General features: G+C 37.3%; 61 protein-coding genes, 2 tRNA genes, 3 pseudogenes and 2 other annotated features. Of the genes and pseudogenes, 28 read left to right on the forward strand and 38 right to left on the reverse strand.

The window, feature by feature from the left end; translation table 11 throughout:
* The 4 genes and pseudogenes from AAHB15_RS25810 to AAHB15_RS25820 form a co-directional block, all read left to right on the forward strand.
* Window positions 1-289, forward strand: a 289-nt coding sequence (locus AAHB15_RS25810; protein WP_342043622.1) for a hypothetical protein, incomplete at its 5' end; no start/stop codon positions are given.
* 45 nt (window positions 290-334) lie between these two features.
* Window positions 335-574, forward strand: coding sequence for a hypothetical protein (locus AAHB15_RS25815; protein ID WP_335571779.1), 240 nt, complete (start codon window positions 335-337; stop codon window positions 572-574).
* Between the two features lie 153 nt (window positions 575-727).
* Window positions 728-784, forward strand: a pseudogene (locus AAHB15_RS30330) (5-deoxy-glucuronate isomerase); the annotation flags it as partial.
* Complete coding sequence (locus tag AAHB15_RS25820) at window positions 777-875, forward strand: IS3 family transposase (protein WP_420491091.1); 99 nt, start codon at window positions 777-779, stop codon at window positions 873-875. The pseudogene AAHB15_RS30330 and the gene AAHB15_RS25820, both read left to right, overlap by 8 nt.
* Before the next feature lie 130 nt (window positions 876-1005).
* Here the strand turns inward: AAHB15_RS25820 and AAHB15_RS25825 are convergent, their stop codons facing one another.
* From AAHB15_RS25825 to AAHB15_RS25835, 3 genes and pseudogenes are all read right to left on the reverse strand, one after another.
* On the reverse strand, window positions 1006-1635 hold the full coding sequence (locus AAHB15_RS25825) for a hypothetical protein (RefSeq protein WP_342043623.1): 630 nt from the start codon (window positions 1633-1635) through the stop codon (window positions 1006-1008).
* Between the two features lie 1202 nt (window positions 1636-2837).
* On the reverse strand, window positions 2838-3206 hold the full coding sequence (locus tag AAHB15_RS25830; RefSeq protein WP_342043624.1) for a hypothetical protein: 369 nt from the start codon (window positions 3204-3206) through the stop codon (window positions 2838-2840).
* Window positions 3207-3284: 78 nt separating this feature from the next.
* Window positions 3285-3536: pseudogene (locus AAHB15_RS25835) on the reverse strand (NAD(P)-binding domain-containing protein); the annotation flags it as partial.
* 493 nt (window positions 3537-4029) lie between these two features.
* Here AAHB15_RS25835 and AAHB15_RS25840 point away from each other — a divergent pair.
* Complete coding sequence (locus tag AAHB15_RS25840) at window positions 4030-4395, forward strand: hypothetical protein (RefSeq protein WP_342043625.1); 366 nt, start codon at window positions 4030-4032, stop codon at window positions 4393-4395.
* Between the two features lie 87 nt (window positions 4396-4482).
* On the opposite strand, the gene AAHB15_RS25845 is transcribed toward AAHB15_RS25840, so the two are convergent.
* From AAHB15_RS25845 to AAHB15_RS25865, 5 genes are all read right to left on the reverse strand, one after another.
* Window positions 4483-4944 (reverse strand): helix-turn-helix domain-containing protein, encoded by a 462-nt coding sequence (locus tag AAHB15_RS25845; protein ID WP_335575567.1) that lies wholly within the window; start codon window positions 4942-4944, stop codon window positions 4483-4485.
* A gap of 838 nt (window positions 4945-5782) precedes the next feature.
* Window positions 5783-6121: an OmpL47-type beta-barrel domain-containing protein gene (locus AAHB15_RS25850; RefSeq protein WP_342043626.1), complete on the reverse strand. Its 339-nt coding sequence runs from the start codon at window positions 6119-6121 to the stop codon at window positions 5783-5785.
* A gap of 77 nt (window positions 6122-6198) precedes the next feature.
* Window positions 6199-8118, reverse strand: a complete 1920-nt coding sequence (locus AAHB15_RS25855; protein ID WP_342043627.1) for an endonuclease MutS2 — start codon at window positions 8116-8118, stop codon at window positions 6199-6201.
* A 370-nt stretch (window positions 8119-8488) separates the two neighbouring features.
* Window positions 8489-9166, reverse strand: coding sequence for an LrgB family protein (locus tag AAHB15_RS25860; protein WP_335575572.1), 678 nt, complete (start codon window positions 9164-9166; stop codon window positions 8489-8491).
* The gene (locus AAHB15_RS25865; protein ID WP_335575573.1) at window positions 9150-9542 is read right to left on the reverse strand and encodes a CidA/LrgA family protein; all 393 of its coding nucleotides are present in this window, start codon (window positions 9540-9542) and stop codon (window positions 9150-9152) included. Before AAHB15_RS25865 ends, AAHB15_RS25860 begins: the two co-directional genes overlap by 17 nt.
* Window positions 9543-9701: 159 nt before the next feature.
* On the opposite strand from AAHB15_RS25865, the gene AAHB15_RS25870 reads away from it, so the two are divergent.
* On the forward strand, window positions 9702-10304 hold the full coding sequence (locus AAHB15_RS25870) for an SCO family protein (RefSeq protein ID WP_335575574.1): 603 nt from the start codon (window positions 9702-9704) through the stop codon (window positions 10302-10304).
* 366 nt (window positions 10305-10670) lie between these two features.
* The gene (locus tag AAHB15_RS25875; protein WP_335575575.1) at window positions 10671-12290 is read left to right on the forward strand and encodes an ABC-F family ATP-binding cassette domain-containing protein; all 1620 of its coding nucleotides are present in this window, start codon (window positions 10671-10673) and stop codon (window positions 12288-12290) included.
* Window positions 12291-12435: 145 nt separating this feature from the next.
* On the opposite strand, the gene AAHB15_RS25880 is transcribed toward AAHB15_RS25875, so the two are convergent.
* The gene (locus tag AAHB15_RS25880) at window positions 12436-12576 is read right to left on the reverse strand and encodes a YuzL family protein (RefSeq protein WP_335575576.1); all 141 of its coding nucleotides are present in this window, start codon (window positions 12574-12576) and stop codon (window positions 12436-12438) included.
* A gap of 101 nt (window positions 12577-12677) precedes the next feature.
* Between AAHB15_RS25880 and AAHB15_RS25885 the strand changes: the two genes are divergently transcribed.
* On the forward strand, window positions 12678-12920 hold the full coding sequence (locus AAHB15_RS25885) for a YkuS family protein (protein WP_098529318.1): 243 nt from the start codon (window positions 12678-12680) through the stop codon (window positions 12918-12920).
* Window positions 12921-13126: 206 nt separating this feature from the next.
* Here AAHB15_RS25885 and AAHB15_RS25890 read toward each other — a convergent pair whose 3' ends face one another.
* Both AAHB15_RS25890 and AAHB15_RS25895 read right to left on the reverse strand, forming a co-directional pair.
* Window positions 13127-13537, reverse strand: coding sequence for a hypothetical protein (locus AAHB15_RS25890; RefSeq protein ID WP_342043628.1), 411 nt, complete (start codon window positions 13535-13537; stop codon window positions 13127-13129).
* Window positions 13538-13656: 119 nt separating this feature from the next.
* Window positions 13657-14136 (reverse strand): Hsp20/alpha crystallin family protein, encoded by a 480-nt coding sequence (locus AAHB15_RS25895; RefSeq protein WP_335575528.1) that lies wholly within the window; start codon window positions 14134-14136, stop codon window positions 13657-13659.
* Window positions 14137-14303: 167 nt separating this feature from the next.
* Here AAHB15_RS25895 and AAHB15_RS25900 point away from each other — a divergent pair, with 167 nt between their 5' ends.
* A complete protein-coding gene (locus tag AAHB15_RS25900) occupies window positions 14304-14561 on the forward strand; it encodes a hypothetical protein (RefSeq protein WP_144562857.1) in 258 nt (85 codons plus the stop codon).
* Window positions 14562-14597: 36 nt separating this feature from the next.
* Here the strand turns inward: AAHB15_RS25900 and AAHB15_RS25905 are convergent, their stop codons facing one another.
* Complete coding sequence (locus AAHB15_RS25905) at window positions 14598-15773, reverse strand: D-alanyl-D-alanine carboxypeptidase family protein (RefSeq protein ID WP_342043629.1); 1176 nt, start codon at window positions 15771-15773, stop codon at window positions 14598-14600.
* A gap of 145 nt (window positions 15774-15918) precedes the next feature.
* Complete coding sequence (gene mprF, locus AAHB15_RS25910) at window positions 15919-18447, reverse strand: bifunctional lysylphosphatidylglycerol flippase/synthetase MprF (protein ID WP_335573993.1); 2529 nt, start codon at window positions 18445-18447, stop codon at window positions 15919-15921.
* A 248-nt stretch (window positions 18448-18695) separates the two neighbouring features.
* Between mprF and AAHB15_RS25915 the strand changes: the two genes are divergently transcribed.
* From AAHB15_RS25915 to AAHB15_RS25940, 6 genes are all read left to right on the forward strand, one after another.
* Window positions 18696-19148 carry a cupredoxin domain-containing protein gene (locus AAHB15_RS25915; RefSeq protein WP_335573992.1) on the forward strand — a complete coding sequence of 151 codons (453 nt, stop codon included), beginning with the start codon at window positions 18696-18698 and terminating at the stop codon, window positions 19146-19148.
* Between the two features lie 313 nt (window positions 19149-19461).
* On the forward strand, window positions 19462-21687 hold the full coding sequence (gene pflB, locus AAHB15_RS25920; protein WP_335573991.1) for a formate C-acetyltransferase: 2226 nt from the start codon (window positions 19462-19464) through the stop codon (window positions 21685-21687).
* 62 nt (window positions 21688-21749) lie between these two features.
* Complete coding sequence (gene pflA / locus AAHB15_RS25925; RefSeq protein WP_335573990.1) at window positions 21750-22499, forward strand: pyruvate formate-lyase-activating protein; 750 nt, start codon at window positions 21750-21752, stop codon at window positions 22497-22499.
* Between the two features lie 168 nt (window positions 22500-22667).
* On the forward strand, window positions 22668-22958 hold the full coding sequence (locus tag AAHB15_RS25930; protein WP_342043630.1) for a hypothetical protein: 291 nt from the start codon (window positions 22668-22670) through the stop codon (window positions 22956-22958).
* A 34-nt stretch (window positions 22959-22992) separates the two neighbouring features.
* Complete coding sequence (gene yidC / locus AAHB15_RS25935; protein ID WP_335573988.1) at window positions 22993-23790, forward strand: membrane protein insertase YidC; 798 nt, start codon at window positions 22993-22995, stop codon at window positions 23788-23790.
* A gap of 155 nt (window positions 23791-23945) precedes the next feature.
* Entirely contained in the window at window positions 23946-24533 is a 588-nt protein-coding gene (locus AAHB15_RS25940; RefSeq protein ID WP_335573987.1) for a YhcN/YlaJ family sporulation lipoprotein, read from the forward strand.
* 94 nt (window positions 24534-24627) lie between these two features.
* Here AAHB15_RS25940 and AAHB15_RS25945 read toward each other — a convergent pair whose 3' ends face one another.
* Window positions 24628-24831, reverse strand: coding sequence for a DUF6501 family protein (locus AAHB15_RS25945; protein ID WP_342043638.1), 204 nt, complete (start codon window positions 24829-24831; stop codon window positions 24628-24630).
* A gap of 288 nt (window positions 24832-25119) precedes the next feature.
* On the opposite strand from AAHB15_RS25945, the gene sda reads away from it, so the two are divergent.
* Window positions 25120-25239, forward strand: a complete 120-nt coding sequence (gene sda / locus AAHB15_RS25950; protein WP_396897334.1) for a sporulation histidine kinase inhibitor Sda — start codon at window positions 25120-25122, stop codon at window positions 25237-25239.
* Window positions 25240-25293: 54 nt separating this feature from the next.
* Here the strand turns inward: sda and AAHB15_RS25955 are convergent, their stop codons facing one another.
* The 11 genes from AAHB15_RS25955 to trpE form a co-directional block, all read right to left on the reverse strand.
* On the reverse strand, window positions 25294-26694 hold the full coding sequence (locus tag AAHB15_RS25955) for a HAMP domain-containing sensor histidine kinase (protein WP_335573986.1): 1401 nt from the start codon (window positions 26692-26694) through the stop codon (window positions 25294-25296).
* Window positions 26691-27371 (reverse strand): response regulator transcription factor, encoded by a 681-nt coding sequence (locus AAHB15_RS25960; protein ID WP_335573985.1) that lies wholly within the window; start codon window positions 27369-27371, stop codon window positions 26691-26693. The genes AAHB15_RS25955 and AAHB15_RS25960 overlap by 4 nt, the downstream gene beginning before the upstream one ends.
* 27 nt (window positions 27372-27398) lie before the next feature.
* A complete protein-coding gene (locus AAHB15_RS25965; RefSeq protein WP_255286612.1) occupies window positions 27399-27527 on the reverse strand; it encodes a hypothetical protein in 129 nt (42 codons plus the stop codon).
* A gap of 189 nt (window positions 27528-27716) precedes the next feature.
* Complete coding sequence (gene mnmH, locus AAHB15_RS25970; RefSeq protein WP_335573984.1) at window positions 27717-28793, reverse strand: tRNA 2-selenouridine(34) synthase MnmH; 1077 nt, start codon at window positions 28791-28793, stop codon at window positions 27717-27719.
* 226 nt (window positions 28794-29019) lie between these two features.
* Window positions 29020-29802 (reverse strand): tryptophan synthase subunit alpha, encoded by a 783-nt coding sequence (gene trpA / locus AAHB15_RS25975; protein ID WP_335573983.1) that lies wholly within the window; start codon window positions 29800-29802, stop codon window positions 29020-29022.
* 1 nt (window position 29803) lies between these two features.
* Complete coding sequence (trpB, locus tag AAHB15_RS25980; RefSeq protein WP_335573982.1) at window positions 29804-31003, reverse strand: tryptophan synthase subunit beta; 1200 nt, start codon at window positions 31001-31003, stop codon at window positions 29804-29806.
* On the reverse strand, window positions 30978-31625 hold the full coding sequence (locus tag AAHB15_RS25985; protein ID WP_342043639.1) for a phosphoribosylanthranilate isomerase: 648 nt from the start codon (window positions 31623-31625) through the stop codon (window positions 30978-30980). The genes trpB and AAHB15_RS25985 overlap by 26 nt, the downstream gene beginning before the upstream one ends.
* Window positions 31626-31627: 2 nt before the next feature.
* Window positions 31628-32419 carry an indole-3-glycerol phosphate synthase TrpC gene (trpC, locus tag AAHB15_RS25990; RefSeq protein ID WP_335573981.1) on the reverse strand — a complete coding sequence of 264 codons (792 nt, stop codon included), beginning with the start codon at window positions 32417-32419 and terminating at the stop codon, window positions 31628-31630.
* Window positions 32420-33445, reverse strand: a complete 1026-nt coding sequence (gene trpD / locus AAHB15_RS25995; RefSeq protein ID WP_144562871.1) for an anthranilate phosphoribosyltransferase — start codon at window positions 33443-33445, stop codon at window positions 32420-32422.
* Window positions 33417-34028 carry an anthranilate synthase component II gene (locus AAHB15_RS26000; protein ID WP_342043631.1) on the reverse strand — a complete coding sequence of 204 codons (612 nt, stop codon included), beginning with the start codon at window positions 34026-34028 and terminating at the stop codon, window positions 33417-33419. Before AAHB15_RS26000 ends, trpD begins: the two co-directional genes overlap by 29 nt.
* Window positions 34025-35413, reverse strand: a complete 1389-nt coding sequence (gene trpE, locus AAHB15_RS26005) for an anthranilate synthase component I (RefSeq protein WP_342043632.1) — start codon at window positions 35411-35413, stop codon at window positions 34025-34027. The genes AAHB15_RS26000 and trpE overlap by 4 nt, the downstream gene beginning before the upstream one ends.
* 61 nt (window positions 35414-35474) lie before the next feature.
* Window positions 35475-35724 (reverse strand) — a binding site (T-box leader).
* A 35-nt stretch (window positions 35725-35759) separates the two neighbouring features.
* Window positions 35760-36006 (reverse strand) — a binding site (T-box leader).
* Window positions 36007-36262: 256 nt separating this feature from the next.
* Here trpE and AAHB15_RS26010 point away from each other — a divergent pair.
* From AAHB15_RS26010 to AAHB15_RS26020, 3 genes are all read left to right on the forward strand, one after another.
* Window positions 36263-37540, forward strand: coding sequence for an MFS transporter (locus AAHB15_RS26010; RefSeq protein WP_335573978.1), 1278 nt, complete (start codon window positions 36263-36265; stop codon window positions 37538-37540).
* Between the two features lie 103 nt (window positions 37541-37643).
* Window positions 37644-37717: transfer RNA gene (locus AAHB15_RS26015), tRNA-Gly, on the forward strand.
* 3 nt (window positions 37718-37720) lie between these two features.
* A tRNA-Ser gene (locus tag AAHB15_RS26020) sits at window positions 37721-37812 on the forward strand.
* A gap of 131 nt (window positions 37813-37943) precedes the next feature.
* Here the strand turns inward: AAHB15_RS26020 and AAHB15_RS26025 are convergent.
* From AAHB15_RS26025 to AAHB15_RS26040, 4 genes and pseudogenes are all read right to left on the reverse strand, one after another.
* Window positions 37944-38834 carry a 4Fe-4S dicluster domain-containing protein gene (locus AAHB15_RS26025; RefSeq protein WP_342043633.1) on the reverse strand — a complete coding sequence of 297 codons (891 nt, stop codon included), beginning with the start codon at window positions 38832-38834 and terminating at the stop codon, window positions 37944-37946.
* Between the two features lie 113 nt (window positions 38835-38947).
* Entirely contained in the window at window positions 38948-39196 is a 249-nt protein-coding gene (locus AAHB15_RS26030; RefSeq protein ID WP_335573976.1) for a 4Fe-4S dicluster domain-containing protein, read from the reverse strand.
* Window positions 39183-39551 (reverse strand): annotated as a pseudogene (locus tag AAHB15_RS26035) (TorD/DmsD family molecular chaperone); the annotation flags it as partial. The gene AAHB15_RS26030 and the pseudogene AAHB15_RS26035, both read right to left, overlap by 14 nt.
* Window positions 39552-39563: 12 nt before the next feature.
* Window positions 39564-39860: a molecular chaperone TorD family protein gene (locus tag AAHB15_RS26040; RefSeq protein ID WP_342043634.1), complete on the reverse strand. Its 297-nt coding sequence runs from the start codon at window positions 39858-39860 to the stop codon at window positions 39564-39566.
* 211 nt (window positions 39861-40071) lie between these two features.
* Between AAHB15_RS26040 and AAHB15_RS26045 the strand changes: the two genes are divergently transcribed.
* Window positions 40072-40368 carry a DUF6509 family protein gene (locus tag AAHB15_RS26045; RefSeq protein ID WP_335573974.1) on the forward strand — a complete coding sequence of 99 codons (297 nt, stop codon included), beginning with the start codon at window positions 40072-40074 and terminating at the stop codon, window positions 40366-40368.
* 41 nt (window positions 40369-40409) lie between these two features.
* Here AAHB15_RS26045 and AAHB15_RS26050 read toward each other — a convergent pair whose 3' ends face one another.
* Window positions 40410-40613: a cold-shock protein gene (locus AAHB15_RS26050; protein ID WP_176541149.1), complete on the reverse strand. Its 204-nt coding sequence runs from the start codon at window positions 40611-40613 to the stop codon at window positions 40410-40412.
* Window positions 40614-40950: 337 nt separating this feature from the next.
* Window positions 40951-41838 carry a non-homologous end joining protein Ku gene (gene ku, locus AAHB15_RS26055; RefSeq protein WP_335573973.1) on the reverse strand — a complete coding sequence of 296 codons (888 nt, stop codon included), beginning with the start codon at window positions 41836-41838 and terminating at the stop codon, window positions 40951-40953.
* A 126-nt stretch (window positions 41839-41964) separates the two neighbouring features.
* Here ku and AAHB15_RS26060 point away from each other — a divergent pair, with 126 nt between their 5' ends.
* Window positions 41965-43806 carry a DNA ligase D gene (locus tag AAHB15_RS26060; protein WP_342043635.1) on the forward strand — a complete coding sequence of 614 codons (1842 nt, stop codon included), beginning with the start codon at window positions 41965-41967 and terminating at the stop codon, window positions 43804-43806.
* 18 nt (window positions 43807-43824) lie between these two features.
* Here AAHB15_RS26060 and dapF read toward each other — a convergent pair whose 3' ends face one another.
* The 4 genes from dapF to AAHB15_RS26080 all read right to left on the reverse strand — a co-directional run bounded on the left by dapF (window position 43825) and on the right by AAHB15_RS26080 (window position 47224).
* Window positions 43825-44802 carry a diaminopimelate epimerase gene (gene dapF, locus AAHB15_RS26065; protein WP_342043636.1) on the reverse strand — a complete coding sequence of 326 codons (978 nt, stop codon included), beginning with the start codon at window positions 44800-44802 and terminating at the stop codon, window positions 43825-43827.
* A 71-nt stretch (window positions 44803-44873) separates the two neighbouring features.
* On the reverse strand, window positions 44874-45659 hold the full coding sequence (locus AAHB15_RS26070; protein ID WP_342043637.1) for a hypothetical protein: 786 nt from the start codon (window positions 45657-45659) through the stop codon (window positions 44874-44876).
* Between the two features lie 197 nt (window positions 45660-45856).
* A complete protein-coding gene (locus AAHB15_RS26075; protein ID WP_144562883.1) occupies window positions 45857-46711 on the reverse strand; it encodes a patatin-like phospholipase family protein in 855 nt (284 codons plus the stop codon).
* 189 nt (window positions 46712-46900) lie between these two features.
* Window positions 46901-47224 (reverse strand): DUF4870 domain-containing protein, encoded by a 324-nt coding sequence (locus AAHB15_RS26080; RefSeq protein WP_335574775.1) that lies wholly within the window; start codon window positions 47222-47224, stop codon window positions 46901-46903.
* A gap of 181 nt (window positions 47225-47405) precedes the next feature.
* Between AAHB15_RS26080 and AAHB15_RS26085 the strand changes: the two genes are divergently transcribed.
* Complete coding sequence (locus AAHB15_RS26085; protein ID WP_144562885.1) at window positions 47406-48533, forward strand: amidohydrolase; 1128 nt, start codon at window positions 47406-47408, stop codon at window positions 48531-48533.
* 303 nt (window positions 48534-48836) lie between these two features.
* On the forward strand, window positions 48837-49394 hold the full coding sequence (locus tag AAHB15_RS26090) for a GNAT family N-acetyltransferase (protein ID WP_335574773.1): 558 nt from the start codon (window positions 48837-48839) through the stop codon (window positions 49392-49394).
* A gap of 49 nt (window positions 49395-49443) precedes the next feature.
* On the opposite strand, the gene AAHB15_RS26095 is transcribed toward AAHB15_RS26090, so the two are convergent.
* The gene (locus AAHB15_RS26095) at window positions 49444-49596 is read right to left on the reverse strand and encodes a hypothetical protein (RefSeq protein ID WP_176541151.1); all 153 of its coding nucleotides are present in this window, start codon (window positions 49594-49596) and stop codon (window positions 49444-49446) included.
* A gap of 107 nt (window positions 49597-49703) precedes the next feature.
* Window positions 49704-50477: an SDR family oxidoreductase gene (locus AAHB15_RS26100; protein ID WP_335574772.1), complete on the reverse strand. Its 774-nt coding sequence runs from the start codon at window positions 50475-50477 to the stop codon at window positions 49704-49706.
* A gap of 168 nt (window positions 50478-50645) precedes the next feature.
* Here AAHB15_RS26100 and AAHB15_RS26105 point away from each other — a divergent pair, with 168 nt between their 5' ends.
* The 4 genes from AAHB15_RS26105 (at window position 50646) to AAHB15_RS26120 (ending at window position 52121) form a co-directional block, all read left to right on the forward strand.
* On the forward strand, window positions 50646-50888 hold the full coding sequence (locus AAHB15_RS26105; protein WP_144562888.1) for a spore germination protein: 243 nt from the start codon (window positions 50646-50648) through the stop codon (window positions 50886-50888).
* Between the two features lie 13 nt (window positions 50889-50901).
* The gene (locus AAHB15_RS26110) at window positions 50902-51144 is read left to right on the forward strand and encodes a spore germination protein (protein WP_335468845.1); all 243 of its coding nucleotides are present in this window, start codon (window positions 50902-50904) and stop codon (window positions 51142-51144) included.
* Between the two features lie 21 nt (window positions 51145-51165).
* Entirely contained in the window at window positions 51166-51636 is a 471-nt protein-coding gene (locus tag AAHB15_RS26115; protein WP_144562890.1) for an Hsp20/alpha crystallin family protein, read from the forward strand.
* A gap of 104 nt (window positions 51637-51740) precedes the next feature.
* The gene (locus AAHB15_RS26120) at window positions 51741-52121 is read left to right on the forward strand and encodes a hypothetical protein (protein WP_144562891.1); all 381 of its coding nucleotides are present in this window, start codon (window positions 51741-51743) and stop codon (window positions 52119-52121) included.
* A gap of 64 nt (window positions 52122-52185) precedes the next feature.
* On the opposite strand, the gene AAHB15_RS26125 is transcribed toward AAHB15_RS26120, so the two are convergent.
* Entirely contained in the window at window positions 52186-52647 is a 462-nt protein-coding gene (locus AAHB15_RS26125) for a FixH family protein (RefSeq protein ID WP_335574771.1), read from the reverse strand.
* Window positions 52648-52775: 128 nt separating this feature from the next.
* Here AAHB15_RS26125 and AAHB15_RS26130 point away from each other — a divergent pair, with 128 nt between their 5' ends.
* A complete protein-coding gene (locus AAHB15_RS26130) occupies window positions 52776-53018 on the forward strand; it encodes a DNA alkylation repair protein (protein ID WP_098529393.1) in 243 nt (80 codons plus the stop codon).
* Window positions 53019-53062: the final 44 nt, after the last annotated feature.

Here is a 53062-nt window from a genome sequence, read left to right on the forward strand (position 1 = left end):
ATGGGAGTTCTTCGGCCCGATTGCCATCGCTTCTAAGCGAAACGATTCAAACTTCTGGAGAAATCCTACAGGGTTTTTAAAGCAGGCAGGCTCTCAGCATGGTCAGCTATACCAGCAAAAGTGCCAGCTTAGCACCCTATTAATTAACTTACGAACGGTCTATGATGTCTCAACTAGTGAAATGCGTACCAAACTTGATCAAGTGGAAGCTTATTGCTTATCAATTGTCGCAACCGAACAATTAGGCTATTTTATCTTAGCTGCTATGGAAAGCCCGCGTTTGGGTTAACCACTTAGAAATGGAATTTTCTCGTTTTCCGAGGAGGAATTTATTATGAACAAGAAAGTTATAGCCATCCTGGTAGTAATTATCGTTATAGGAATTGCCCTAAAGTGGTACATAAGCTTATCGTCGGATTCCCCTAGGTCTGATAGAAATACGGCAACGGATACAGCCGCTTCAACAACAGATGATACGCGTAACATCGCTCCCGAAGCGCCTGAGACGCCTGCAGAAACAACAACATCAGCGCCTAGGGCCGAAACTCCACTCAATGACGTGAAGTTTGATTAAGATCTTACCCCGCCTCAACCGAAGATGACGTCGTTAAAGTAATAGGGGACAAGGAAGCGACGGGTTTGGAAATGAATTCCTTTATTGTTCTAACCAGGACAACCGTTTGACAGGAGATTATATGCCAAATTGGACCGGGTACTTTAAATAGAAGTGTTTACACAAGCTGGAAACTGGTCAAGCTACCCACCACATAAACACGATGAGGAATATCTACTATTACAATTACAAAAGAATGAAGGCAAAATTAAAAGACCTGAGTCCGGTTGAAAACCGTACTCAAGTCTTAAAAGTTGCATAAAAATATTTGTCTAACTTTATTGGGTCAGATCATACCAGTAAGGTAAAGCTGCTTTTTTTGTGCAATATAGAATATTTTTCAACTAAAGTGCTCTTGTGCTTAAGAATTTGTTTTTCTTAAAATTTGTAGATTATTTACTTGGAGCAACAAGTATGCGCATGCTATCTTCTAATTGTTGAGCAATATTTTGATGAATTTTTCTAGTTTGTTTTAAATAGTTGTCTGTGATAGCTTCCCAAGCGTTCCATGCTTCATTAGTATATTCAATGAATGACTCACTATTTTGTTCAACAAGCTTCTCTGATCTTTCCATTAAGTCAAAGGCAGTGTTAATTGGAGTTAAATAAAGCTCCTCAAATTTATTGGCTACTTCACTTAATTGACCATTTAAAGATTCAGTCACTTCTTGAATAGATTCATTTGTTTTAATAATAGAGATTTGGAATAAGCGTTGCCGCAAATTGCTATTAATTTTTGTTGTATCCTCAAAAAGACCCTTTAAAGTTTTTCTGTTTACTCCATTGAACTTTGTTGTTTCCTTTATAGCTTTTAAGAGAAGTTCTTGGCCTTGTGCTCTAATTTCCCTATTACGAGATATTGCACCCTCGAATTGATCCCAAAATGTTTCAATAAACGACTCTGAAACATAGCTTGATTCTTCTTGCTGCTCTACTTCTTGAATCTCAACTTTTGGATTCTCTACTTTTTTAACTACCTTTTTTTGAACTTCTTCTTTTGGATCCATTACCTTTTGTGCCATCTTCATTCCTCCTCATTTTCTTTGTTAATTTCTCTATTTTTCCTCCTATAAAACGGAGTATGTAGAGTTCAAGAATACTAGGATATGTCTATAATTCACAAAAATACATATATGTATTTTACACATATGGGTCATGTTTCGTCAATTAGACATAAACAATGAAATGGGTAAATTTTATTAATTTATAAAAAAATGGTGGATTTTGAATGATTTCCTAAAACCACCATGCTTTTATTGACAATGCTTTCATTTCAAGACATGTCCCATCTATGAACCTATTACTTTTGAGACACCCACTTTTCAAAAAAAATTAACTCTTCTCTCAATGCAGGACTTAATGTACGTTCAAGGTAAGCTTTGTTGCTCCTCCAATTGCCACCATCATCCTTATCCAAAACCGGGTGAAAACCAATTGCATTTTAGGACCATGAACCATAATAAGTAGAATACAGAAAGCCAGTCTTTACATAAAGTAATGTATAATATGTTTTATCATATATGTTTACATATTGTTTAATGTTATTTTTAACATATAGTTCAAATAGTAATTAATCTAACCCCTTGACTCAATTCATTTTGAGTAAAACCTGTAATAGCAGGAATTCAGACACTGAAATAAAAAGCCTCTAAAATTGTTATTCGATTCATTCATTTACCTACTTTTACGTGTACTCACAAATTTCAAGGGTCTCAAGCAGTTTTGAAGTTAGAGGGAAAGTATCTCTTTTTGATTCCATTCAGTTTTATGAATGCTGTAAAGTCTTGATTTAATGCACTTTTTATCAAGTCATATATCATTTAATTTTATCCAATTTAATATAAAAACATCTAATCTGTGACCAAGTTGTAACCAAAGGTGTGACCAGGTTTTTGTTTTATTAATGCGATTAAATAAGTAATTGAGGAGGTTTATAGTAACCTCTTCCTCTTCCATTCGTTACAAACGGATAATGCTCCTATTGGAGACCAAGAATTATTACATCATGCCGCCCATTCATTTTCATATGTAATAGAAAGAAATAGCGTATAAAAAAAGGCTCTAACTCAACATTTATAAAAAATTCGACTTAAAGATTATAAATGCTATATAAAACATCGGAGTACAAAAGAGGACAAATTCATAAGTAAAATGTATAAACAACCAACTGTTTTCCAAACAATATCCCTTGGCCTTATCCCAAGGGATATATCAATTATTCAGACTAAATATCGATGTGTTTTATTAAATGCTTAACAATATATTTTGCATCTGCTCCGACACCCCGTATGGTTGCTGAAGAAAGTGATCGTTGTCCTGAAAGACCCACGTAGTATAGTCCATCATTCTTAGTGCTAATCCCACTTAGTTGCATTGGGTTACCTGAATGATGTATCGCATCTTTTAGTGATGTTAAATGATTAATATTTGGCTTATAACCAGTAGCATAAATAACTGAATCTACTTTTTCCTCTCCCCCATCACTCCACATAACACCTTCTTCTGTATAGTTAGTGAACATAGGCTTAATATCGGGCCTTTTATTTAATATAACTTCTTTATAGACCCCTGTATCCATAACTGACGTATTCATGGAGAACTTTCTACCATAAGGTAGCGTATCCACACCAGTTACTTTCAACCAGAAATGAATGTCTTTTCCTAAAATTCGCTATGGTGTATAAGAAATCGGGTTTCTGGTTGCAAGGGACACGTTTGAAACCTTGGCTAATTCATAGGCAATTTGAATCGCAGAGTTCCCTCCTCCAACCACTACTACTCTTTGATTTTTATATTCTTCTACGTTTTTGTATTGACTGGAGTGAATCATTTTGCCTTTAAATCGCTCACTACCTTCTATAACAGGGATATTAGGATATGCAAAAGCACCAGTAGCGGATATGACAGCTTTCGCATAAAATACGTTCCCTTTGCCGTAGTAATCACAAACTCATTCCATTCTTACTTACTTCCATCACCTTTTCTCCTGTACGAACGTTGAGTTTATGATATTTGGTATATTCGTTAAAATAAAAAATAACCTCGTCTTTTGTGGGATAGCGGTTTGGGTCACCAGGGAAACGCAAACCTGGGAGAGATGAATATCTTGCTGGAGAGAATAAAGTTAAACTATCATAATATTTTGGCCAAGATCCAGCTACGTGCTCACTTGCTTCAAGTTCCGGATCGTAAGTAGCAGAATAATCTTTTGCCGGACAAATTTATGTAACGACATGTGCATATGGCACATCCGTAGAAGCTGCCCCAGTAGACTCAATGACAATGTAATCGATATTGCCCTCATCTACCGATGCTATCGTTAAGGTTTGTTGGGTAAGGAAGTTTTTTCTCCTTATCCGCATTTCTTTGGTATAGTGTAAAAAAGGTTAGGGGTTCTCTTGGGGCTGTTCCAGCAGTTGCCCGTAAAAATTTTAACGGTAGCACTACTGATTATTATCACGGTTTATTTTATCCGCAAATCCATCAAGCTTTTCTTTGACAAAACGAGCTTCTTGGATGAAAAGTGGGAAGAGACATTGATGCATTTCGCCAACCAGGTGACAAAGGTAGTGGGACTGGCTTTCTTCTTTGTTTATGTGCTTAGCCATTTCTTCGACCTGGCAAAGCTTGTCACTGGTTCTGTCGTGGTGGCAGGTGCCTTGGCATTGATCCTCCAGCATATCATCTGCGATTACATTATGGGGTTGACCTACTTGTTTGAGCTCCAGATCCATCACGGGGATTATGTCATCATCAATGGAAATGCTTCGAGCAATTGCTGACGGGGAAGATGATCCTATAAAACTCGCAAGTCTCGCTCGCAGAACATTGAAAAAGAAAAAAGAAGAACTAGAATGAGCCTTACGTGGTTATATCTCATTTTCAATCCTTAACATTCGAATTTCACGTTGTAGTTTTTCGAGTTCAACGGATTCTTCCTTCCCCTGGTTGTGTTTATGATTAGTTGTCATATCTTTAGGTCTTCCTCTCCGATTGAACAGAGCTTCGACCCCTTTCTCTTTGTATTTCTTCTCCCACGACCAAATTGTACTAGGTGTAGATATATCAAAATGAAGAGCAGTTTCGGGTAATGATGCTCTGTTACTCCACATCCATTCTTGTACTTCCATCTTAAAGTTACCATCATAATCACCTTTAGAACTTCGTATATTGAATGCTTTATCCCCATATTTTTTGTAGCGATTTACCCGATCAAGTATAGTTTGAGGACTACCAATGCTATATTTCTTTGCCAGTTCTCTTGATCCTCCCCCTCCTTCTAAATACTCAGATACGATCTTTTTTCTAAAGTCACTTAAAAACTTTACCATATTAAAAACCCCCCTAAGTTGGATTAGTAGTCCAACTTAGGGGGGTCACTTCATTAGAGGATTAACACATGACTTTTTGGTAAAGTAACAGCATTGTTTGTTAAAGTGGAAAAGAAAAGCCTCGTCTTAGAGGATAAAACAAAGAGAACTCCCTTCATTATTTGGAGGGAGTTTTTGTTTTGGATATAAATTGTGAAAAGTTGTACTTAAACTCCCTCAATTTAATACGATTTTTTCCCGAATACTCGCTTATTCGCAGGATTTCATACAACTTGAAAACCAGGAATGATAAAATGAAGGGGAGGACAGATCCGTAATAGGCACGTGAAGGCATAGTGAAATAAAAGAGTACTTGAAAAACTCCACAATTTACCATATAAGACCGTCAAAAAGACGATTTTTTCTTGATTAAACATAATCGGCAAAATGTTTACTCCTAATACAAATTTGTGAAGGCATGAACTCTCTTGACTTGATCGCCCGGTACTTGAAAAAACAGGACAGCAAGGGACACCCCCGCCATCCTATTTCTTTGTTCATTCTAATCCTGCTGCACCTAGAGCCGGATTCAGCTTTCTATTTTTTCCTTTATCTCTTAATGTTTTGACTGGTCATGAGCCACTGCCACGGCTGTTGACACATTTCTGGCGTTGCCGGCTCCGCCCGTAAATCGAACTCGAAGTCCGCCTTACCATATGCGGCATTTTGGATATCCTGTGCCGTATGACCGTCTCCAGACCCGTCAGGAAGCTCATTGCTTGTGATCGACTTCAGTACGATTGACTGAATGTCGGATAGTGCGTCTTTCCATTCCGCCGTCACTTTAATCGTCACCATTTTATGGTTCGGCGGCCAAAGCGACCCTTGATTCAGCCGTCAGCTCCGGCGCCGTTTTATCGATTTTGATTTGAAGTGTCTTCGCATCCTCTGTGTTGCCTGCGTTGTCTGTGCTGCGGTACTCGATGGTGTGGACGCCTTCCGTCGACAGCTGGAGCGGTGTCCCATACGGAAGCCACTGGCTGCCGTCTATCCGGTACTCCGTTTTGTTCAAGCCTAACTGCTCATCCGCTGCCGAAAGCTCCACTGTGACATCCTTCGTATACCAGCCGTTCGCCCCGTCCGGCCGGACCGGCGTCACGCTTGCGGCTGTCACTGGCTTTGTTTTATCCAGCCTCACTGTCACAAACTCGCTTTCTTCCGCGTTTCCGGCTCTGTCGATGCTCTAACCTTTTCATTGAGACATCTTGTTTCCCATTATTCAGAATAATCGATTGTTATATTCTCTTGATACCCTTTGGAAAGAAGCTTACTTTTTTTGCGATTTTCCTTTGATTGAAAAATATTATCAAAATCATAATTCTCCGGATATAGCTCATCTGCTCTGATATATATGGTCAATCGTTTGTGGTTTATAGATACTTTTTCACCTTTTACTTGAACAAGGTAATTTCCATGCTGGTCCGGACCCTTGTACACAATCCCAAACTCATTTGCTGGTGAAATTTTAACATTATCACCTTGATGATAAATTGGTATTTCTGTTTTTACTGCAGCTTGTTGCTGCTGGTACTTATTTATCATCACCTGTTTTTCTAATTCTTTTAATTTCCATTGTTCTGTTTCTTGACTTAGATATTGTTTTTCTTCCTTATAAGTGATGTAATGAGCTCTTTCAACAATTGCCGGGTGCATCCCGAGCCTCAAGGCAATTGCAAACGCCTGGCTATCTCCTCCCCGGCCGATCACTAACCGGTATGTTGGCGAAAGCGTTGTTAAATCAAACTCCATTGAGCCATTTATAAAGCCTAAATGTTCTTCTGCAAACTCTTTTATTTCACTATAATGAGTCGTTGCTAGGATGGTTGCTCCTTTTTGATAAAGAGTTTCTAAGATAGCAGTAGCAAGCCCCATTCCTTCTCCCGGATCTGTACCAGAGCCAAGTTCATCTAATAAGGCTAATGTTCGATCATTCGTATCCTCTAAGATATCAATAATATTGACAATTCTAGAACTAAAGGTACTTAAATTTTCGGTAATACTTTGCCCGTCACCAATATCTACTAATATTCGATCAAAAATTCTAATGTTACTTTCTTCAGCGGCAGGAATATGCAGACCACTTTGCACCATTAATGTTAACAAGCCCACTGTCTTAATGGTTACAGTTTTCCCCCCAGTATTTGGTCCGGTGATAACAAGTGCCTTTTCTTCTCTACTCATCGTAAAAGATAATGGAACAGCTTTATCACCTAAAAGAGGATGCCGCGCCTGTATTAATGTTAATTCCTCAAATTGATTTATACCCACCTTAGAGCCTTTAATCATTCGGCAATATTTTGCTTTAGCAAAAAGAAAATCGTATTGAATCATTGTTTCAACGGCAAGACAGATTTGCTGCTCCTTTTGTTCCACTAAACCTGTTAAATAGGTTAACACCTTTTGAACCTCTACTTCTTCATCTGAAAGAAGCCACGTTAATTGATCTTGAAAGACAGCAATTTCTTCTGGTTCTATAAAAAGTGTGGACCCAGATGCAGATGTATCGAGGACCGTCCCCTTTATCTTGTTGCGATATTCTTTTTTTATCGGAATCACATATCTCCCATTTCGTTGACTTACCACATTTTCTTGTAAATACAATTTATATTTATTAGAACGGATCAGTTGCATCGTTTTTTCCTTCAAACGTTCCTCTTGTATCGCAAGTTGTTTTCTTATTTTTAATAATTCCTTGCTTGCGTAATCATCTACCCTACTATTACGGACACAGCGAATAATTTCAGCGGCCAGTTCAGGTAATTCATCAATAACCTCGACATAGGCAGATACCCTTGGTGCATAAAAAGCTTTATCCTTCATGTATCTCCTCATTTTTCCACAGCTATCCAAAAAATCATATAGCTTTGTTAGTTGCTCTACTCTAAGTGCTGCTCCTTTATTCATGTTCTGAAGGATGGCAGTCATTCCATCCAGACCATGCACAGGAACACTTGCACTAATTTTCAAAATCTCGACTGCCTCCGTAACTTCTTCAAGCCATGCCTCTATTTGCTTAACTTTTGTTGATGGGACAAAATTCTTTATTTTCTCTTTACCTTCTTTGGTTAATGCAAAGTTAGCAATTTTGTCCTTAATTTGCTGGAATTCCAACATGTTAAATGTGTGTTGATTCACTTTATAAACCTCCTAATAATAAAAAATAGCCGCAATGAACAATGTCATTGCGGCTCTAAGAAACGAATGGTAAACCATTCATTTTTCCATACTTAAATTAGTCCAAAATAAAAACTGTCTACACGAGTGTACACAGCTACATTGGAATAAGATGTATGCTTATGCTTGCTCATTGTTCTTAACCTCATTCCACAACTAAAGAATCCCTCATTTTTCGAAAAAAATGAACGAGAATAATGGAATGAACATATCCAATTGATTGGATTAGTTAAGAACGACACCTAACATAAAACATACTCCCTTATTTGAGTAATTAAATTCTTCTAAAATATAAAATAATTAACAACATTTGTCAATAAGCATTAACCCATTATATGATGAAATTTATTATATACGGAACAATAAACGAAGTGAAGACGGCGGCAATTCCCATTGCTGCACCTGAAACAGCACCTTGTATTTCCCCTTCCTTAACCGCCTCAGCTGTACCAATACCATGTGAAATCGTACCAATGGCCAGACCACGGGCAAAAGGATGGTCTATCTTAAACCAGTTTAAAAGTTTTGTCCCAAACATGGCCCCAATCATCCCTGTAATGATGACGTATGCTGCAATAAGAGAAACATTCCCATGGATAATTCCCCCTATTTCTGTAGCAACCGGAACAGTAACGGACTTTACCGTCAAACCAAGGAGATAAAAGTTTGAAAGATGCAGTCCTTTAGCAAGTAAAAGAGCTGCTGCAATCGTGGAAATACTGCCAATGAATAAACCTGCTACAGCTGCCCCTATGTATTTTATAAATAATTCACGATTTTTATAAATCGGGACTGCCAGGGAAACAGTTGCCGGTCCGAGCAGGTAGGTCATTATCGCTTTAGCCGGTTTATATTCCTGATATGATATATTGGAAACAAGCAAAATGATGATAATGATAACAGTACTTAAGAAAACAGGGCTCGTTAAGGGCGAAGGATATTTTTGTGTTAAAAAACGAGCAAATAAATAGACACCAATAGTTAGTAGGATGCTATAAAGCGTGATCATGATAATTTACATTTTCCTTTTGATTTTTCGTAATGACAGCTTGAGTTGTCTTTCCCGCTGCAATGATCCCCATGATGGCACTGATAAAAAGAATAACAAGTAAAATCCAACCTTTTGTCTTGAAAATATCTCCTAATGTCATTAGGCCGACTGATATTGGAATAAAAAAGAAGCCAAGATGTTTAAGGAGCCAACCTGACGCCCATTCAATTTGTTCCACCTTAATCAAACCTGACCAGAGCAATACCAATAAAACAACAATCCCAAGCACATTCCCGGGAATTTGTAGGTGCAAGTACTTAACTGTTAAATTCCCAACTTGGTAGATGACAATAAGAATAATCAGCTGAATCAAGAATTTGCATGCCTTTTTCATCTAATCACCAACTCTCTAATTTTGAAGAAATCAGATGTGAACGCTCGTTTTATAATAAGTATAAAGGAATAGAGTTTAGGGTGCATCCACTTTTTTTCACAAAATATCCATATCTTTTTCTGGAAAACTTATTTATCTTTATGGTAGGAGGGGATCTTTTTGAAAAGGATTTATATTATTTGCAGCCTGGCTGTATTTCTGGGGATTGCTGGAGGAATCTCGTTTTTTCTTATCCGTGATGCAAATGCGGCCATTCCAGCTAGCACTACTTTCATTACACAAAGTGGAGATACATTTAATTTCGGGAAAGATAAAACAAAGTTAAAACTAATTGAATTTATTTATACTCATTGCCCAGATGTATGTCCCACAACTACACAAAAAATGGTTGATTTAAAGGAAGATTTATTGAAAAAGGGGATCTATGGAAAGGGCATAGAATTTGTCACTATAACCATTGACCCTTACCGCGATACAACCGAGATTTTGCAAGAATATAAAAAGGGGTTTGGAATAGAAAATGACAACAACTGGTTGTTTTTAACGGGTGAAAAACAACAAATAAAAGATGACCAAAAACAACTTCGTAAGATTACGAACGCCTTGCAATTCCAATACAAAGATCCTGGAAACGGCCAATTTATTCATTCTACCTTTACGTACCTTGTTGATGAAGATAATAAATTTATTGCCAAGTTCCCAATGGGAAAAGAGTTTAATAAGCAGGATGTTTACGACAAAATACTTGATAAAATAGAGTAATAAAAAAAGCGGTTAGTCCACTAGGATTAATCGCCTTTTGCTGTAGTAATATCATTCAAAGGATCGGATTTTATTTAATTTGCTGCAATGTTAATAGATAAGTTGACTTTGGTTTGGTCAGACTCGCTTTAATACCAGCTTTTTTTAATTTGTTAACGAGTTCAGTAAGCTGTTTTTTTGCCATACTTCTCACCCTCTTTAAAACTTCTTAACCCAATTCTACAACAAAATTATGAATAAAGTGTGAAAATGGAAAAATTTTTTTAGAAAATTTTTCTTATAATATTAATAAGCTGTAAAGAATTCGCTCTTCCTCTAGATTAATGGTATAATTAGTAGATATTTTTGTTCTGGAGGATTATTACTATGATTACTGTAAGTAACGTAAGTTTAAGATATGGTGACCGTAAATTATTTGAAGATGTAAATATTAAATTTACACCAGGAAATTGCTACGGACTAATTGGCGCGAATGGAGCCGGAAAATCAACATTCCTAAAAATATTGTCTGGTGAAATTGAAGCACAAACAGGTACAGTACAATTAGGGCCAAATGAGCGTATGGCTGTATTAAAGCAGAATCATTTTGAATATGAGGATTTTGAGGTTCTCAAAACCGTTATCATGGGTCACGCGAGACTCTATGAGGTAATGCAGGAAAAAGACGCTATTTATATGAAAGAAAACTTCACCGATGAGGATGGAATGAAAGCAGCTGAACTTGAAGGTGAATTTGCCGAACTTAACGGCTGGGAAGCGGAGCCTGAAGCAGCAATTTTGTTAAAAGGCCTTGGAATTGGTGAGGATCTTCATTATAAGAAAATGGCTGAATTAACTGGTTCTGAAAAAGTAAAGGTATTGCTCGCACAAGCATTGTTCGGCAGACCAGATGTTTTACTTTTGGACGAACCGACTAACCATTTGGATATCAAAGCTATTCAATGGCTTGAGGACTTCCTAATTAACTTTGAAAATACGGTCATTGTTGTATCCCACGACCGTCATTTCTTAAATAAGGTTTGTACTCACATTGCGGACCTGGATTTCAGTAAAATTCAAATTTATGTTGGAAACTATGATTTCTGGTATGAATCTAGTCAATTAGCATCCAGAATGGCTTCAGATGCGAATAAGAAGAAAGAAGAAAAAATTAAAGAACTTCAAAGCTTTATCGCCAGGTTCAGTGCCAATGCCTCTAAATCAAAACAGGCTACATCCCGTAAGAAGTTATTAGATAAGATTACACTTGATGACATCAAGCCATCTTCTCGCCGTTATCCGTTTGTAGGATTTACACCAGATCGTGAAATCGGCAATGATTTATTACGTGTTGAAGGATTAACAAAGACAATTGATGGAATAAAGGTCCTAGATAACATAAGCTTTTTTATGAATAAAGGCGATAAAATTGCCCTTGTCGGTACGAATGAATTGGCAAAAACGACTCTCTTTAAAATCTTAATGGGGGAAATGGAAGCTGACAGCGGCACATTTAAGTGGGGGATTACCACTTCCCAAGCTTATTTTCCAAAGGATAACTCCGAGTACTTTGAAAATAGCGATTTGAATCTTGTGGATTGGCTTCGTCAGTTCTCACCAAAAGACGATAGTGAAAGCTTCTTAAGAGGATTTTTAGGAAGAATGCTATTTTCTGGCGAAGAAGTGTTGAAAAAAGCCAGTGTCCTGTCCGGTGGTGAAAAGGTTCGCTGCATGCTCTCTAAAATGATGCTGAATGGAGCAAACGTTCTCTTATTAGATGAACCTACAAACCATTTAGACTTGGAGTCGATCACGGCTTTAAATAATGGATTAATTAATTTCAAAGGTTCAATGCTGTTTTCATCACACGACCATCAGTTTATTCAAACAATTGCCAATCGAATTTTTGAATTCACACCAAAAGGTCTTGTGGATAAGCAAATGAGCTATGATGAATATTTAGAAAATGAAGAGGTTCAAAAGCAAGTGGCAGAAATGTATCAATAAAGATGAAGAGGATGTCTAAAACAGACATCCTCTTTTTGATGAGATAACAAAGTATAAAAGTTTTTGACCTCGAGAATTGTCCAGCTCCAGGCGCCATCGGCTTGTGCTTGTCGCCGATAGGCGGGCGCCTTGCGCTTTTCTTACTCTAATATCTTTTTTGTTTCTTTCTAGACGAAGGTACTTCAGTTGAACCAGTCTCTGTGTTGGTAGTACCTTGACCTTCTACTTGTGAAGAATTAAGGCCGATGGTGGATGGATCGGCTTTACCTTTTCTGCCTCTCGACATTTCATACACCTCCCCTATTATCCTTTGGACAAATATCGCAGCTTATACGGAATATTTCCCAAATCTTAAGGCAAAATAACCTACAGGAGGAGGTGTTTTGTATGGCAAAAGTTGGAGTAGAACAATCTCTTACAAATATTCAACAAGTATTAAGGGAAAAAGGGTATGATGTGGTAGAATTAAAGCAGGAGTCAGATGCACAAAACTGTGATTGTTGTGTAGTTACAGGTCTAGATTCAAATGTGATGGGTATGTCTGATACCAGCACAAAAGGCTCTGTAATTGATGCAAATGGAATGTCTGCTGATGAGGTATGCCGTCAAGTAGAAAGCAGACTTCAATAAGAAAAGCGGATACGCCCCGTTTAGCGCACGACAGGACTGGAGCTCATCGACTGAGATAAAGGAAACACGAAGAGCGTTAGCTTTTTCGTGTTGACTTATCGTAGGGAGATGGGCGAAGTCGTCTCTCCGCTGGGCGCTAGAGCTGGACAATTTTCAAAGCAAATTAACCTTATTTTCACTTCAAAAAGACTAAAGTACCTTTCACTTTAGTCTTTTTTTGTTTTAATATTAACCTTCATATTTTTCTCCGGTTCATTTTGTTGTCTCCCAGCCTCATTTTTCATAGGCTTTTTCGCCCCTTCATCAAAGGTCGGTGTAAATTCACTTCCATATGTTGCTCCAATATTTAATTTCCCTTTCAACTCTTTAATCCCGAGCTGTCCAAAGTTATTATTTAACTCATATTTATCTAAAATAATTTTTTCAATATTAATTTTCTCTATAATAATCGGCGGGTCCTTGGTTTTAGCCTCCCCTTCTGGTAAACATTTCTCTAGGGAGGTTTGTAGTGATTTTTTCAGCTCCTCAATATTCATTTCTAATGAAATCAATTTATTCTTTAATTCCTTTTCATAATCATTTTTCTTGAATATAAGGAATAAATCTTTTAATGACATTATCACAAACTCCCTTTTGTTTACCCTTTCTTTATCTATATGGAAAAAACCATTGAACATGTCCAAGAAAATCTGGGGAACCATAAAAATCCGGCCTCCCATTAATTTAAGCAAGCTTTCTACTCAATTGGAATAATTTCACCTTTTTCTATCGTACGCTGATAACTGACAATCAATAAACCATTCCAAAATTTCGCACTCAATTGTTGAGGGCTCACTGTGTCTGGCAGAGTGATCTGTCTCTGAAATTCACCATAAAACCTTTCGGAATAAGTCAACGTTAAGTGCGGGTGGAGGGGGTTCACTTTTCCTTTAATGGTTAGGTTATTACCATTGAGACCTAATTCCAAATTCTCCTTCGCTACTCCTGGAAGCTCAATCACCACAACCACTTCATGCTCACCTGCAAGGATATCAATTATCGGGAAAGTCTTTGAATTTTCTGCCCTCCCCGATTCACTATCCGCTGTGGTTGACTTTGCAGGCTGTTCATTCATAAATTGTTTAGCAAATTCCTGATCAAAAATATTGTTCCAAAAGTCACCGCCGTGCATATTTTTTGCAATATCCATCCACTGTTTTAATTTATCTATATCCATCACTCGACACCCCCCTTTGTCCGAATTGTATAGCCGCCTATTCTCTTATTAATTAATCCTACTTTCATCATACGAAACTTATTCACTAATTAATCCAACTATTACGCTTGTTTCATAAACCATATAAAGGTGCATATAATGATAATTAGTTGGAAGGAGGAGATTGAATGACAGTACCTGTTCCGTTTATTAATATAAATATATTCATGATTAAAATTAATTCCTTTGAAAATGCCTCAGCAGTAAATATTGGCCAAAACCTTCTAGCTGAATGGCATAATTCAGATAAGAAAAATCAAGGCTATGGGCAAAATTTTGGTGATCAGAGCGATTTTGTTGCTACAAGGAGTTTTGTAGATGATAAAGATCAAATAGACTCTCCTGCCTCTTTCAACTCTTGTCCGTTATCAGTTGACGATGTATAACAAAAAAATAAACCATGGGTGCTTACATCCCATGGTTTAACTAGTATGTTTATATTCTGTTGAACGTTTCTTCCGAACAGCTATTATTAAAACAATCAGTACAACCATCATGCCTAAAACGACATTTACTTGTAGCAGCAATTGAGGACGATTATCGTGGTGCTTTTCAACTTTTTTCTTAGTTGCTGCTTTTGGTTTAAGAGGCTCCTTGTAGGTTAATTGTACAGTCTGAACTAATTGGCCCTTATTGTCCTGGATTGAAAGAAGCCCATTGCTTGCAACATTTTTTTTACAACCCTCAATACTTTCTGTAATCAATGTCTCTTTCTCGGGGGAAAAATCCTTATGGCCTGCTGTAAAAATTTCTCCCTGCTTAATCGTAGTATGTTGGAAGTTTTTAAAACCATAATCAAGTAATAACGCAGTATCATTATACTTATCATTCTTTAAATTTGATTTTAATACCACTGCCGTTAGTCTGATCTTTCCGTTTTCAGCCGTCGTTGCCAGGGTTTGTTTTGTTTCACTGGTATAGCCTGTCTTTCCGCCAGTAATTCCCGGAAAGGCAATCTCTCCTTTAAGCATTTTATGGTGGGTTACAAGAGTCGTCTGCCAAGACTGTCCTTTCCATGGAAGTAGCTTCGTGCCAAAAATTTCTGCAAACACAGGATTCTTTATTGCGTAATTAGTTATTAAGGCCATGTCCATTGCCGTCGTATAATGGTTGGCATCAAATAAACCATTCGGATTCGTAAAGTGTGTGTTGGTTACACCGATTCTTGTTTTTAAATAAGTATTTAGGTTTTCTGCAAACTGCTGAACCGTGCCATCCGTATACTCCGCAATTGCAACGGCCGCATCATTTCCTGAATTAATAAGCATACCTTGTATCAGCTGTTTTAAAGGTAATTGCTCCCCTTCATTTAAATAAACTCGGGTACCATCTTGCCTCACGGCATTACTGCTAACGGTTACAATACTATCTAAATTGCCCTTTTCGATTGCATAAATAGCTGTAGCTATTTTTGTTAAACTTGCTGGATACATTTTTTGATTAGGATTTTTAACGTAAAGAACAGCTCCAGTATCAGAATCGATTAAAGCGGCAGCTTCACTCTTCAGTGGCAGCTGAACTAACTCTGCCGCCGAAACATGTAATTGAGCTGTAACAAGAAAAAGAAAAAGAATAATGGCCGGTAAAAACTTCTTCAATAAGAAACACCCTTACTTTTATCATAGATCCCTCCTTGATTTTACCAGATTATTTGAAGAAATAAAGTACTATTTTACGGATTTATCCTCCTAATATAGTAATTTTTAACCATAAATAAACGGTTGGCAGTTGCCAACCGTTTATTTATGATCTTTTTTTGGAAATTAACAAGGCAATTTGGGCCATAATAAACGGCAATGACGATTTTCTTCTAAATGCCAAATATTTAGGTTCCCAAATATCAGTATATTTTTCTTTGAACTTCCTAAGACCTTGAAATTGATAGATAAAATGACCATGAAGAAAAATTTGGGCTGCTATTTTTTCGCTCAAAAAGGAAAATTTCGACAGACCTACATTTGCTAATGGTGCCATTCCCATATTAAACCGCTGATAACCTTTTTGGATGGCCCAATCAATTACCGATAAGAAAAAAAAGTCAATTATACCTTCCGGTGCTGACGGTTGAACTCTGATTAAGTCAACCGAGACAGTCTTATAATCATCGTATACATACATAATGCTCATAAAACCTAATATGTGATCTTCTTTATCTTTTACAATGGCAATCGGGGCTCTATTTAAATAATCTTCATTAAAGTATCCTAATGAAAACCCTTTTTCCTTTCGGCCAAGAAGCCATTCATCGGAGATTTTTCTCAATTCCTCCATAATGACTTTTGAATAAGGGGGTTTAAGCATTTCAAAATAATACTGTTCACCATTAAATTTATTTTTCAGTGCCCTTAAACCTTGCATTTTGTTTCCTTTAAGCGTAAAGGTCTTCAAGTCAACAAAAGCCTCTTCCCCTAATTTAAAAAACGCAAAGCCGTGACCATGTAAGTATGGGAGCATATCGTCGCTAACTTGGTAGAAAACAGGTGTATAACCGTATAAATCAGCAGCTTCTTGGAATTCCTCAATCGCATTCGAAAAATCCTGTTTCTCACCAACTGGGTCTCCAAGGATAATTAATTTGTCCGCATATTTTTGGAAAGAGATTAGAACATCCCTCTTGCTATTCCAAAAAATATATTTATCATGCAGGAAAATTAAATGGGACAATACCTTGCCTGAATATATGGATAAATGATTCATGATTTCCTGTTCATGGTCAATTGACCTTTCAAGTTTCCACTTTTTAGGCAGGCTAATTAAATAACCTATAAAAAGAATACTTAAAGCAATAATTAAGCCAATAATCGCACTTGAAAACAAATCCCGGTAGTCCACAATAACATACGGGATAAACTTTTTAGGAATGGTGATTTTCGCATTTGGCAGGTTAAAGTACCCAATTAAAATATACATTGAAGTAACAATTACAACGATTGCCACATCAAAGATTGTTTTTCCCCATGTTAACACATAACTTTCACGATAAAATTGCCCTTTTGACATTCTAAGCAACAGGGCAACAATAATTAAAAAGGAAGCCTCCTCGTAATCAATCCCCTTAAAAATAGAAAATATAGCAGCAAGAATCAGGGCGAGCATGGTTAAATCATAAGTTCTTTTTACACTGTATTCAATTCCACGCGATAGACCCAGTAACAAAAAGCCGGCTGCAACGGATAGCTGGTGTGAGACATTGATAATTGGAAATGACAGCAGTTCCTGAGCAATTCTAAGTCTTGACATGATCCCTGGTACACTGGCAGATAACAGCAGGATTACTCCTGATAAAAAAACAAGCATGGTCAAAATAACATGACTTAGTCCTTGAACGATCGCTTTCGGTAGATAATTCCATAGTTGATTCCATCTTTGCCAATAAAGCCGCACAAAAAAGACTAAGCTGATTAAAAATGGGATGAAATAGTAGCCGATTCGGTAAAACAAAAGAAGGACAAGCACTTTTTCCTCTGGGATATGTAAATCCTGCATCCCCCAAAGAAATACTAGATCAAATGAACCTAAGCCTCCGGGAATCATACTAATAATTCCTGCACAGGCAGCAATAATGTAAACAGGGAACAAATCAAGGAACGAGATGTGAATTCCTATTATTTTAGTTAAAATGAAAATAGCCACAAACACAGCAAACCATTCAATTACTGAAACGATAACCAACTCAATACTAGTCTTAAGAGTCAGTACACGTTGATTGTTTTTATTTGTCTTAAATATATGTATACCTAAAAATATCGGTAGGTACAGACCTACACCTAAGACCGCGAAATAAAGCCATCTTGTATCCACTAACACAGGGAAATTCCGATAGTCGATTGTTACTATCCAGGAAAGGAAAGAGATTCCTGTTAAATAAAAAAGTGAAACCGAGGCAATAACTCCAAGTAGTTTCCGTTTATCCTGCTCAAGCTTATGAAAGAAATAGGTTCTCAGCATGGCTCCGATAAGTCCGCCAAAGCCTATTAGATTTGAAAATGAATTGGCAATAAATGATTGCTCTACCAATTCCCTTTTCGAGACTTTTATCTTCAAAATCTTCACTAATATTACATCGTATAAAACCATCGGCAAAACCGCCGCAAAGGCTACGCTTAAGATTACTAATAACAGCCAAATATTGAGATCATTAATCTCACTTTTAAGTAACTCTCCATTAATATTTCCAGTAAATTTCTTCATCTCAATGATTGCGAAAATTAACAAGAGCACCGGAAAAATAAATTTCACAACTTTTAGCACTTTTTCTTTTTTAATCCCCAACCAGATTACCACCCATTTTTTCATTCCTGTTTTTACTATAAACGCTCTACAACGAAAAACAAAGTAATATCTTTAATTCCAAGGACACTTAAACTTATTTTAGACAGACAAATGATGGTTCAACCGCTCATGTTAAGAAGCAATAATTTAAATTTATGAATATGTACATAAAATTTCTAAAATGAGACAAGTTTTCCAACCCCCTCAGCATAAACATTTAATAGGACAAAATATGAGGAGGTCTGCTGGTGAAATTTTTAGTCTTTAAAAAAGAAACCCTGTTATTTTTTCTAGCTGTTGTCATCGTATTGGCAAGTATTTCTGCTTGGTTCATGTTAAAAGCCGGCGATACAACGGTATTTAATCAACATCAAGAAGGAAAAATTCGTCAGATCCACATGGTAACAGGGGAATTCAAAACCACTATGAAAGACGGTAAAGAGATAGAAGCTTATCGCTGGGACCCTGGCACCATCGTCTTAAAAAAGGGAGAAAAAGTAAACCTGATTATTAGTGGTATTAACGGGACTGAACATCCTTTTTACATCGAGGGTACCACCCTTAAAGGAACTGTAAAAAAGGGCCAGGATACCCTTGTTCCCCTTCAATTTCAAAAAGAAGGCACCTTTCGATTAATTTGTGAAGTTCATCCTGACCGAGCTCACAACGGTCCAATGATCGCCTATATCGTGGTCAATTAGTAGCAGGAAATGACTTTCCTGCTTTTTCATTTGACAAAGGAGCTGTTTCGTGAGTTTTCACTATTAACATGTTGATATTGTTGGTTCCTTTCTATATAACAGTTTTAACTTTTTATTATTTTTATATAATACAGTTTTTCTAACATCGTTCATAAAATATTCATAAACACCCTTTAAAAACCCTTAAATTTAAAGGGTTCACAATTCCTTAACAATTAGTGCTTTTTTACATCTTTTCACCTGTTATACTAGGGGCATGAAATAAATAACTTTCTGTTATATATTCTTCTACTAATTTAAGAGGTGAAAAATAATGGAGCAATGGCAAGGTTTTAATAAAGGAACATGGTCAAAAGAAGTAAACGTACGTGATTTTATATTAAGAAACTACAAACCATATGAGGGCGATGATTCCTTTTTAGCTGGTGCAACTGATGCAACAAACAAGCTTTGGGAACAAGTAATGCTTTTAACAAAACAAGAGCGTGAAAATGGCGGCGTCCTTGATATGGATACAGAAACAGTATCTACGATTACTTCACATGGTCCTGGATACTTAGATGAAGATCTAGAAAAAGTTGTTGGCGTTCAAACAGATAAGCCCTTTAATCGTTCACTACAGCCATTTGGCGGCATTCGTATGGCAAAGCAAGCATGTGCTTCATACGGTTATGAATTAAATCCGGAAATTGAAAAAATCTTTTCTGATTTCCGAAAAACACATAACCAGGGTGTTTTTGATGCTTACACAGATGAAATGGTGCTTGCTCGTAAAGCTGCTATTATTACTGGTCTTCCAGATGCTTACGGACGCGGTCGTATTATTGGCGATTATCGCCGTGTAGCATTATACGGTGTTGATTTCCTTATTCAACAAAAACAATTAGACAAAAAAAATACAAGCAGCGTCATGTCAGAAGAAAATATGCGTCTTCGTGAAGAGATCGCAGAGCAAATTCGTGCCTTAAATGAATTAAAAGAACTTGGCTCGAGTTATGGATTTGACTTATCACGTCCTGCACAGAATGCACAAGAAGCATTCCAATGGTTATACCTTGGCTATTTGGCTGCTATTAAAGAACAAAACGGCGCTGCCATGAGCCTTGGCCGTACATCAACATTCTTAGATATTTATATTGAAAGAGATTTAGAAAATGGCACATTAACTGAATCAGATGCACAAGAAATCGTGGATCACTTCATTATGAAGCTACGTTTAGTAAAATTTGCCCGTACACCTGATTATAACGAATTATTTAGTGGTGATCCAACATGGGTAACAGAATCTATCGGCGGAATAGCTCAAGATGGACGCTCACTAGTAACGAAAAACTCTTTCCGTTTCCTACATTCACTAGATAATTTAGGACCTGCCCCTGAACCAAACTTAACGGTTTTATGGTCAGCTCAGCTGCCTGAAAACTTCAAGAGATATTGTGCTAATATGTCTATTAAAACTAGCTCAATCCAATATGAAAATGATGACATTATGCGCCCTGAATACGGCGATGACTACGGAATTGCCTGCTGTGTATCAGCCATGGAAATTGGTAAGCAAATGCAGTTCTTTGGGGCTCGTGCTAACCTTGCAAAAGCTCTTCTCTACTCAATTAACGGCGGTGTTGATGAAAAGTTAAAAATTCAAGTAGGACCACAATATCGTCCAATTACATCAGATGTTCTAGATTACAAAGAAGTGATGCAGCGCTTCGACCAAATGATGGAATGGCTTGCTGGTCTTTACATTAATACATTAAATGTTATTCACTATATGCATGATAAATATAGCTACGAAAGAATTGAAATGGCCTTACATGATACAAAAATCCTAAGAACTATGGCAACTGGTATTGCTGGACTAAGTGTTGTTGCTGACTCGTTAAGTGCCATTAAATACGGTGAAGTAAAGGTTATTCGTGATGAGAACGGCATAGCTGTTGACTTTGAAACAACTGGTGACTTCCCTAAATATGGTAACAATGACGATCGTGTTGACAGCATAGCTGTTGAGGTTGTTGAAACCTTTATGAAAAAATTACGTAAGCATGTAACCTACCGTGATTCACTTCATACACTATCAGTTTTAACCATCACTTCAAACGTAGTATACGGAAAGAAAACTGGTAACACGCCTGATGGCCGTCGTGCTGGTGAACCATTTGCACCTGGTGCAAACCCAATGCACGGACGAGATACAAAAGGAACATTAGCATCATTATCATCAGTTGCTAAGATTCCATATGCATATGCAATGGATGGAATTTCCAACACCTTCTCCATCGTACCAAAAGCATTAGGTAAAGAAGAAGAGAGCCGGATTACCAACCTTGTATCTATCTTAGATGGCTATTCCATTAAACAGGGCCATCACCTAAACGTTAACGTCTTTAATAGAGAAACATTGATTGATGCAATGGAGCATCCTGAGTTATATCCACAATTAACAATTCGTGTATCTGGATATGCTGTAAACTTTATTAAATTAACCAAAGAACAACAGCTCGATGTTATTAACCGTACATTCCACGAATCATTGTAGTTAGAATAAATTGGAGTTCCCTAATCTTAGGGGGCTCCTGTTAAAAAATAAGGGGGATCATCATGATTGGAAATATACATTCAATAGAAACTTTAGGGACAGTAGACGGACCAGGAATTCGTTATGTTATTTTTACACAAGGATGCTTATTGCGCTGCCAGTTTTGCCATAATGCAGATACTTGGGAAATCGGTTCTGGAAAACAAATGTCTGTTTCCGAAATCATGGATGATCTGACTAGTTATCTCCCTTTCATTCAAGCATCAGGCGGCGGAATCACAGTTAGCGGCGGGGAACCCTTATTACAAATACCCTTTCTAACCGAATTATTTAAAGAGTGTAAAAAGAAAGGAATTCATACTACCATTGATTCTTCAGGAGGCTGTTTTTCTCACGCGAAGCTTTTTATAGAACAATTAGAAGAACTGTTACAATATACAGATCTAGTTTTACTTGATTTAAAACATATCAATCGAAAAAAACATATTCAACTGACAGGTATGGCTAATGATCACATCCTTGAGTTTGCTAGTTTTTTATCCGAACGGAAGGTGCCAATTTGGGTGCGCCATGTTCTTGTCCCAACCGTCACAGATGATCCGGAGGACTTGGAGAAACTTGGAGAGTTTATAGGAACACTTGAAAATGTTCATAAGATTGAAATTCTTCCCTACCACAAACTCGGAGTTTACAAATGGGAAGCCCTTGGACACGAATATCCTTTAAAACATGTAGAGCCACCAACTGAAGAGATAGTTGAATTTGCCTATCAGACGTTGACAGCACACTGGAAAACATTATTACAACACTGATTCATAAGGATCAGTGTTTTTTCTTAGCTATACTGGGATTTTAGAAAACCTTACTTTTAAACTATTAGCAATGTCTTCATATTATGGGATTTAGTCTGTGATAAAATTGATTCTTTTCGATTTCTCCTATATACTCATATCATTGGTATTTAAGTGAGGTGATAATTTTTGTTTCAATTGCTGATTGACCTTTCAGATATAAATGCTCTAAACGCCCTTTATGTGAGTATTTTTCTTGGAATCACAATAAAGTTTTTGTGGGCTTGGAGTGTAGAATATACCTTTTTAGGTTCTCTTTCAGAATCTGCAAACACAAAAATTAATTACCCGCATGTTTTCTACAGGAATCAAAATACTATAAATGGAAGTTTTATTCTGAAAAGAATTGTTAAATATATTCGTAGAAAAGAATGTTCACAGGATGATTCTGAAGAACCAATTTCCTCCCTCATTATTTAAACACATAATATTCTAAGACATTTTAGGAGGAAATATGAAAAAGAATCGATCTTCACTTATACTGGCGGCTATTTTTATTTTGTCAACTTTACTTTTATCTGCTTGCTCATCACAAGCACATACAACAACTACTAATAAAACAGGGTTTTTTCAAACCTATTTTGTCCATCCTTTCTCGACTATTATCCATTCAACTGCTGAATTTTTTGGTGGTAACTATGGTTTAGCGATTATCGTTGTCACACTGATTATCAGACTTGTATTAATGCCATTAATGCTTAAGCAATACAAAAATCAGATGGCCATGAAAGAAAAAATGGATGCTTTAAAACCGGAGATGGATTCCATTCAAAAGAAAATGAAAACCGAAAAAGATCCAAAAAAGAAACAGGAACTTCAAGCTGAAATGATGGCACTGTATTCAAAGCATGGTGTTAATCCATTGAATATGGGCTGTTTGCCAATCCTTATTCAGATGCCGATCTTAACAGCTTTCTATTATGCTATTCGCGGTTCACAGGAAATTGCCACCCATCAATTTTTATGGTTTAATCTAGGGCATTCAGATATTATCATTACGATTATCGCTGGCCTTGTTTATTATTTCCAATTCAAGGTCTCCCAATCTAATATGCCTACTGCCCAGCAGCAACAAATGAAAATGATGGGCTTGATGTCACCGTTAATGATTGTGATGTTTTCTTTTAACGCACCAGCAGCTCTCCCTCTTTATTGGGTTGTCGGCGGGTTATTCTTAACACTACAAACCTTGGTAAGCCGAAAGCTTTACCAAGCCAAAAAGCCAATTGAAACTCCTGCCCACCAAAAATAAATGAACAAAAAAGAAGCATTGAACCAATGCTTCTTTTTTTGTTCATAAAAGGGATCTCTTTCTGGAAGGCTTTTAAAGTTAACCGAATAGGATAATTTGTTCTAAAATAGGAAAACTATCTGTAGGGTAACTCGTAGAAGGAGTGCATACATATAATGAAAAAACCATTGTTTGTTCTTGTATCTCTCATCATTTGTTTGTATATTTCTGGCTGCTCAAAGAATAATGTAGACGATGATGTTTCAAATCAGAAGCTAAATAAAACAGAACCAACAAGAGAAAATTATAATACACCAAATCATGGTGGTCCAGCCATCACGAGCGTTGATACCAGTGACCCGGAAATAGACCGGCAACAAAATCAAAACAACAGACGCTCGACGAACACTCAATTTCATTACAGCACATCAAAAATCATTGTTGCGAATCGAGCAGCAGATCAGGTTGCCGATTTATCTGAGATTGACCATGCAAATGTCATTGTTACTGATAATAATGCTTATGTAGCTGTTCAATTAAGTACTTCTAACGGCAATCAGTTGACCTCATCCCTAAGAGGTAAAATTACAAAGGCAATAAAATCGGTTGATGGCAATATCGACAATGTTCATATATCGAAAAATCCGCAATTCTATAAACGAATGGCGAGATATACAAGAAATATTAGAAATGGGCAAACCTCTTCCGATTTCATCGATGAGTTTGCCGATACCATTCGCAGAGTTTTCCCTGATGCACGTTAATGATTATAAGATGCAGCTGCCTGGTTCCGGTTCAGGCAGCTATTTTGTTTTGAATTAAAAAAAGACCGGAGGCTTTTACCTCACAGTCTTCATGTTATGCATCTTGAAAATATTCCTTGTAAAACCCGCCTACTTTTCCAGTATTATCAATAATGTAATAAAACTCTTCTGTTTCGTTTTTTACATCATAAATTTTCCCTGTTGTTAATGCATTATGAACGAGATATTTCTTAGCATCTGTATGCACGCATTTTACTTTTTTATTGGTTTCGCGATTTTTCCATGCTAAATGAATCAATGCTGCCACCGTCCTTTCAGTCTTTGTCCAAGTTCTAGTATAATCAATTGCAGTGGTGCTGTGCAACCATATCATTATTTGCAGAAAATAACACAATTTTAATGAGTAACGACTTCCTTCACCTTTTTCCAGCTGCTTCTTCAATATTTAAAAACCATAGCCATAATTTGTGAACCTTTTTTTACAATCAGTAAATAAGTGTTCTCAAACTATGGCTAAACTATTACAATAGTAAAAACTGAATATACAATCCATTTTCAGGAGGAGGGCATTCTAAAATTGAAAATTATGAGTAACGAGCAGTTGATTGTTTCGTATCGGGATGCATTAAAGTCTGGTGAAAAGGAATGGATTAAACTTTTAAAAGATGAAATAAAGCGCAGGGGACTAAAAGCCCTAAAAAACTAAGCTGTTGAAACTGATTATAATAAAACCGCTGAACTTTTTCAGCGGTTTTTAATTTTATATTGAGCATGGCAAAGCCATTTTTACTGTTGTTCCGACTCCTTCCTGACTCTCAATTGAGATAGTTCCATTATACTTTTTGATTAAACGCTGGGCAATTGACAGTCCAAGTCCCGTTCCTCCATTTTCTCGGCTTCGAGCTTGATCCACCCGATAAAAGCGATTAAATACTTTCGCTAAATCTTCGCTCCTTATGCCAATTCCACTGTCAACTACAGAAATGATCATTTCCTCACCTTCTAGCTTTGCCGTAATCCAAATTTCCTTATTATTGCTTGAGTATTGAATGGCATTATCTAATAAGATGATCATGATCTGCTCCATATGTTGTCTTGAAATCGGGATTTTTGGTAATCTCTGACCCACTTCTAAAAAAAGATTGTAATCCGGATGGACGATTTCCAAATTTTTCACCAATTGATGAAGCGTTTCTGAAATATCGGTTTTTTCCTCATTTATTAATCTAGGATGCTCTGCTCTTGTAATATGTAACAAGTCATTGATTAATTTTTTTAATCTTGTTACTTCTTGGAGTGAAGCTTCAAGAGATTCATCTAGAATAGCAGAATCCTTTTTACCCCATCTGTTCAATAAGGAAAGATGTCCCTCCAATATCGAAACAGGCGTTCTGAGTTCATGAGAGGCATCTTCGACAAATTGCTTTTGAAGCAGGAATGATTTCTCGATTTCATCCATCATTTCATTAAAAACATTGGTCAGGGCTGTTAATTCGTCTTTTTGTTTATAGCCATTCATCCTTTCTTGAAAGCCGGTTTCCTTAATCTGCTTCATTGCTTTAGCCAAGTCCCTTACAGGTTTTAAAAGCTGCTTTGCAAGTAAATAACCGCTGATCGCACTAAAGATAATTGCAGCAACCCCAAATATGGTCATAACCCAAAAGAGGTACCCCATCATTCTTCTGTAGTTATTTAATTGACGGACAATTTCTACGGTCCCTGTAAAGTCATCCCCCTTTAACGGGGCTCTTGAAACAAATGCTTCATCTCCTTCGATTGAAACCCTTTGGGTGACCTTTTTTCTTGTAGGAGCAGCCTCTAAAACTGGGAAGTCACCATTTTTATCCGAAACAAGAACATGGCCATCTTTGTCATACACTCTAATTAATTGGTCTTTATCATTCATTTTCCTTAAAAATGTTTGGCTGTTTTTAATCTCTCCTCGATTAGGCTTGTTTGATTTTGCATTGTAAAATGTTGTGATATCACTCATTGTTCGATTGATGGCAATTTCTTCACGATTCAACATCCATTTTGAAACGATATGATATTCTAAGAAACTAAATAAAAAGAAAGTCAAAAAAATAGCTGTTGAGCAGCTTAACACCAGTTTAGTCTGCCAGCGGAGACGATTAAAATGACTGCTGATTTTCTTTATCATCGCATAACATATCCTATACCACGAACCGTGTGAATATAACGGCCTTCATCATTTGAGTCATCTATTTTGTTTCTTAAATAACGAACATATACATCCACCACATTTGTTTCAACGCCTGTACTATAGCCCCAAACCTTATTAAGGAGTACTTCTCTTGTTAATACGATATTTAAATTGCTCATGAAGGTAATTAATAAATCGTACTCCCTTTTTGTAAGACTAATCACCGTTTCTCCCTTTTTGACCACGCAGGATTCTAGCTCAACAATCAGATCCTTAAATACAAGGGTCGTGACCTCATTAGATTGCAGGGCTTCAACCCTTCTAAATAATGACCTTAATCTTGCTAATAACTCTTCAATCGCAAATGGTTTTACAATATAGTCATCTGCCCCGCTATCAAGTCCAGAAACCCGATCAAGTACACTATCCCTGGCTGTTATCATAATAATGGGAATCGTTTTATTAGTTTGCCTAATTCTTCGGCATACCTCCATCCCATTTAATTCAGGGAGCAGTAAATCAAGTAAAATGGCATCCCAACTTTCTGTAATAGCTAATTGTAAGCCAATGCGCCCGTCAGTGGCAACAGTTGTTTCATAGCCCTCATGCTGCATTTCTAGCTCAATAAATCTGGCTAAGCTCTTTTCATCTTCAATAATTAGTAATTTGGACATACTCCCACACTCACATTACGTTTTCTTTTATTTTAACTGATGTTTATCTCGAATAAAATCGAAGACTGCATGAATAATTTCAATTGATTGGTACGACACAAGAGAAAGTGCAGTAAACGAAAAGAAGCCAACAATAATTAATCGAAACCAGAACATATTGTATTCCTCCTTTTTGAACTGTTTTTCAGTACCTTAAGATTTGATTATGATTGAGGATAAGTTATTTAGAGGATTGTTATCATCTTACCTGTTATTCCGAAAACTGCAATGAGAAGAAGATTAGAATTCCCTTAGAAAAATAGAAGCACACGTCTGTATTGGCGTGTGCTTCATTATTTTTGTTACTTATACGCGGCTATTTGTTTCTAGAAAGGGAGGTATAGATAACTCTTTAAGTTTTATAGCAATCTGCTCGGCTGCATCAATAGGATTTTCAGCAAATATATCTATAAACTCCCCCAAATAATCTTGTCTTGCATGATCGTAACGCGGATCATAATAGTGTTCAAGTAAAATTAAAATCATGTCTCGATAATTTTTTTCTTGGAGTGTTTCAATTAATCTTTTCCTGATCTCGGTATCCTTCACCCGTTTTAAAACCTTATCGATTCCTAACGATATTTTTTCGTCATACCAAGGTTCCTGTTCATAAGGCAGTACATATTCAGAAACAAGAAGCTTTACCCTTTGTTCAAGCGGTGAATGAATATAAAAATTTAAGCCTTTAAATTTAACATCCATTAATTTTTCAGGTTGAACAGCTTTACCGATTCGCTTACTTTCTGCCTCAACAAGAAAATAATTGCTCCCGTAGATTTCGTTAAGTCCCTTGAATAACAGTGAATCAAATGTCTTTTGATTATGACCTTCTCCAAGACCAATTGTGCCAAATATGGAGCCGCGATGACCAGCCATTTCTTCCAAATCAAGTACAGGATAACCCTTTTTCTTTAGAATTTTTAGAACCTCTGTTTTTCCTACTCCTGTCATCCCATGGAGCACAACGGTTTTTTCCGGTATCATTGTCGGTATTTGTTCAAGGATATGATGACGATAAGCTTTATACCCTCCTACCAAGCGCCATGCATAAATGCCAGCAAACTCTAAGAAGGTTACAACAGCTTTACTACGCATACCTCCACGCCAGCAATGGATTACTAACTCCCCATCCGTTTGGTATGATTTAATTGTATTTAAAAGGACAGGAATCTTTGGAGAAACAAATTCCATCGCCTGCCACTTGGCCGCCGCTTGCCCTTCATGCTTATAAATCGTACCAATAACTTGACGTTCTTCATCCGTGAATAATGGTATGTTGATGGCGCCAGGAATTGCCCCATCTGCAAACTCAATCGGTGAACGTATATCAATGATGACTGAATCCTTTAGGGTTAATAATTCTTCAACAGTTATTTCCTTCATCTATATTACGCCCCTTTAAAAAACGAACAAAAACTTCCACTACTGGAAGTTTCAAAATAACAAATGCATCATAAAAAAGTTTTTTCTTATTATGATTATATATCTATTATAAAGAAGTTTACCCCTGCTATCAAGAAATTGAAAAATCATGTCAAGATTTAACACTTCACAATCAGTTGAATGATAAAAGGGTCCATTCTGAAAACAGAGTAGACCCTTTCGTTTATCATACGTTTGATTTCAGTTTACTAACAGACATTAAATCTTCCATTTCACTAAGAAGATTTTGTTCAAATAGGTCTACTATTTTACTGCCTACTATAACGCCATCACTATATTGGGATATTTCTTGAATTTGCTCTTTACTTGAAATACCGAACCCTGCCATAACAGGGATCTTACTCACTTCTTTAACAGACTTTAAAAAGTTGGTTAGTTCGGCATCATACTCATTTCTTACCCCGGTGATTCCTTTAACAGTTACCGTATATAGAAAACCTTTTCCCTTACTTGAAATTGTTTTAATTCTTTCGAGTGGTGTTGTCAGGGTCACTAACCGGATTAATTCCACTTCGGCTGCTTCAAGTTCCGGCACAATAATCTTTTCCTCTTCAATTGGCAGGTCAGGAATGATGCAGCCATCCACCCCGGCATTCCGAATGTCACGGACAAACTCAGCTATCCCGTAAGAATAAATTGGATTTAAATAAGTCATAAGTATAATTGGGATTGATACTACCTTTCTAGCCTTTTCAATTTCTTGAATAATCCCTCTTAAGGTGGTGCCATTAGCAAGAGCCCTTAGGCCAGCCCGTTGGATCGTTGGCCCATCTGCTACAGGATCAGAAAAAGGAACCCCAACTTCGACCGCAGTAGCCCCGAACTTTTCAAGTAAAGCAAGTCTGTCAACCAGCGTTTCTAAACCTCCATCACCTGCCATTATGTAGGGAACAAAGGCTTTCTTTTGATTTTCTCTTAATGCCGCAAATGTTTTTTCAATTCGATTCATGTTAGTTCCTCCCCTCAAGTCTTGCTTTTACTGCATCTACATCCTTATCTCCACGACCGGATAAACAAACGACGATATTTTCATTGTCTTTCATTTCAGCTGCAAGCTTGATAGCATAGGCAACCGCATGAGAACTCTCTAGCGCAGGAATAATTCCTTCAAGTTTTGATAAAAGTTGGAAAGCATCAAGTGCCTCTTGATCGGTAATGGAAACATAATTAGCCCGGCCGCTATCTTTTAAGTAGCTGTGTTCAGGACCTACTCCAGGATAATCAAGTCCTGCCGAAATGGAATGGGCCTCTTGAATTTGACCATCTTCATTTTGCAATAGATACATTAATGAACCATGGAGAACCCCTGGTTTCCCTTTTGTTAAGGACGCAGCATGGAACTCAGTTTCCACACCCTGCCCTGCAGCTTCGACCCCATATAAACGAACTTCCTTATCCTCAATAAATGGATAAAACATTCCGATTGCATTACTACCGCCTCCGATACAAGCAACAACAGCTTCAGGCAGGCGGCCTTCGCGTGTAAGAAATTGTTCTCTCGTCTCCTTGCCGATGACACTTTGAAAATCTCTCACCATCATTGGAAATGGATGCGGCCCCATAGCTGAACCCAGTAAATAGTGTGTATCATCCACATTAGTCACCCAATACCTTAATGCTTCATTGACAGCATCCTTAAGAGTGGCACTGCCTGATGAGACGCCCACAACCTTGGCACCGAGTAATTCCATCCGGAAGACATTTAACGCCTGTCGTTTTATATCTTCCTCACCCATAAAAATGATACAATCGAGATTTAATAATGCACATACCGTTGCTGTCGCGACACCATGCTGACCTGCTCCTGTTTCAGCAACGATTCTTCTTTTCCCCATACGGACAGCAAGCAATGCTTGACCAATAGCGTTATTTATTTTATGGGCACCCGTATGGTTCAAATCTTCTCTTTTCAGGTAAATATTTGCACCGCCCGCATGTTTGGACAAGTTTTCCGCAAAATATAATGGTGTCTCTCTACCAACATACTCACTAGCTAATCTAGCAATCTCAGCATGAAAAGCAGGATCCTTTTTTGCCTCTTCATATGCTTCATTTAATTCAATTACCGCCTTCATCAGTGTCTCCGGTACAAATCTTCCTCCAAATATTCCGAAATGGCCTTTTTCATTCGGCAATGTATAGGTGCTCATTTTGTTTTCCTCCAATTGGTATAGTTTTCACCTTTTCAATAAATGCTTTTATTTTCACAAGATCTTTTACTCCATTTGTTTCAACCCCAGAGCTCACATCGACCATATAAGGGTTAATGATCTGTACGGCCTCAGTGACATTTTCAAGATGTAATCCCCCGGCAAGAATGACTTTTTTTTCTTTCAAACATAAAGTGTTAACTTGCCTCCAATCAAACGATGTTCCATTTCCGCCCCGATACTTTCCTTTTGGTCCATCGAGCAAAATATAATCGGCTGGGAATTGAACAATCCCCTCTAAGGCTTCGTTATCCTCAAAGCTGATCGCTTTTACAACGGCTAGTGGAAGCGATTGAGAAAAGACAGCAGACTCCTCACCATGAAGTTGAATATGGGATAAACCAACTAGAGACGCAATCCTTTCAATCTCTTCCTTCGTTTCATTAACAAAAACACCAATTTTCATAACATTTGCTGGTAAGCAAGAAACGATTTCTTGTGCTTTAGCTGGTGTTACCTTCCTCTTACTTTCTGCAAATACTAGACCGATGGCATCTGCGCCATAATCAACAGCTTTAAGTGCGGTCTGGCTATCCATGAGTCCACAGATTTTTACCTTAATGTTCATTTATTAACACCCTCTTGAAGTGGAAGACGGAGATTAGAGAAGGATTTCTCAATATCCTGGCTGACCATTAAGGCCTCGCCTACTAAAATTCCATTTGCACCCGCGTTTCGAACTCTATCAGCATCCTGCTCAGTATGGATTCCACTTTCACTTATTAAATAAGCTCCTGATCTTTTTACAATCGAGGCTAATTGTTCGGTTACTTCTAATGAAACTTTAAATGTCTTTAAATCACGGTTATTGACACCAATTAACTTTGCTCCTGTTTTAAGTGCTTTTTCTAATTCATTTTTGTTATGGACCTCTACCAGCACTTCCAAGCCTTTTGATTTAGCGTAATGAAAGAGCTCAGCCAAACTGCTTTCTTCTAACGCTGCAACAATTAGCAATATGATGTTAGCCCCATTGGCAGCTGCAACATCAATCTGTAATGGGCTAATAATAAAATCCTTACATAATATAGGCAGGTTAACTGCTTCACGAACTGCCTTTAAGTCGGCAAATGAACCTTTAAAAAAGGTGGAATCCGTTAATACAGAAATGGCAGACGCTCCTGATTTCTCATAAATTGCGGCCTGTACTTCCGGTTCCACTCCATTATTGATTAATCCCTTTGATGGGGATGCTCGTTTATATTCGGCAATGATTGAAAGTTCCTCTGCTGTTTGCAGTTTTTCTAAAAAGGATCTTTTTGGATAAGCTGTTTCCTGAATGATTTCTGTCCTTTCTTGAAGCATCTGGACCTCCTTTTTCTTCTGTTCAATGATCCGGTCAAGAATGGTTTCCACTTAAATCGCCTCTTTCTGGCCTAATTTAGATTTTTCAATAAGAGTTGTCAGTTTTGCATATGCCGCACCTGAATCGATTATTTCCTTGGCTACATCAATACCTTCAATAATGGAACTAGCTTTTCCAGCTGTATAAATACCGATTCCGGCATTTAATAATACTGTATCACGAGGGGCACCTTTCTCCCCTTTTAGTACTTTTAATAAGATTTCCCCATTTTCTTTTGAATCCCCGCCCTTTATCTGGCTGTTATCGTATTGCGGGAGATTAACGTCTTCAGGTGTAAATATATGACTAGTAATTTTTCCATCCTCCAAAAGGGTATAATGATTTTCTCCCTGAAGAGAAGCTTCATCCATAAAACCAGCACCATTTATGACAACCGCCCTTTTACGTCCCAGCTTTTTGAGTACTTCTGCAAAGACATTTAATAAATCCCTGCGATTAACGCCTAACAATTGATAATCGAGTTCAATCGGATTTGTTAATGGGCCAATATAATTAAAGACCGTGGGAATTTTCAATTCTTTGCGTACTGTCATTACTTTCTTTAATTTTGGATGAACATGTGGAGCGAATAAAAAGGCGATCCCGATTTCATGAAGTATTTCTTCCGTCCTTTCAGAGGGTAAATTTAGATTAACTCCCAGATACTCAAGGACATCTGCACTTCCTGTTTTACTTGAGATGCTTCTATTGCCGTGCTTAGCGACTGGAATTCCAGCACCAGCAATAACAAAGGCTGAAGTTGTACTAACATTAAAGCTTGATGAACCGTCTCCGCCAGTCCCACAGTTATCCAGAACATTCGGAAATTTCTGGTTAAAGCTTAGGGTATTGCCCTTCATAGCCCGAACAATTCCAGCGATTTCGTCAACTGTTTCACCCTTAGACTTTAACCCCATTAGAAAGGCGGCAATTTCAGATTCAGAAACTTCCTCTCCTAAGATAAAATCAACTGCTTCTTGCATTTGCTCTTCAGAAAAGGATCGCTGCTCAGCTAATTGGAGTAGATAGTTTTTCATTTTCCCTCATCCCTTCTATTTCAATTAAAAAGTTTTTTAACATTTGTTTTCCATCCGGAGTTCCAATTGATTCCGGATGAAATTGCAGCCCGTAAACCGGATATTTCTTATGTTTTATTGCCATAATTTCATGATCATCATTAGATTGAGCAATGCACTCCAGCTCCTCTGAGAGATTACTTTCTTCTAACGTCAACGAATGATAACGCATTACCTCTAATGGAGTACTTAAGTTTGCAAATACTTCATTGCCTTGATGAGTGATGAAGGAAGTTTTCCCATGCTTAATGTAATGTGCCCTCCTCACTTCACTTCCAAAGGCTGCTCCAATTGCTTGATGGCCAAGACATATACCTAGTAAAGGAATGGTCTTATGGAAAGTTTGGATTAACTCGATACAAATACCTGCATCCTCAGGCCGGCCAGGCCCTGGTGATAAAATAATCGCTTTCGGGTTCAAATCTCGAATTTGTTCCATACTCAGCTGATTATTCCGATAAACAACAACCTCCTCACCCAGCTCCCCTAGGTATTGATAAAGATTAAAGGTAAACGAATCAAAATTATCAATTAATAAAATCATTTTTCACCCTCCAAAAAGGATCTCAACTTGTTTAGTGTTTCCTCATATTCAGACTCTGGATTTGAATCGTGAACAATACCTGCACCTGCTTGGATAATTGCTTCACCGTCTTTAATGATCATGGTACGAATCGCCAAGGCAAAATCCATATTTCCGTTTACAGACACATAGCCAACTGCCCCGGAATAAAGACCGCGCTTTGATTTTTCTAACGTATTTATAATTTCCATTGCCCTAACTTTTGGGGCACCAGAAACCGTCCCTGCTGGCAGACAGGCAGCCAAGGCATCTAATGCCGTTTTTTCCGAATGAAGCTTTCCGCTGACCTCCGATACTAGGTGGATAACATGGCGGAATTTTTCTACCGACATATACTTCTCAATTTGAACCGTTCCAAATTCACAAACTTTGCCTAAATCGTTTCTTCCAAGGTCCACAAGCATTCGATGTTCGGCTAGCTCTTTTTCATCGTTAACTAATTCCTGCCCAATCCGTTCATCCTCTTCAGCAGTTGTTCCTCTTCGCTTTGTACCGGCAATCGGGTTTGAGATTACGGTATTGCCGCGTGTTTTAATTAAGCTTTCTGGCGACGAACCAATGACGCTATATTCATCAAAGTCGATATAAAACATATACGGTGTTGGATTGGTGCTTCGATGCTTCCGATAAAGTGATAAGGGTGTACCTTGAAACGATGATTTCATACGTCTTGAGAGGACTACTTGAAAAATATCGCCTGCAAGGATATGCTCTTTTGCGGTTTCAACATTTTTAAGAAACGCTTCTTTTGTTGTATCCGATTCAAAACCGCTAAAAGTATAAGGTTCCTCTTCGTAATAATAATTTGGCTTTTTTAATTCTTCTATCCTTTGCATTATTCGTTTTTCGATTATCGCTGTACTACTACTTTCTGATAATGGAAGACCGCAAATTTTTACTTTTTCTTGCAGATGATCAAAAACAATCACTTCTTCAAAAAACATAAGATGCACATCAGGCATTTCTAAGCCATTTGGATATTCCTCACCAATTACTTCAAACTCTCTAATGATGTCGTAGCCAACATACCCCACTGCGCCTCCTATAAAAGGAAAATCACATTCGTCAAATATCCCGTCAGGTAATAGCCTCTTCATAACTTCTAAAGGGTTTCCATTCAATATACGCTTTGCACCATCGCGATAAATAATTTCATTTATTTCGCCTCTGGAAATGAGTTCAAAGGCAGGATCTGCACCAATAAAAGAGTACCTCCCCGAGTCATTGTATTTATGAGAGCTTTCCAATAAGAATTTCTTAGTTCCGCTTATCTTTTGTAAGATCGAGATGGGAGTTAATGTATCTCCTTTGATTTCCTGTATTATACATCGTTTTATTGTCTTCATGTCACAACCCCTTTTCGAAAATAAAAAAATCGTCCTCTATACGCGCAAATAGATTGCGCATATAGAGGACGATTCTAAGACCGTGGTGCCACCTCTCTTTGAAACAGATCAAGTTCTGCTCCCTCATTCAGATACAGAACATATTCTGTCCGATATCCTATCCTTTTAACGGGGGAAACCGGGCGTCCCTACTAAAGTTCAAGACACCTCTCACAAGTCCATTCCACAAATTCATTCATATCGGGCTCACACCTCCCCCGACTCTCTGGAAAGAATTAATTTTGTGTACTACTCTTGCTCAACGAGTTAATTATTTTATTTAAAAATACAAAAGGGCCCTCCATCCAAAAAGGACGGAAGACCCGTGGTGCCACCTTCATTAGCTAAAATTAGCTCACTCAACCGATATCGAAGCAAAGAAGCTTGAATATCTGTCTCTTGTAACGATGAGATCTTCGCCAAAGCCTACTGCCTATAAGGGTTCGGTTTGGAGGCTCGGAAGTCCATTCGCTTAAACGTCTACACTGATTTGCACCAACCATCAGCTCTCTTAAGTATCCGTGGAAGTTACTACTCTTCGTCAACACCTAAATGATTTACTTTATTGATTATTATCCTATCCAACTTCACTAATAATGTCAAGAGATTATTTTTCAAAAATTCAAAATTAAATATTCTCCTTTGGGATTTTTCATTCCTATTTCACTGTTTAAATTATCCACTTCCAATTAAAGGATACCTTAAACTTGTGTTTTTTTAAATGTATTAGCCAATATTAACATTAGAAAGCAAACATGTCTCTTCGGCGTGGTATGTTAGAGCATAAAATGAAGGCGGGATAGAAGATTCATGGAACATATTGAACGATTAAGCCAAAACCAAAAGGCAGCAAAGAAAAAACACTCGGCGGCTGGACAAAAAAAACAAAGTGAAATTGCTAAACAAAAATGGGCAATTGTCTCGCTGTCCTCCATTCCTTTAGTGATGACTTTAGGAAATTCAATGTTGATTCCTGTATTACCTTCTATGGAAAAAGAATTATCAATCACCTCCTTTCAAACCAGCATGATTATAACAGTTTATTCTATTGTGGCGATCTTTCTAATTCCAGTTGCCGGCTACATTTCCGACCATATCGGCAGAAAAAAAGTGATTATCCCTAGTCTGATTATTGCGGGGATTGGCGGACTTATTTCTGGTTGGGCTGCCTGGAAGTTAACAGATGCCTATTGGCTCATTTTAGTCGGACGTGCCCTTCAAGGAGTAGGAGCTGCAGGGGCAATGCCTATTGTACTTCCCTTAGTTGGTGATATGTTTAAAAGTGAGGATGATGTTAGTAGCTGTTTAGGACTAATCGAAACATCTAATACGTTTGGAAAGGTTTTAAGTCCGATATTAGGATCCTTTCTTGCCGGATTTATCTGGTTTTTACCATTTTTTTCATTCCCAATATTTTGCGCTATTTCCGTTATTCTCATGATTTTTCTTGTCAAATGTCCAAAAAGTGAAGAAAAACCAATCCCATTTAAACAATTTTTTATAAATGTGAAAAAGACCTTTACTGAAAAAGGACGTTGGCTTTATGCCATCTTTTTTATTGGCGGGATTCTTATGCTCGTCTTGTTTGGAATCTTGTTTTACCTTTCAGAAACCTTTGAGAAAGAATATGGGATTAAAGATCTAAAAAAAGGGTTCTTTTTATCATTACCACTTGGTGCACTATGTTTAGCATCTTTTATCAGCGGAAAGATCATTAAGAAAAATAAAGTATTAATGAAATGGATGACCTTGATTAGTATTATCCTTGCTGCAATTTCAATTGCTGCACTTTGGTTTTCGATTAAACTTTGGTATATGCTAACTATGTTTTTGATAACTGGGGTAGGGATTGGATTAAGTCTTCCATGTTTAGATGCATTGATCACGGAAGGCATCGAGAAAAAGGAACGCGGGACCATTTCCTCCATTTACAGTTCGATGAGGTTTATTGGAGTTGCTGCAGGCCCTCCTTTGATTGCAGTCCTAATGAAATATGCAAGCCATTGGATTTTTATTGTTCTAAGCAGCCTTAGTGTTATAGCCGCATTCATTACTATGTTCGCGATAAAACCAAAAGCAGAAGCTTAGCGAAGTGCTGAGGAATTCCTCAGCACTTTTTGTTTTTCAAAGCAAATTCTTGGACAAGAAATGCTCTAATTATGCTATAATATAAGTGTTCTTATTGAACAATGCGGGTGTGGTTTAATGGTAGAATTTCAGCTTCCCAAGCTGACGGCGGGGGTTCGATTCCCCTCACCCGCTCCATTTGGAGAAGTACCCAAGTGGTTATAAGGGGGCGCACTCGAAATGCGTTAGGACGGGTAACCGTTGCGTGAGTTCGAATCTCTTCTTCTCCTCCATACTATAGTTCAAAGTTCAAACACTTCTTATCGAGTGTTTTTTTATTTTTTCTAACTGTAAAAAAAGAGGCCTCTTAATGGCATGTACCTCTAAGGAGAAAGAACCTCCTTTTTTCGTTGGTCTTAAGGGTTTAACCATTCAGGATTCCGATCGTGGCAAATCGGGCAGCTGGCTTTTTCCTGATGAATGTTGAGAAGGGCTTCCCGCAAGTTTCACATTCTTTAGTCATAAACGGGTGATGTTGATTTTGATTCTTGGTTATTTTCGGCTTAATATGTAAGGCATCTTCCGTGCATATATCCGTACAATCGAAACAGTTTACGCACTTTTCACTGGCTACCCGCAAAAAACCTTCCTCTAAGGAAAATACTTTTTTAGAACAGAAGGAAAAACAGAGTTGACAAAATGTACATTGGGCAAGATCTAAATCCACTTCATAGAATTGATAGTCAGGATAATAGCGGGATAGATTCCATTCCTTTGCTTCCAATTTCCAAACTGCTGGTGCTATGGTTTTTGCACATTGTTTACCCTCTTTTTGTAAGGAAGTTAAAAATGCTCTCCTCGACATTCCCTTCTCTTTTCGGTTTTCTAGTATCCTGATTGGACTTTCTTCAAATAACTGTAAGATTTTGTTGGCTTGAAAAAGAACATTTATCCAATTTTGATTAAGAGGGGGTGAACCTGACTTAATAGCGGTTAACCCTCTTTGTTTGTAAATGAGTAATTCCTTTACAGTTGGAATATAAGACTCTTTATAGACAAGACTACCCTTATCAAATTTCCTTGTTTCTAAAACACCTTCGATTGCAGAAAGCGGACAGGCAATTATACAATCACCGCATGAATTACATTTCTCAAGATCGATTTCTATGGATGTCGAAGTAATGATAAGGGCTCCATAGCGACAAGCATCAGCACAAGTCCTACAAGTAGAACGGAGATGTTTCTTCCTGGAACAATTATTAGTTACTTTGGCATATACATGCATGCTTTCAAGCCAATTAACAAGCAGCGACATATTATCACCCGCCTCAAGTTTTTGTTAATTACTGGACAGCCTTGCATCCCTATGCGGATTAATGACAAGGTTTGGCTGTGTTAATGTATTACTAGGCATCCCTTTAATTTGGCTTACCGTGCCAACTTTTTTCGCAGCTCTTCAATGGGGCCAAATTCAATTGCCCGCATCGGACATGCAGCGACACACACGGGTTCTTCGCATTTTTCCTGCAAATCTACACAAAAATCACATTTATTCGATTTAAATACCTTTTTATTGTATTGAGGAGCCCCATAAGGACAAGCCTTAATGCATAATTGCGCACCTTGACATACATCTTGGGCAATTGTAACGACACCGTTTTGTTTATTCTTTAACATTTTCCAATGCCTCCCTTACTTCCAATAAAGATGTAAAATCAAAGTCTAAAAAGTCCTCAAGCAGCATGGCAGCCCCTAGATATAAGCAACTATTGGTATGATCCATAATCCTTTTACAAAATTCTGGAATCCAAATGGATAGGTGCTCTTTATGAAGGAGAATTTGACTTGCAATCAGTTCCTGAATCTTTTCTGGCTCCGAGGCTTGCAAACTTAGTTCTATTAGAAAAATCATAAACTCTAATTCTAGTAGTAAATGATCATCAGGTTCATAATTTTCTCGTAAAAATTGGACCCCAAATTGATGATATAGCTCTCTAATCTGGAGAGTCCACTCTTCAAATAAAAGTCGTTCTTTGCTTCGATATTAAGACTCCCAAGGAGGGGCCACTAGTGTTCCTGGACCAATAAATAACCGTCGGTATTCTTCTCTTTCCAATTGCACTTTCTCTATCTTGGTCAATTGCTTAAAAAAGGAAGCTAGAATTCTGCCACCTTCATGAAACTCTTTTAATTCATCAAAAGTCCTCATACGAGCTAATTCTAGTAATAGGTTTTCATTGGTTGGCTCTAAAAATAAAGTATGGAGTATTTGGTATAAATTTTTCCTAGCTAATAAAAATGGTTGTAATTCGATATGTATTGGATCCTTTGCTGTTATCATTTCCTCTCTCCTCGTTTGTGATGTTTATACACCAACATCCATGATTCGTATCCCCTCATAAATTTATCTTACCTTAATCTATTTAGGTTAGGTTGACTTTGTGCAATTATTCACATTAAATTCAAAATCATGAAAATTGCAGTAAACTAAATCACTTTTTTGGGTTATGACCGAAAATGTGTATAATAAGAGAGTCAATAAACTGTAAAGGATGATATGGTTGAACATAACTGGCCACCAAGTTGAAAAATTAGAAGATCCCTTTGGTTTACTATCTGGAGAGCGCTATGAGTTTTTTCTAGAACTCGAAGTGGATGAAGATGATGAATTGTATTCTGAAAAAGGGATCGGTTTAAAGTGTATTTTTGTTCGTAATGAAAGCGAAGATAAAATAACCAGCTATCACTTTTATGAACGCGGGACCGAAAAGGTACTCGACTTTGAATTGGAGGAGGATGAAGAAGAACTAGTCCTTACTTACTGCCAAAAATTTGCTGAAGAAGAATAATAAGAAAGCAGGGAGCTTTGCTCTCCCTGCTTTCTTATTGATCACATAAAATTTTTACTATGGTTATGAATGACTTGTAGTTCTTTGGTTGTTTGACTCATTTCACTTTTGCAGATTGGGCAAAGTGGAAGTTCACTGCTTTTAAAATTGTCCCGAACCCAGCACTTACAAGTTTCAGAAGTACAAACCCAAATTTTTGTTTCCTCTAATTTAATTTCTTCTTCATTTTTTCTGCCAAACGCCAAAACGATCACTCCTTATAAGTAGTTATGACTGTTTTTGAACCTGTAATTGAAACCAACTATTATTCTAGTAAAATTAAATATATAAAAAGGTGATGCTTGCATCACCCTTTTATTTTTTCTGACCATTTTACATAATAAAAAAGACGTAACTCTGCACGATAGGTAATAGTTATCCCCCACTTTCGTGCAGTTACGACCAATTAAACCAGATAATACCGCAACATTAAAATGTATTTTAATTTTAACACAATTTCCACTTTGAGTCAATTTTATGAGCATTCCTAAAAATGAAATGAAGACCAAGTTAAAAGAACTTGGCCTTCAAGGACTTTCATCTCTAAGCTTCTTTCTTAACTTTAGCTGGTGCCTTTTTTCTTGGTGCTGCAGCTGTTTTTTTCGGTTTGACTTTTTCCGTTGCCGCTGGCTTTAATGCAGGTGAAGTTGTTTTATTAGGTTTTGTTCGATCAATGGATGCCTGAAGGGCTGCCATTAGATCGGTAACATTAGATGTAATTTCCTTAGTCGCTGCTGTTACTGTTTCTTGCCCAGTACGTTTTGACTCAATGAGTTCTAAAAGTGCCGTTCGATATTCATCGGTATACTTTTCAGGCTCAAAATTAGTGGTTAATTGATCGATGAGCATAATCGCCGTGTCTAATTCTCTATCTGTGACCTTATCCTCCGCAGGAACATTCGGCACATCTCCCGCTTTACGTACCTCGTCAGGATAATGAATGGTTTCCATAACTAAGGTATTTTCGTATACGCGAATTACGGCAAGCTGCTCTTTGGAACGAATAATAATTTTAGCCAGCCCAACCTTTTGGGACTCCTGTAAGGCCTTGCGCAGTAATGAGTATGCCTTACTGCCGCCCTCATTTGGGGACATATAATACGTTCGATCAAAGTAAATCGGATCTATTTCTTCCATTTTTACGAAATCAATAATTTCTACAGCCTTTTCTTCATTCTCTTTCCGAAGCTTTTCTAGTTCTTCATTATCTAAAACGACAAACTTTCCTTTTGTATACTCATACGCTTTGACAATATCTTCTGGTTTTACTTCTTCCTCACAGACTGTACAAATTTTTTCGTATTTAATCGGAGCATGACATTTATTGTGCAGGGTTCGAAGTTTTATATCTTTGTCTTCAGTTGCTGTATGGAGCTTAATGGGGATGTTAACAAGCCCAAAACTAATGCTGCCTTTCCACATTGTATGCATAAGAATTCTCCAATCTTTTTGTTATTAGTTTGTGGTACCGTCTTATCTTCATTCCTAAAAAGTATTGGAAAAGGATGAAGTGGTATTAATTGAAGCAAAATAAGGAAAAAAGAAAGGAACAATACCATGAAACCAATGCTGCCAAGTTTAACTTTTGACCTTCCTGTACGGCCAGATTGGCAGTACGAGGTTAAATTTGATGGATTTCGGGCCATGTTAACCTGGAATTCAAAAGGAATTGAGTTCATTAGCAGAAATGGCAAAGATTTATTACCACAATTTCCAGAAATCAAAGATTTCCTTTTGCGATATGAACCCCTTTTTAAACCCTATTTACCACTGCAAATAGATGGGGAACTTGTTTATTTGGAAAACACGCATAAGGCTAATTTTTCCGCTATCCAGGTTCGAGGAAGACTGAAATCAGAAAAAAAAATATCAGAGCAGGCAACTCGTTCCCCATGCCGACTGATGGTTTTTGATCTATTGATGTTAAAGGGAAAAAAGTTCTCTACTGAACCCTTTTTTAAGAGAAAAGAAGCGTTAAAGGAATTATTCCTATCAATAGGGTTTGAGCTAGAATCTGATCCGTATAATAATCAGCTGCTTCAATTCGTAAAAGCCCATGATGATTATAATGAATTATGGGAAAAAGTCGTTCTATATGATGGAGAGGGCATTATTGCTAAATTTAAAAATAGTTTTTGGGAAGAAGGAAAACGCACACTACAATGGCTAAAGTATAAAAACTGGAAATATGTCAGCTGCTTTATTACCTCCTATGAAAAAACAAATGGGTATTTTTATATTGGAGTTTATCAAGATAAAAAAATTTATAGCATCGGCCAAGTGCTATTTGGTTTTAAACCTGAAGAAAAAGATGCCTTAAAGCTAACCATAAAACAGAATATGATCAAAGAGGATGACAAATTTATTTATGTCGAACCTGCCATCTGCCTTGAAGTGAAATACTTAGAACTATATGATAATCAACTGCGTGAACCTCATTTTGACCGTTTTCGCTTTGATTTAGAACCTGCAGATTGTACCTTTGACCGCTTTATGTTTGCCCAAAAAAACCTGCCTCAGGACTTGGAAATAACACATCCGGATAAACCCTTGTGGGAAAGGCTCTCCATTCAGAAAGCTGATTATATTCTGTACCTGCGGGAAATTTCACCATATATGCTGCCTTTTTTAAAGGACCGCCTCTTAACAGTTATCCGTTATCCGCATGGCATGTTTGGCGAAGCTTTTTATCAAAAAAATTGTCCTGATTATGCACCAGAATTTGTGCATACAAAAGAGGCTGAAGGGATTCATTACATTTTGTGCAATAACCTCAAAACCCTTGTATGGCTTGGAAATCAGCTGGCCATCGAATTCCATATCCCTTTTCAAACAGTTTACAGCAAAGGTCCGAGTGAGATCGTGTTTGATCTCGATCCGCCATCCAAAGATGCATTCCCATTAGCCATAAAAGCAGCTCTATTGATTAAAGAGGTGCTGGATCAATTAAATCTAATAGGTTTTATAAAAACTTCAGGCAACAAAGGGTTGCAAATTTACCTTCCTTTGCCTGAAAAAGTTTATTCCTTTGATGATACACGGTTATTCACCAGCTTTATCGCTGAATATTTAATCTCGAAGGCTCCTGATTCTTTCACCATTGAACGAATGAAAAAGAATCGAGGTAACAGGTTATATGTTGATTATGTACAGCATTCTGAAGGAAAGACAATTGTCGCTCCCTACTCAATGAGGGGAAATGAACATGGCGGTGTCGCTACTCCCCTTTATTGGGAGGAAGTGAATGATAAACTTAAACCAGTCTCCTTTAATATGGAAAATGCTCTTAAACGAATCCGCAGTCAGGGTGACCCTTTTATGGATTACTTTCAAACAAAGCAGCTCCAGGCTTTTACTCCGGTCCTTGAGTTTTTAAAAAACTCAAGCAAAAAAGGATAAGGTGGTATGCCTTATCCTTTAAAGTGTTTGCTTAATTACTTCCTGAGCAGCTGATTGGAGCTTCTCATAGGTCTGTTGTTCTGATAGTTCGGTTCTTGATGTGACGGAAAAAGTTTTTTCATTTAGAGCTAACTGGATGGAGGCACGATAAAGATATGTGGCATTTCCAATTAGATCAATTGAATAGGTATCATCTAGTTTATGGACAACACATTGGACTTTACCGCCATTATTATAAACATTGATGACTTTTTCATAATTGTTTAATTCAGTTAAACAAGTAACTAGTGAAGAAGCGGACATGGCAGTACCACAAGCATTTGTAAAACCTACACCCCGTTCAAAGGTTCGAACGTAAATGGAACCCTTTTCGAGCGGCTTTACAAAGCTGACATTTACCCCATCCGGGAATAAATCATTGGGGCCATTCACTTTTTCACTAAGCTCTTTTTGGAGATTATTTTGAAACATCTCTGTTTCCACAATCGCAATCAAGTGCGGATTGGGTACCGCCAGAGCTGTAAACCTTAACTCATCTGAAAGCTCTTTAATCTTTTCGTTAAAAAGAGTCGGTTTAGGTAGGTTTAATGGAAGTGCCTTTAATTCAAACATGACCGGAGAAATCTCAACCTGATAGGTGTGAACCTGGGGAAATATATCCTCTTGTTTCATGACCTTTAGATTTGCTTTCATTGTTTCAATAACCGCCTTATTGAGCCCCTTCAGCTCACAGATATATCTGGCTACTAGACGGAGGCCATTTCCACACATGGAAGCTTCTGAACCATCGGCATTGAAGACACGCATTCTTCCATCAGCACGGTCACTTTTCATTATAAACAAAATTCCATCTGCTCCAAGCTCATTTCCACGGTTACATAAAACCTTGGCAAGATTTGCTCTATCTTCTTCTGTAAACAAATACTCATTTGATATTTCATCGATGAGGAGAAAATCATTTCCTGATCCATGACCTTTAATTAAATCAATTTGCACAAGCTTTACCCCCAGAATAATATCTTTAATCCATCATATCAAACATTATTATGGAAGGAAACTGTCTTGTTTTATCTCTCAATAAAGTATTCATTAATTAATAACGACATTCTAAGAAGCTTGTCCTTTTCTGATAGGCCCTCTTTAAGTGACAGTACAGGTGTATTAGGTTCTGGAAATAGTGGACTCCATTCGATTGGCATCCACCCTCTTCGCAGCCTCCCCACCTGATGCTCACCATGATCATAAACTAACTCATCCATAAAAACAGAAGATCCTTCTATCTCTCCTATAAACCTTCCAGTATGGTCAAAAAGCTCCTTCTTTGCTTTCCGAAAACCTATATTCCTTTTTTCAAATCTGCCTAAAAAATCTTGATTTCTATCAAATACATCAATTTTTAATACTTTTCTGCCTTTTAGCTCAAAATATCCCAATACTTGGTCTTCTTCATTATATAAGGCGTAGCTTCTTGAGAGCTTGAACCTTTTCTTTCCGGTTCCTCTAAATTTTTTTATTTGTCCCGCCATATAGCCATTAGGAAAATAGATGAATAAACTTGAGGACTGGGAGTTCCTGTAAAGTACTAAAAGATGACGGGCTTTAAAAATAGATGTGGAAATGTCCTTAGAAGCTTTCATATTACGTCTAATCGTGATAGATTGTCTCATTCTAAAAAGGTAGACTTGAAAACTTATCAAACTATAAATCATAAATGGAAGGGCAAGCAGCATGATTTCTCTATTCTTTAAAACAGAAAAATTCCCTATAATAATTATAGTGGTTGGAACTAGAGCGGCAATACTACCATTTAAGTTCATATGAGCTGCATCCCGGTAATATTCATTTATTTTCATCCAGATTACCCCTTATCGATTCCTCTACTAAGAGTTTATTTAATAGGATTGAAAAAAATGATAGAAGTTTTTAAAAAGTAGACTGTGTTAAAGTTGGGTGTTGATTTCCGCTCCAGGTGCTCCAATCAACATGCAAAAAATCAACAATAACCTTTAACACTGCCCAAAAGTAAGAGGAGAGCCTGCTAGACTCTCCTCTACTCTTCAATATAAGAATAAATTTTATCCATGGATGCCTTTGCATCCCGGTAGCCTTGGTTATATAACTCTTCAAGTCTCAGTGGATTTCTTTCCATTCGTCCCACTTTTAATGGCTCGGATGGACGAATAATCAGCACATTCCCTTCTTTTTCCTCTTTTTCCAAATAACCAAGTGTATCGTTATAAATTTGATACCTGGACCGTAAAGATTGACGTAACCCCTTGTAATTCGGATACTTCCTGTCTACAAGGAAATGAAATTTGGAAGGTTTTTTTAAATACCCCTTATTTCTAGTTAAAATGACAATATTCTTCGTAAAACCATCACTTTGCGCTTTTTTGATTGGAATGGGATCACTGATCCCGCCGTCTAGTAAAATTTTGTCCTGATAACGAATTTCAGGTGCGATAAATGGCAGAGAACTTGATGCCCTTAGAACGGTTAGCAAATCTTTTCCATAATCCTGCTTATTAAAGTACACGGGCATACCCGTTAAACAATCCGTTGTCCCGACGACAAACTCGGATGGGCTGCTGTAAAAAACATCATAATGGTAAGGGACATGTTGATTAGGGATTTCATCAAAAATGAAATCCATCCCAAAGAACTGCCTGTTCTTAAAGTAATTCTTCCACGAAATGTATCTTGGGTCACTTGCATATTCAACTGTAACGGTTTTATTTCTTCCTTTTTGCTTTGATAAATAAGACGCCGCATTGCATGCCCCTGCGGAAACACCAATAACATAAGGGAAAAACAGTTCCTCTTCTAAGAAATATTCCAGGATCCCGGCAGTATAAACCCCACGCATCCCGCCGCCCTCCAAAACTAATCCTGTTTGGCTTAACAAATTGCCTCACCCCTTTTATTTTTATTAGTAGCAATACATACACCTAATAGTATAGAACAACCGTTTCTCTAAAGAAAACGAATAGACTTTAAAAGAAAAGACTAAAAAACCATCTGGAAGCTTATGGGATATGTAAAGAAATGCATACCAAAACCCGACAAATTTATATGCCGGGTTCTTTACTGCAGTTTATTTTATTAATCTAAAAATCCATGGAAACTGATATTCTTTTCCTTCATAGGCTTTAACGGCTGCTATAATGCTAAATATAAGCGCTGCAATCCCTAACACCCATAATAGGAATATCCCAATAATTACGATTGTTAAGATTCCGGCCACAATGGAATAGATTAAATAAGAAATGAAAAAGTTAAAGTATTCTTTTCCGTGATTATCAATAAAAGTGGACTCTTCCTTTTTTAATAACCAAATGATCAGTGGTGCTATAATAGGAAAAAACAAGCTTAGGACATACATTCCTGCCGCTAATAGCCTTTCTTCACTCTTTATCATTTCATCTTCCCCCATTGAATAAATTTTTTCATTACGCTAATATTTACGCTGCGTCTTTATAAAGGTTTCGTGATTTTCAAATTAATCCGTAAAAGAAATTATCAATAGGCCGCTTTTCCTATGACACATATGTTGCTAAAATAGATAAAATACCATTAATAACGTAAAGAAAGGTTTTACTATGGATAAAATACTTTTGAAAAATGCAAATGTATATCCGGTTACTTCAGAACCGGCCAAATACACCGATATCCTTATTGAGAATGGCAAGATTAAAAAAATAGGCAAAAATTTAAAGTCAGATTTAACAGTAAAAATAATGGACTGTTCGGACTCGTATTTATTCCCCGGTTTTATTGATGTTCATACACACTTAGGCTTATATGATGAAGGGACTGGATGGGCCGGCAATGATGCTAACGAAACAGTCGAAGCGCTTACACCCCATATTCGAGCGATTGATGGAGTTTATCCATTAGATCAGGCTTTTAACGATGCGATTAAAAGCGGTATTACAACGGTTCATGTGATGCCCGGAAGCGCAAACGTGATTGGTGGTACCACTGCGGTTATTAAAACCACCGGGAAAAATATTAAGAAGATGATTGTCCAAGAAATAGCTGGGTTAAAAATTGCCTTAGGGGAAAATCCAAAAAGGATTCACAGCCATGGCAATAGTGATTCGATTACTAGAATGGGGATTATGGGAATGCTTAGGGAAGCTTTCTACAAAGCCATTCATACGGATAATCCTGAAGATCTTCGAATTGCTCCGCTTGTAATGGCGTTAAAGCGGGAAATACCGGTAAGGATTCATGCGCACCGTGCGGATGATATCATTACAGCGGTTCGTTTTGCAGAAGAATTTCAGCTTGATCTACGCATCGAACATTGTACGGAAGGCCATTTGATTGCCAATGAACTAGCTGGACTTCAATTAAAGGTTTCTGTTGGTCCAACATTAACAAGAAGATCAAAGGTTGAATTAAAAAATAAAACATGGAAAACGTATCAAGAATTGACAAATCACGGTTTAGAAGTATCGATTACAACTGATCACCCTTATACACCGATCCAATACTTAAATATTTGTGCCAGTCTTGCTGTTCGTGAGGGTTTACCGGAACAAAAGGCCCTTGAAGGAATTACCATTCTTCCTGCAAGAAATCTAAGAATTGACGATCGATTAGGCAGTATTGAAGAAGGGAAGGATGCTGATTTAGTCCTCTGGACCCATCACCCTTTCCATTATTTAGCGAAGCCGAAATGGACGATGATTGGCGGTGAAATCGTTTATTCGGAAGGCTAAAAATGTGTAGAAAATTGGTAAAAAATATTAGCGAAAAACCGCAAAAAACCTATTTCCTTTTTTAAATTTTTCTTGTATTATACTCTAAGTGAAATGATTTTGGACCTAATGGATTTGGGGGTTTACAAACATAATTCGGTAACAAAAAAATGATATAGGGAAGGCAAATGGTGCGCCACCAGTTTACTGGTTCTAGTGGGTTCGATTCCCACCCCGAAATTTTTTACGCAATTTTATAAAAAATTTCGAGGGTGGACCGCTTCTTTACACATGGGATCGGAATGCCCTAATGGAGGGATTTTCATGTTGAAAAAACGTGATCTTCATGACAGCCATACTCTGTACGAGTTAATGACGCATCCAGATGTCTTCCCTTTTGTACGTCAAAAAGCTGACTCATATGAAGAATTTTTATTTATGACGAAACAAACCATTGAGGCGGAAGAACGCGGTGAAATAATTTCACGGACCATTCTTGATGAATGGGGTAACCCCATTGGTACAATCAATTTGTTCGACATTGAAGAAAATGCAGGGTTCTTAGGGACTTGGCTTGGTAAACCCTATCATGGGAAAGGGTATAATAGCCCAGCGAAGGAAGCATTTTTTAACGAACTCTTTTATGAAGCTGGAATTGAGACTATTTTTATGAGGATTAGAAAAGTCAATATTCGCTCGATCAAAGCCGCAGAAAAACTTCCTTATGTTGTGAAAGCAAATGAAACGAGAGCATCTCTTTACGCGCAATTGAATGCAAATGGAGAAGTTTATGACATATATGAAATTCCAAAAGACTTGTATACCTTCCATTTTTTGCGAAACGGAACAGACCAAACAGATTCTCAATTACTAGAAGCCTAAAAAAAGCAATCGGCATGCGCCGATTGCTTTTTTTTTAGTATAAAAACAATTATTCCGATAAATTTTGTTCATTATTGACTTCACTTAGTCCCATATGGAGCAAAAATTCGTTTAATTCCTCATTTGTTAACGTTTCAAAGCGGCCATCATGAAAAAACACTTGGGTTTGATTGGGATTAATTCGGTTCATGTTAAAACTCATAAATTACTTTGCTCCTTTCATAGATGAATAAATTCTATTATCTACAAAAGCAGCCAGTTTCATTCAGAAAATCAAATTGTTCAAAAACTTTTGAACTTATTTAATTTTTAAGTTCTTAATGCCTTACCAAGGACATCTACCCCGCCGGTTACTGGTATTATACTACCTGTAATAAAATCAGATTGATCATCAATTAAAAATTGGATAACGCGAGCAATATCCTCACCCGTGCCTAGTCTTCCCACCGAGTGCTTTTCACCGCTTAACGAAATGGATTCTTTAATGCTTTTTTCCTTCCACTCTTTTGTAATATCCCCAGGACAGATCATATTAGCGGTAATTCCATGCTCCGCCTCTTCCATTGCAATTGTTCTTGTTAAGGAAGCCAAACCCGTTTTTGCTGCTGCAAAGGCCGATCGGTAAATCCAGCCAGGTGTGGTTTCAACACGATCAAATCCCAATGTAATAATCCTGCCCCAGCTTTGTTTTCTCATCACTGGAATAATCAGTTTTGATAGATAAAAAACAGCTGTTAAATTACCTTGGATTAAATAATCCCATTCCTCAAAGGAGTAATCTGTCAGTTTTTTTCGTTCATGTATGTATGGACCGGCATTATGAACTAAAACATCCACACTTGAATAGGCTGAGAGAGACTCATTCACAATGCGTATGCAATCCTCTTTGTTGGCAACATCGCCTTGGATAGCGATATTTTTCGTCCCGTAATGATCATTTAATTGCTTTACTAAGAAAACTGCCTCTGACTCACTTTTTCGATAGTTGATCACAAGTTGATACCCATTTTCCGCTAGTAGTTGTGCCGTTTTTTTGCCGATACCAGAAGCTCCTCCTGTAATCAAAGCCGTTTTCTTTTTCACAATCATTACCTCGCTTAAAAGAATTCTCTCCTTAGATATATGTTAAAAAGAAATCATTATATATGCAAATTTTTTCTCATGTCCCTTTTTAAGGGATTTGAAGTTTTGATAACGGATGGGCGAGTGGTTGCATATGATACGGATAACAACAATAAAGGATGTGACAGGATGCAGACTGTAATTAATATCTTCAGCCTGAAAATCAACAGTGTTTCTAACAACGGGTCTGTCAACATCGGCGAAGCCCTTCATAATGCCCATACAGCTAATTCAAAATCCCAAGGTCAAAATTCATCCTATGGAGATTTTGCACCGCCGACAGCGGCCATGGAGAATGTCTTTATTGATCCAGATATCAATGATATGGGTGATATCGCAAATCCATCGAACGTCTTTAGTAATTCGAGATAAAGGACTGAAAAAAATGCCCTTTCAGATAAACATTTTTAATATAAAGACGAATTCCATTGCTAACAATGCCAATATTTCTCTAGGACCATCCGTTCAAAATAGCCATACGGCTAACCAAAAATGGGTCGGATCCAATTTTGCCTTAGGGGATCTTTCTCCATCAAGTTCGTTTTCTCTAAATGGCTTCGGTGACACAGATATTAGTGACCAAGATCAAATTGCAAACCCATCCTCACCAATTGCCAATCAATTTTAGTTATTAGAGAGGTTGAAAGACATGTTTCCATGGAATATGTTTCCTTTTACAAAGGATATGAAAGAATCATTACAAAAAATGAAACCGGATGAGATTAACAATTATGTTCAGGATCTTATTGGAAAAATAATGCCCAACATGGGCAATATGATGAATGGCCAAGATTTATTTAGCAGCTTTCAAACACCAGAAACAAAACAGAGGTCGGCCAATGTATTAAATTCATCCGCCTTTGAGACTCATGATTATGTGTTTGTAAGAATTCCCATTCGAAACGAAGACTGGCTGAATCAGCTTCGCCTGTATCATACTTCTAATCAGCTTATAGTTGAACATATTCCGGAGCGAGAGGATTCTAATACCATCACTCTTCCAGCTATTGTTAAAAAGAAAGGCGGTACGGCAAATTATAAAGATGGAATTCTGGAAATAAAAATTCCCAAAAATATTGATATGCAATACTCACAAATCGACGTGACAGAAATTCTGTAGACGTTGATTTTTTTTTGCATGTTTCCGGTTATTACAAATAAGATTAACTAAGGTAGTCATCCAGGTTCGGTTTTGAACAAACCAATTCTGAATAGAGGGTTTTTATGCGATTCATCTTTCGCTTGTTTACTTCAAATAAAACTTTTACGAAAAAAATATCGGAATTGGAAAATAAGATATCCTCTTTAGAATCAAAAATTATTGAGGTCAAAACAGAGGTAAAATCCATTAGTGTCCCTGCAGATAAAAAAGAAAAAGATAGTCCTCCAACTGTTCAAATTAACCACCTGCAGGTTGACCAAATCGTTATCGAACACTTAGATTATGCTAATAATTTTGGCCAATTAGGTATTAAAGAATTATCAGGCAAGTTAAATATCGGTTCAACATATGAAGGAGATATTTCCGAAAAAGTAAAGGAAATCGTGAATCAGAAGCTTGGAAAGGAAGCAACGGTAAATATTAAGGCAAAAAAAGAGGAATAACAATACTAACTTAAAACTTAAAGACAGCCGAGTGGCTGTCTTTCGTGTTTACAAACCCGTATGATTATTGACTTTTGTGATCATCCATGTTCATACCATCCATAGAGTGGTTAGATGTGGAATCTTCCTTCTCACTTGGTTTCCCAATCGTAAACTCTTTCTTAGGCATATTATGCATGTCCCTTGCGGTTACATGAGAAATAATATAATAAGTACCTTCTTGTTGAAATGTTTTTTCTAACCGATAAACACCATCTTCTGCGTGTTTAAGGGCAATTTTTTCGTGATTTGGATCTTTTGATCGCCAAACCTCAAAAGTAACTTCCGCATCATTAATTTTTTCCTTTCCTTGCGTAACCTTAGCCTCAAATATGATTGGCTTATTTGCTTCACCGGGATTAGGTTTTACTGATAAATTTACATCCACCATTTCCGGCATATCACCTGTTTTCTCTTGCTCATTACTACAGGAAACAGCTACACTTAAAGACAGAATTGTAATAAGCATAAGTACTATCTTTCTCACGGCTTTTCTCCCCTAACTTAGTTCGTTCATTAATTGAGGATTGAACACTTCCTTCACTAGCATTGTTACATATTTACCAATATTATTGCAAAAAATAATGTTTAACAAAAGTAAGAAAGGAGAACCCTATGTCAACCCCTTACAAATGTCCGAATTGTAAAACAAACCGAAGCCGTTTTAATATTATTCAACAAGTTTCTCAATCTGTTAAGCTTGATCCTCAGTCTGGAGATGTTATCCGCCAATATGGCGAAAATGAGTTGGAACCATTTCATCTCCCCTATAACGGACCAGATTATCGAGTCCAATGTGGTGCTTGCGGTTTAATCGAAGATGAACTGACCTTCATCAAATTTGGTGAACAAAGATAATTTATTAAAAAACACCTTTAGTGTTTAATGTGTACCCGTTGTAT

It is taken from the genome of Bacillus sp. OTU2372 (assembly GCF_038440275.1).
Lineage (GTDB): Bacteria > Bacillota > Bacilli > Bacillales > Cytobacillaceae > Neobacillus > Neobacillus bataviensis_B.

Excerpts from the sequence above, each read along its gene's own strand:
- AAHB15_RS25885 (WP_098529318.1), top strand. The coding sequence starts at position 12,678 with ATGGCAAAAGTTGGAGTAGAACAATCTCTTACAAATATTCAACAAGTA.
- AAHB15_RS26045 (WP_335573974.1), top strand. The coding sequence starts at position 40,072 with ATGATATGGTTGAACATAACTGGCCACCAAGTTGAAAAATTAGAAGAT.
- AAHB15_RS25880 (WP_335575576.1), bottom strand. The coding sequence starts at position 12,576 with ATGTCGAGAGGCAGAAAAGGTAAAGCCGATCCATCCACCATCGGCCTT.
- trpB (WP_335573982.1), bottom strand. The coding sequence starts at position 31,003 with ATGAGCACCTATACATTGCCGAATGAAAAAGGCCATTTCGGAATATTT.
- AAHB15_RS26060 (WP_342043635.1), top strand. The coding sequence starts at position 41,965 with ATGAAACCAATGCTGCCAAGTTTAACTTTTGACCTTCCTGTACGGCCA.
- AAHB15_RS25845 (WP_335575567.1), bottom strand. The coding sequence starts at position 4,944 with ATGGTAAAGTTTTTAAGTGACTTTAGAAAAAAGATCGTATCTGAGTAT.
- AAHB15_RS25815 (WP_335571779.1), top strand. The coding sequence starts at position 335 with ATGAACAAGAAAGTTATAGCCATCCTGGTAGTAATTATCGTTATAGGA.
- AAHB15_RS25890 (WP_342043628.1), bottom strand. The coding sequence starts at position 13,537 with ATGTCATTAAAAGATTTATTCCTTATATTCAAGAAAAATGATTATGAA.
- AAHB15_RS26070 (WP_342043637.1), bottom strand. The coding sequence starts at position 45,659 with ATGAAAATAAATGAATATTACCGGGATGCAGCTCATATGAACTTAAAT.
- AAHB15_RS25965 (WP_255286612.1), bottom strand. The coding sequence starts at position 27,527 with ATGTTCTGGTTTCGATTAATTATTGTTGGCTTCTTTTCGTTTACTGCA.
- AAHB15_RS26090 (WP_335574773.1), top strand. The coding sequence starts at position 48,837 with ATGTTGAAAAAACGTGATCTTCATGACAGCCATACTCTGTACGAGTTA.
- AAHB15_RS25955 (WP_335573986.1), bottom strand. The coding sequence starts at position 26,694 with ATGATAAAGAAAATCAGCAGTCATTTTAATCGTCTCCGCTGGCAGACT.
- AAHB15_RS26110 (WP_335468845.1), top strand. The coding sequence starts at position 50,902 with ATGCCCTTTCAGATAAACATTTTTAATATAAAGACGAATTCCATTGCT.
- AAHB15_RS25820 (WP_420491091.1), top strand. The coding sequence starts at position 777 with ATGAGGAATATCTACTATTACAATTACAAAAGAATGAAGGCAAAATTA.
- AAHB15_RS25940 (WP_335573987.1), top strand. The coding sequence starts at position 23,946 with ATGAAAAAACCATTGTTTGTTCTTGTATCTCTCATCATTTGTTTGTAT.
- AAHB15_RS26080 (WP_335574775.1), bottom strand. The coding sequence starts at position 47,224 with ATGATAAAGAGTGAAGAAAGGCTATTAGCGGCAGGAATGTATGTCCTA.
- AAHB15_RS25825 (WP_342043623.1), bottom strand. The coding sequence starts at position 1,635 with ATGGCACAAAAGGTAATGGATCCAAAAGAAGAAGTTCAAAAAAAGGTA.
- AAHB15_RS25875 (WP_335575575.1), top strand. The coding sequence starts at position 10,671 with ATGATTACTGTAAGTAACGTAAGTTTAAGATATGGTGACCGTAAATTA.
- pflA (WP_335573990.1), top strand. The coding sequence starts at position 21,750 with ATGATTGGAAATATACATTCAATAGAAACTTTAGGGACAGTAGACGGA.
- AAHB15_RS25960 (WP_335573985.1), bottom strand. The coding sequence starts at position 27,371 with ATGTCCAAATTACTAATTATTGAAGATGAAAAGAGCTTAGCCAGATTT.
- ku (WP_335573973.1), bottom strand. The coding sequence starts at position 41,838 with ATGCATACAATGTGGAAAGGCAGCATTAGTTTTGGGCTTGTTAACATC.
- yidC (WP_335573988.1), top strand. The coding sequence starts at position 22,993 with ATGAAAAAGAATCGATCTTCACTTATACTGGCGGCTATTTTTATTTTG.
- AAHB15_RS25895 (WP_335575528.1), bottom strand. The coding sequence starts at position 14,136 with ATGGATATAGATAAATTAAAACAGTGGATGGATATTGCAAAAAATATG.
- AAHB15_RS26025 (WP_342043633.1), bottom strand. The coding sequence starts at position 38,834 with ATGTCGCTGCTTGTTAATTGGCTTGAAAGCATGCATGTATATGCCAAA.
- mnmH (WP_335573984.1), bottom strand. The coding sequence starts at position 28,793 with ATGAAGGAAATAACTGTTGAAGAATTATTAACCCTAAAGGATTCAGTC.
- AAHB15_RS26115 (WP_144562890.1), top strand. The coding sequence starts at position 51,166 with ATGTTTCCATGGAATATGTTTCCTTTTACAAAGGATATGAAAGAATCA.
- AAHB15_RS26130 (WP_098529393.1), top strand. The coding sequence starts at position 52,776 with ATGTCAACCCCTTACAAATGTCCGAATTGTAAAACAAACCGAAGCCGT.
- AAHB15_RS26030 (WP_335573976.1), bottom strand. The coding sequence starts at position 39,196 with ATGTTAAAGAATAAACAAAACGGTGTCGTTACAATTGCCCAAGATGTA.
- trpE (WP_342043632.1), bottom strand. The coding sequence starts at position 35,413 with ATGAAGACAATAAAACGATGTATAATACAGGAAATCAAAGGAGATACA.
- pflB (WP_335573991.1), top strand. The coding sequence starts at position 19,462 with ATGGAGCAATGGCAAGGTTTTAATAAAGGAACATGGTCAAAAGAAGTA.
- AAHB15_RS26120 (WP_144562891.1), top strand. The coding sequence starts at position 51,741 with ATGCGATTCATCTTTCGCTTGTTTACTTCAAATAAAACTTTTACGAAA.
- AAHB15_RS25830 (WP_342043624.1), bottom strand. The coding sequence starts at position 3,206 with ATGAATACGTCAGTTATGGATACAGGGGTCTATAAAGAAGTTATATTA.
- trpD (WP_144562871.1), bottom strand. The coding sequence starts at position 33,445 with ATGAAAAACTATCTACTCCAATTAGCTGAGCAGCGATCCTTTTCTGAA.
- AAHB15_RS25865 (WP_335575573.1), bottom strand. The coding sequence starts at position 9,542 with ATGAAAAAGGCATGCAAATTCTTGATTCAGCTGATTATTCTTATTGTC.
- AAHB15_RS26095 (WP_176541151.1), bottom strand. The coding sequence starts at position 49,596 with ATGAGTTTTAACATGAACCGAATTAATCCCAATCAAACCCAAGTGTTT.
- AAHB15_RS26000 (WP_342043631.1), bottom strand. The coding sequence starts at position 34,028 with ATGATTTTATTAATTGATAATTTTGATTCGTTTACCTTTAATCTTTAT.
- AAHB15_RS26040 (WP_342043634.1), bottom strand. The coding sequence starts at position 39,860 with ATGATAACAGCAAAGGATCCAATACATATCGAATTACAACCATTTTTA.
- AAHB15_RS26105 (WP_144562888.1), top strand. The coding sequence starts at position 50,646 with ATGCAGACTGTAATTAATATCTTCAGCCTGAAAATCAACAGTGTTTCT.
- trpA (WP_335573983.1), bottom strand. The coding sequence starts at position 29,802 with ATGAATCGAATTGAAAAAACATTTGCGGCATTAAGAGAAAATCAAAAG.
- AAHB15_RS26010 (WP_335573978.1), top strand. The coding sequence starts at position 36,263 with ATGGAACATATTGAACGATTAAGCCAAAACCAAAAGGCAGCAAAGAAA.
- AAHB15_RS25900 (WP_144562857.1), top strand. The coding sequence starts at position 14,304 with ATGACAGTACCTGTTCCGTTTATTAATATAAATATATTCATGATTAAA.
- AAHB15_RS25860 (WP_335575572.1), bottom strand. The coding sequence starts at position 9,166 with ATGATCACGCTTTATAGCATCCTACTAACTATTGGTGTCTATTTATTT.
- sda (WP_396897334.1), top strand. The coding sequence starts at position 25,120 with ATGAGTAACGAGCAGTTGATTGTTTCGTATCGGGATGCATTAAAGTCT.
- AAHB15_RS26085 (WP_144562885.1), top strand. The coding sequence starts at position 47,406 with ATGGATAAAATACTTTTGAAAAATGCAAATGTATATCCGGTTACTTCA.